Origin of the sequence: Aequorivita antarctica, from assembly GCF_007997155.1 — a bacterium.
Lineage (GTDB): Bacteria > Bacteroidota > Bacteroidia > Flavobacteriales > Flavobacteriaceae > Aequorivita > Aequorivita antarctica.
Map to the genome: position 1 here is coordinate 230,687 of NZ_VORT01000003.1, position 57,671 is coordinate 288,357.

Consider the following 57,671-nt stretch of genomic DNA (forward strand, 5'->3'; position numbering starts at 1 on the left):
CGAAAGACTTATCATATCAACCGATTGGGCCACTTATTTGTTGGCTAGCTGCTTCGTTCTTTTTGCGCTCGCCAAATATTTTTACCCAAAAAGATTTCACGAGTTTTCCTTGCTTCCTATCACCAATCAGTACTTTTTTGTTCACGGTAAAAATGATGAACTGAACCATCCTTTCAATATGATGCTTTTCGTTGCACAGATAATTTGTGTTTCAATTTTTGTCTTTTTACTCTTCAAAGTTTTTAATCCTTCTGAAATCCAGAATAACCAGTGGCTTTTTCTTCAAATCTGTACTGCCTACAGTTTATTTATTTTAATAAAATTTTCTTTGGAAAAAATTGTCGGAAATATTTTTTCCTTAGATGTACTTATCAACAATTATTTATATCAAAAGCTTAGTTATCGTAATTTTTTGGGCATATTGTTTTTCATTGGCAATCTTTTCTTCCTATACATTTACTCGCCAACCGCAAGTGCACTACTCATTTTTGGTGGCTGTGCCCTTGCGCTAAACGCTATTGCATTGTTATACAGTTATAAGAAAAACGGAAAATTAATATTCAGCAATTTCTTCTATTTTATTTTGTATCTTTGCGCACTTGAAATCGCACCCTATATTATCCTCTACAAAACATTTGTTTAGTCGGATATAATTATAAAAAACCAGGAATATCTATGAAAGTGAAAACTATTTTGGTTTCCCAGCCTGAGCCTAAAATTGAAAACTCACCCTATTTCGATTTAATCGAAAAGCAAAAGGTAAAAATAGATTTTCGTCCTTTCATTCACGTTGAAGGCGTATCGGGCAAAGATGTTCGAGCCCAAAAAGTTGACCTTACCCAATATTCGGCCATTATTCTTACCAGCCGAAACTCTGTGGACCATTATTTCCGAATTGCCGAAGAACTTCGTTTTAAGGTGCCGGACACTATGAAATATTTTTGTTTGAGTGAAGCAGTAGCTTACTACCTTCAAAAATATGTTGTTTACAGAAAGCGGAAAATTTATGTGGGAAAAAGAACTTTTTCAGAACTGGCACCTTTGATAAAAAAATATAAAAGTGAAAAATTTCTACTTCCAACTTCTGATAAATTGAAACCCGAAGTTCCACAGGTATTGAATGAATTAAAAGTGGATTGGAAAGAAGCTACATTTTACAAAACGGTAATCAGCGATCTTTCAGATCTTCGTGATGTTTATTATGACATATTGGTGTTTTTTAGCCCAAGTGGAATCCAGTCGCTTTTGGAAAACTTTCCAGATTTTAAACAAAACGAGACACGCATAGCAGTATTCGGGAACACAACTGTAAAAGCTGCTACAGATGAGGGCCTGCGCGTAGATATTCAAGCCCCAACCCCTGAAACTCCTTCTATGACAATGGCTTTGGAAAAGTACATCAAGGAGGTTAACAACAAAAAATAAGATCGATTAATTGCAAATAAAAAAGGCTTGCCATATTGGCAAGCCTTTTTGTTTATGAATTATTTTCAGAAATTATTCGGAAGCGGGAGCTCCAGCAAGAATTTCATCGTTAGCATAAGTTTCAAATTTAGCAAAGTTCTCTTTGAATGAGTTTGCCAATTCTTTAGCTTGAATATCATAAGCCTTTTTGTTCTTCCAAGTTTCCTTTGGGTTTAATATTTCCGAAGGAACGTTCGGGCAGGATTTTGGCATCATCAGATTGAAAACTGGATGTTTTTCAAATTCCACATCTTTCAATTTTCCTTCCAAAGCAGCGGCAATCATTGCACGGGTGTATTTCAATTTCATTCTGCTACCCACACCATAAGGACCACCTGTCCAGCCTGTGTTTATCAACCAAACATTTACGTTAGCGCCTTTCATCTTTTTGCTCAACATTTCGGCATATTCTGTTGGGTGAAGTGGCATAAACGGTGCGCCAAAGCACGCTGAAAAGTTTGGCGTAGGTTCGTTGATTCCCTCCTCTGTTCCAGCAACTTTTGCAGTATAACCACTAATAAAGTGATATGCCGCCTGCCCCGGAGTCAATTTCGAAATAGGAGGCAAAACACCAAAAGCATCTGCTGTTAAAAAGAAAATATTTTTTGGGTTGTGACCAATAGATGGCACTTGAATGTTGTTGATGTGATAGATTGGATAACTTACACGTGTATTTTGAGTGATAGAAGTATCTGCAAAATCTACATTTCCATCCGCGTCCATTACAACGTTTTCAAGTAGTGCCCCAGGTTTTATTGCATTAAAAATATCTGGTTCGTTTTCTTCTGAAAGGTTTATAACCTTCGCATAACATCCACCTTCAAAATTAAAAATTGTATTATCCGGTGTCCATGCGTGTTCATCATCTCCTATCAAATTTCGGTCAGGGTCTGCTGAAAGTGTAGTTTTACCAGTTCCTGAAAGTCCAAAGAAAATGGCAGTTTCTCCATTTTCGCCAACGTTTGCTGAGCAGTGCATTGGCAGGGTATTTTTATTTACTGGCATAATAAAATTAAGTGCCGAAAAAATACCTTTTTTAATTTCACCAGTATAGCCTGTTCCACCAATCAAGGCAATTTTACGTGTGAAATTAAGGATAGCAAAATTATGTTGACGTGTTCCGTCCACTTCAGGATCTGCTACAAATCCAGGGGCATTTATAAGAAGCCATTCGGGGTCAAATACCGCCAATTCTTCTTCAGTGGGACGAAGAAACATATTATGGGCAAATAAATTGCACCAGGGCGTCTCGTTAATAACTCTAATATTGAGCCTGTAGTTTTCATCTGCGCAAGCATAGCTATCGCGCACGTAAATTTCTTTTTCTGAAAGATAATCAGTAACCTTTTCATAAAGCCTATCAAACATATCTGGCGGAAACGGAATGTTTATATTCCCCCACCATACTTTGTCGCGGGTAATATCGTCTTTTACAATAAACCTATCTTTCGGAGACCTTCCGGTAAATTCTCCCGTGTCTACTGCCAAGGCACCACTAGCGGCTTCTTTTCCCTGTCCTTTTTGCAATGTTTCGTCGTGAAGTTCTTCAGAAGAAAGTTGATATTTAACTTTTGCATTTTTGATTCCGTATTTTTCAACAGAAATCGTTTTCGTAGCTTGGTTTTTATCGACCATACCTTTTTAAAATTTTGTAGAGTACAAAAGTAGCAATTCTCAGAGAAATTGAAGAAAATATAAAAGACATTTATCGCTTCTTTAACGAAAGCATTTTATATGCAAGCAAAAACCAGCCGATGATAAACATCAAACCCCCTATTGGGGTTATAAATCCAATCTTGGCGGAATTAAAAGGCAAAACTTCATTCAACGCAAGCAGATAAATAGATCCGGAAAAAAGAAGTATTCCTAAAATAAAAAACCAAAACACGATTTTTTTTAACTTCTCTGGAATTGATGGAGCTAATCCCAACACTAAAATAGCGAGACAATGGTACATTTGGTAGCGCACGCCAGTTTCAAATGTATTTAATGCCGAAACTTCCACGATATTTTTTAAACCATGTGCTCCAAAAGCCCCCAGAGCAATGGTGGCGGCGGTGAGAAAAGAAGCTGTCACTACCATATTTTTATCAAAAACTGTCATTTTTAAAATTTGGAATTAGTAATTTCGTCCTTTACAAAATCTATCTCCAAAGTTAACAAAAAACTCTCCTAATGAGAAACATATTAATTATCGGCGCAGGAAGATCTGCCACAAGTTTAATCCGCTATTTACTAGACAAAAGTGAAAAAGAAAACCTTTTTATAACAATTGGCGATATTTCTATTCAGTCTGCTCAAAAATTCACAACTGGACATCCCAACGCCCGCGGAATTATGCTCGACGTTTTTAACGATGTGCAAAGAAAGGAAGCCGTTGAAAACAGCGATTTGGTTATTTCAATGCTTCCCGCACGTTATCATATTGAAGTAGCACGTGATTGTATTGAATTTGGAAAACATATGGTTACGGCCTCTTATATAAGCAATGAAATGCAAGCGCTTAACCACAAAGCCGAATCAAAGGGATTGGTTTTTATGAATGAAATTGGCCTCGATCCCGGAGTGGATCATATGAGCGCAATGCAAGTGATAGACAGAATTCGTGCAAAAGGTGGAAAAATGCTGCTTTTTGAATCGTTTTGCGGAGGTTTGATTGCTCCCGAAAGCGACAATAATCTGTGGAATTATAAATTTACATGGAACCCCCGAAACGTAGTTTTGGCAGGTCAAGGTGGCGCTGCCGAATTTATACAGGAAGGAAAATACAAGTATATTCCATACCATCGTTTATTCAGAAGAACCGAATTCATCAACATTGAAGATTACGGCAGGTTTGAAGTTTACGCCAACCGGAATTCACTGAAGTATCAGTCTATTTACGGTTTGGATAAAATTCTCACTTTGTATCGTGGAACCATTCGTCGCGTGGGTTTCAGCCGCGCTTGGAATATGTTTGTACAACTCGGAATGACGGACGACAGCTATACCATTCCAGATTCTGAAAATATGACGTATCGCGAATTCGTCAATTTATTTCTTCCATATTCGCCTTCAGATTCGGTAGAATTAAAACTTCGTCATGCATTGAAAATGGACCAAGACGATTTAATGTGGGACAAATTGGAAGATCTTGATATTTTTACCAAAGAAAAAACACTGGGAATTAAGGATTCAACCCCAGCAATGGGTCTTCAAAAAATATTGGAAGATAAATGGACGTTGGCGCCAGAAGATAAAGACATGATTGTGATGTATCACAAATTCGGTTACGAATTAGATGGAAAACAATACCAAATTGATAGTCACATGACGCTTATTGGCGAAGATCAAACCCATACCGCAATGGCAAAAACCGTTGGCCTTCCAGTTGCAATTGCAGCATTGAAAATTTTAAATGAAGAAATAACCACGCCTGGAGTTCAGCTTCCAATTGCTAAAGAAGTTTATGAACCAATTTTAAAAGAACTGGCTGAAAACGGAGTTATATTTCACGAAGAAGAAGTGAAGTATTTAGGGTATAATCCTGATAATATGCACTAATATTAGCAGATAATAAAATCATTCATATAATATGAAGAAAATAGTATTACTATTCTTTACAATACTAATGGCGCATTTTGGTTTTTCTCAGACAAATGGAGCTACAAAAAAAGTTGTGTTAGAACAATTCAATGGAGCTTGGAACGGTTACTGTCCAGATTCAGATTTTATAATGGAAAACATTCTTACGCAATATCCTGATAATGTAATTGGTGTTTCTATACATAGTCTTGATGGAATGGCTTACAATAATGGGATTGAACCTGAATTCTCTATTGGGACTTTCCCAGTTGGAATGTTAGATAGAAAAAAATTTATAGGTGAGTCTAATGAGATAGTAAATCGTATTGATTGGTCGGATTATGTAGTAGAACAATTGACTAGTTATACCCCTGCAGAAGTTGACGTGACTATTTATTATGATTCAGCAACACGAACAATTATTGGTACAATAACAGCAGAATTTATTGATTCTGCAAGTGGAGATATGCGTTTTGTGATGAGTGTAGTAGAAGATGATGTAACTGGGACTGGCCCTGATTTCGATCAAACGAATTATTATAATAATAGCCCAGGACATCCATTTTACGCTGCCGGAAATCCGATTATTGGATACAATCATAAACATGTTCTACGTGCAAATTTGCCAGGTGTTTACGGAAACGCAGGAATCATTCCATCAACCGTTAGTGCCGGATCAGTATATTCTGAAACCTTTACTTATGTCTTGCCAGCTAACTTCGATGAAACGAAAATTTCAGTAGTTGGATTTTTAGCTTTCAGTGTTCCTGAAGTTGGACAGCGTGAAATTATAAATGCAGATCAAAAGCTGTTGTCGGAAGTATTATCGATAGAAAAAGAAGACCTATTTGGTTCACTTTCCATTTCACCAAATCCAACAAATAATCAATTTACACTAAATTTAAACTTAAAAGAAACTATAACAGCCGATATCATAATGTATAACCAATTGGGTCAGGAGGTGAAAAAAATAGCTTCGGGTACTTTTACTACAGGAAATCAAGCAATACAGGTTTCTGTAGAAAACTTATCAAAAGGAGTATATTACATTACAACTCGAACCAGTAATCATTCATTAATAAAGAAATTGGTAGTTAAATAAACAAAACCCGCAAATTTGCGGGTTTTGTTTTATTCAAAAATCGACAATCGTCAATCTAATATCATAAATCCTTTTATCGTCTTCCCATAAAAATGGAAATGAAATATAGCAAAGTTGCCAATGACCCAAGCGCTGCAACCACATAGGTTCTCGCTGCCCATTTCAAAGCATCTTTAGCTCCATCGTGTTCTTGTGGCGTTACCATTTTGCTGCTTTCCAGCCAAGCTAATGCTCTATTACTAGCATCGTATTCCACGGGTAATGTAATAAAGGCGAAAGCAGTAGTTGCCGCAAAAAGGATAATTCCTATAAAAAACACAACATTCCCCAACGCACCCATAATATTCATCGCGGTCATTATCAAACCTGCCATAATCACAAAGTTGGATAATTTACTAGCAACTCCAACCGCTGGTACGATAGCTGAACGCATTTTTAACCAACTGTATGCAGTAGCATGTTGTACAGCGTGTCCGCATTCGTGGGCCGCAACCGCGGCGGCGGCGGCGTTACGTTGCATATATACGCCTTCACTTAAGTTTACTGTTTTGTCCGCTGGATTGTAATGATCTGTCAATTGACCTGCAACTGAAATTACTTTTACATCGGTAATTCCGTTATCTGCCAACATTTTTTCGGCAATTTCTTTTCCGCTCATTCCATTTTGAAGATGAACTTGCGAATATTCTTTAAACTTACTTTTCAGTGTACGGCTTACGTACCAACTTACCAAAAAGAAAATTCCTGCAATTATATAGTATCCAAACATTTTTTATCGTTTTTAAATTCTTACTTCAAATTTAATCAAAAAGCGTGCTAATTTTTAACCTACAATATTTACAATTTTTCCGGGAACGATGATTACCTTTTTCGGCGTGCGCCCCTCTAAATACTGGGCTGTCTTCTCATGTGCCATTACGGCAGATTCTATTTCCTCTTTGTTTAAATCCAATGGCAACTCCAATGTAAAACGCATTTTCCCGTTGAAGGAGATTGGATATTCCTTACTGCTTTCCACCAAATATTGCTGATCAAATTTTGGAAAAGGTGCGATGGAAATACTTTCCGAATGCCCCAATTTCTGCCAAAGTTCTTCGGCGATGTGTGGCGCGTAAGGCGAAATAAGAATTGCCAACGGCTCCAAAACTTCCCGAGAATTACAATTTTGGGAAGTAAGCTCATTTACAGCAATCATAAAAGACGAAACCGAAGTGTTGAAACTAAAATGCTCAATATCTTCCTGCGTTTTTTTGATGGTTTTGTGAAGCGTTTTCAAACTGTCTTTGGAAGCCGCTTCGTCGGAAACGTAAAAATCATTTGGCTCTTGCGATTGAGAAACATCCCCCTTGCACCCTTCAAAGGGGGAATGGTAGAGTTTCCAAAGTTTTTTTAGGAAGCCGTGCACACCAGTAATTCCAGCGGTATTCCATGGTTTTGCCTGCTCTAGCGGTCCGAGGAACATTTCATACATTCTCAACGTATCGGCGCCGTATTGGTTGCAAATATCATCGGGGTTTACCACGTTGTATTTGCTTTTGGACATTTTTTCTACTTCGCGACCGACCTTATACGAACCATCTTCTTCTAAAATAAATTTTGCATTTTTAAAGTCTTCTCTCCAAGATTTAAAACCTTCAACATCTAATACATTCGACGTATTTACCAATGAAACATCCGCATGAATAGGCATAACATTAAAGTCAAATTCATTTGCATCAATATCCCTATCATTTATTTCATTCTTTAAAAAATTATAAAGATCCTTATAAGGATAATCTGAAACAGAAACTAAATCCATTGAATCTAGTTTCATTCCTTCTTTAATTTTATTTCTGCTTAAAAACAAGTCAGGCAACTCATTTAAAAACTCAAGGTATTTATTTAATTCTTTGTCATTATCTTCAATCTTCTTAGACTGAAAAAAACTAATTGCATAAACAAACGCACTCTCCCCCAATATCATTCCTTGGTTTATCAGCTTTTTAAAAGGTTCTTCCACAGGTACCAATCCGCGATCGTGCATAAATTTCACCCAAAAACGGCTGTATAACAAATGGCCAGTGGCGTGCTCGCTGCCGCCAATGTATAAATCCACGTTTTTCCAGTAGTTCAATGCTTCTTTTGAGGCGAAAACTTCGTCGCGCTTTTCATCTTCCATATATCGGAAAAAGTACCAACTGCTTCCCGCCCAACCCGGCATCGTATTCAATTCCAAAGGATAAATTCCGTTTTCATTAGAAGACCCCTCGACTGCGCTCGGGGAGACATTTTCATTGGAAACAATTTTTTTATTTTTTTCATCCCAACTCCAGTTTTCGGCACGTCCCAAAGGCGGCTCGCCTTCTTCGGTGGGAAGGTATTTTTCAACTTCGGGAAGACGCAATGGCAAACATTCCGTAGGGATTGGGTGCGGCATTCCGTCTTTATAATAAATCGGGAACGGTTCGCCCCAATACCGCTGACGACTAAAAACAGCATCGCGTAAACGGTAGTTTATTTTGCCTTCGCCAACGCCTTTTTCTTCCAAAGCAGCGATGATTTTTTCCGTTGCTTGCTTATAATTTAAATCATTTAAAAAATCGCTGTTGGTAATGATTGTATTGTCCTTATCGGAATAGGCTTCCTTAGAAATATCTGCATCCTTAAAAATATTCGGAATGGGCAGATTGAAATGTTTCGCAAAATCATAATCGCGCTGATCGCCGCAGGGAACGCTCATTACAGCGCCTGTTCCGTAGCCCGCCAAAACGTAATCGCCAATCCAAACTGGAATGGAATCACCCGTAAAAGGATGTTCTGCATACGCGCCTGTGAAAACACCGGTAATGGTTTTTACATCGGCCATTCGTTCGCGCTCGCTTCGTTTTGCGGTGGCTTCAATGTAATTTTCAACGGCTTCCTTTTGTTCTGCAGTAGTGATTTTTGATACCAAATCGTGTTCCGGCGCTAATGTCATAAAACTTACACCGAATATAGTATCGGGGCGCGTTGTAAAGACGTCAATTTTGGCGTCGTGATCTTTTACATTAAAAGTTACACTTGACCCTTTCGAGCGACCAATCCAATTGGTTTGCGAATCTTTCAAAGGTTGTGGCCAGTCTATTTTATCGAGTCCGTCAAGCAAACGTTGGGCGTAGGCAGTAATTCGCATACTCCACTGTTTCATCTTTTTGCGGACAACGGGATAACCGCCACGTTCGGAAACACCGTTTACTATTTCGTCATTCGCCAAAACGGTACCCAGTTGTGGGCACCAGTTTACTTCGGTTTCGGCCAAATAGGTCAATCTATATTTTAAAAGAATTTCCTGTTTTTTTGTTTCTGAAAAATCAAGCCATTCCGAAGCGGTAAAAAGTTCAATTCCTTCATCACAAACTGCGTTTACGTGAATATTTCCTTCCGAAGAAAAAACAACACGCAATTCTTCAATTGCAAGCGCTTTATTTTGGTCTTTATCATACCAACTATCAAAAAGCTGCAGAAAAATCCACTGCGTCCATTTGTAATATTCAGGATTTGAAGTACGCACTTCGCGGCTCCAATCGAATGAAAAACCTAGTTTGTCAAGTTGTTCACGGTAACGCGCAATGTTTTCTTCGGTAGTTTTTGCGGGATGCTGCCCAGTTTGTATAGCGTATTGTTCCGCTGGAAGTCCGAAAGAATCATACCCTTGAGGATGCAACACATTAAAACCTTGGTGGCGTTTGTAGCGGGTGTAGATATCACTTGCAATGTACCCAAGCGGATGCCCAACGTGCAGGCCAGCCCCGGATGGATAGGGAAACATATCCAAAACGTAGTATTTTGGTTTTTCGCTTTTGTTTTCGGCTTTAAAAGTTTGGTTTTTGGCCCAATATTTCTGCCACTTATCTTCTATATCGTTGAAGTGATATTTGCTCATCTCCTATGCTTTCTTTTCAAAATTATACCCACACGGGCAAACAGCCGCAAATTTAAGGTTTATTAAAAGAAGTAAAACCCTATAATTTAAAAATTTGGATGTAGAAGCTTTCCAGAATAAAGCACCCAGGCCATAGAGAGAATTGCTGCAATGTTCATGGCGATTCCGAAAATTTTCATCTGCTTCACAGTGTAAGGCTTTTCTTTGAAAAAAACGAAAATATCCAGAATCAACCACAGCGAAAAAGCAGCCAAAAAGCCCGACAACACCCAATCATCAAACCAAAATTTTAGGATATATGATTCAAATAAAAGTAGAAATAACATTAGAAACTTAGCTTTTTTTCTTCCGATTAATACTGCAGTGGTTTTCTTTTTTGCTAAAATATCGGGTTCAATATCCATAATTTCCCCAGCAATGTGTGCTTGAAAAGCAAAGAGTGTGAGGTACAACAAGGTTTGCCATGGAATCATTTCCAAACTATTCAGTTGAATACTGAAAAGTGCTGTGAATACGTAGCCAACTTGAATTAAAATCTCAAATGGCGGACGCTCTTTAAGCCGGAAGGGTTTATAGTTGTAAATGATATTGAACACTATCATAAACAACAAAAGGATGAAAAGCTCTACCCCGCCAACATAGGCAAAGTATGCCAAAAACGGTGTCGTTACAAAAAAGATATAGCGCGGTACATTCGCCAATTTCTTTTTGCTAAAACGGGCTCCGAAGAGATAGTTTCCTTTTCGTGGATTTAATGAATCTGCTTTACCATCAGTAAAATCATTCAAACCATAAACCAAAAAATTCAAAGGAAAAGTGACAAAGAAGAGGCCTATCCAAAAAAGTGGCTGTTCCCAGAAATTTGAAGATCGGTCAAAAGGGACCAAATAAATCCAAATTGTCGGAAACCAAAGTCCCGGTCGGGAAATTTTGAGGAATTTCAGCAGGTTTTTTATAATAGTAGTTAATTTTAAGGCACTCCAAATTTAATCTTATTATAACAAATTGGAAACTTTCGGCGTTGTTTAACACAAGATGTAAAATTACTTGTATTTTTACGGCAAAATTCAGCAAACCTTATGAGTTCTTCTTTTGAAAAATATCAAAAACGTAGATTGATTTCTTCCTATTTTTCAGTAGTTATCAGCATTTCTCTGGTGCTTTTTCTATTGGGTCTATTGGGACTGTTGGTGTTAAATTCAAAAAAAGTAGCCGATTATTTTAAGGAGCAAATAGCGATAACCGTTTTTCTAAAAGACAGCGCAAAAGAAGTCGAAATCACGCAACTGAAACAAAGTCTGGCATTGGCCGAATACACAAAGTCCGCAACTTTTGTTTCAAAAGAAGAAGCTGCAAAGGAACACCAAGAAACTTTGGGTGAAAATTTTATAGAATATTTGGGTGAAAACCCATTGCAAAATAGCATTGACGTTTACATTTTGGCAGATTATGTTACTCCAATAAAAATGGAAGAAATAACCAACGAGCTGAAAAGCAAGGGTTTTGTAGATGATGTAATTTATGACAAACCTTTGATTGCACAGCTTACCGAAAACGTGAAACGCATTAGTTTTTGGGTTTTGGTAATCAGTGGGATTTTTACATTTATCGCTGTATTGCTTATAAATAGCAGCATTCGACTTTCCATATATTCAAAGCGATTTACTATAAAAACGATGCAAATGGTAGGTGCTACCAAGAAATTTATTCGTCAGCCATTTGTTTGGAAAAGTGTTCGATTAGGAATTGTTGGAGCTGTTGTGGCGATGATCGGGATGGGAGTGGTGCTTTACTACCTCAACCAAAGTTTCCCACAGTTGCAATTATTGGGTGATCCAACCCTGTTAGCTGTGCTGTTTATATTTATATTTTTAATGGGCGTTTTAATAACCTGGATCAGTACATTTATTGCTACGCAGCGATTTTTGAATTTGCGCACTGACGATTTGTACTATTAATAATTTATTCAAACAGAGTAAAACCTGTAACTTTGAACCTGTAACCTTTCAATAATGGGAGAGAAAAAAAGAAAAGACGATTTTAAGCCCGAATTTGTTTTCGAGAGAAAAAACTATAAGTTCATGCTTATTGGCGTGGCGTTTATTGTTTTAGGTTTTATATTGATGACTGGAGGCGGAAGTGACGACCCAAACGTTTTCAATCCTGAAATTTACAACTGGAGACGCATCCGTTTGGCCCCGGCAATGGTCCTTTTAGGTTTTGCTATTGAAGTGTATGCCATTTTATTGAAACCCGATAGCAAAGAAGAAAATTAGTGGATACCCTACAAGCCATTGTCCTTGCAATTATTGAAGGTTTAACTGAATTTTTACCCGTTTCTTCAACAGGGCATATGATTATCGCTTCTTCCTTTTTTGGAATTGCTGGCGATGATTTTACCAAACTTTTTACAATCGTTATTCAGCTCGGAACCATTATGAGCGTTGTGGTTTTATACTTTAAACGTTTCTTCCAGAGCATGGATTTTTACTACAAACTTTTCGTAGCATTTCTACCTGCAGTTTTTTTAGGATTGCTTTTGAGCGATTTTATAGATAGCCTTTTGGAAAACCCAATTACGGTTGCTGTTTCATTAATAATCGGTGGATTTATTCTTTTAAAAGTAGACGATTGGTTTGGCGATGGTGAGCTGACTGAAATATCATACTTAACGGCTTTAAAAATTGGTTTCTTTCAATGCTTGGCAATGATTCCGGGAGTTTCTCGAAGCGGAGCAAGTATTGTAGGAGGTATGAGCCAAAAACTTTCGCGAACTGTGGCTGCGGAATTTTCTTTCTTTTTGGCCATTCCTACTATGCTGGGGGCTACCGTAAAAAAGAGTTATGATTATTACGAAGCAGGTTTTCAGCTTTCTTCGGAACAGGTGAATCTACTTATAATTGGAAACGTCGTTGGTTTTATTGTGGCGTTGATTGCGATAAAATTCTTTATAGATTATTTGAGTAAAAACGGCTTTAAAATATTTGGTTACTATAGAATTATCGCTGGAGTCGCAGTTTTATTGATTCACTTTTTTATTCAAGAACTTACTGTAATTTAATGACTGCGGAAGATTATAAAGAAGGCCAAGTAATTTTAATAGACAAGCCACTTGAATGGACTTCATTCCAAGCGGTGAACAAAGTGAGGTGGCTGATTCGGAAATCATTCGGAATAAAAAAAATAAAAGTAGGTCATGCGGGCACACTCGATCCTTTGGCTACAGGACTTTTGATTATTTGTAGCGGAAAATTCACCAAAAGAATAGATACTTTTCAAGCGCAAGAAAAGGAGTATACAGGCATGTTTACCTTGGGCGCTACTACACCAAGCTATGATTTGGAAACTGAAATTGACCAATCTTTTGACACTTCAGAGATTACTTCAGAAAAAATACAGGAAACCACAAAGCAATTTTTAGGCGAAATACAACAACAACCACCCGTTTTTTCAGCATTGAAAAAAGATGGAAAAAGACTTTATGAATTTGCACGAAGTGGCGAAGACGTTGAAATCCCCTTCCGAACCGTTACTATTTCAGAATTTGAAATAACAAAAATTGAACTCCCTAACGTACATTTTAGAGTAGTTTGTAGCAAAGGCACCTACATTCGCTCCTTGGCTAATGATTTTGGAAAAACGTTGAACAATGGCGCACATCTTTCCGCTTTGCGCCGAACTAGAATCGGAGAATATTCAGTGGAAAATGCTTTGGGAATTGAAGCGTTTGAAGCTTCACTGCCAAGTTAAATTAACGCTAATACCGACTTAATTTTCACCAGTTTTGTGGAATTTTGCACAAAATTTCGGTACTTGCAATCATGAATTTCAATTATTCATACAGAGCTTTCCTCATAACTTCCCTACTCACGGGCTGTTTAGTGCTTTTACTTTTCAGCATGAAACTTTCTAGTGAACAAGTGGAAAGCAACGAAGAGACTTATGATGTAGTGATGGCGCCAGAGGAATTGCTTCCCGATGATCTCGCTATTGCAGAGCTTACTCCCGAAAAAGTAAAAGTGGAAACCAATCGGGCCTATAACGAAGCCGAAAAGTTTATCTCATCCGTTGAAAATAAAGATCAAGATATTACAGAGACCACCGAGGGCAAACTTCAGGAAATGAACGAGGCTATGGAAAATTCAAAAAGTTATAACGGCACAGGAACAACAACCATAACAAAACCTGGGAAAGAGAAGAAAAAGAAATTATCCAATAGTGAAAGTGGTAAAGACGCCGAAGCAGTTGTTAAAAGCGGTAATAGAAACACAACAATAAGCTATCAACTAGTAAACCGAAAAGACATCGATTTGCCCAATCCAGTCTATACCTGTTACGGGTCTGGAAAAGTAGTTATAAATGTGGAGGTCAACAACTTGGGGAAGGTGGTGAAAAATTCATACAACAAAACCGCTTCCACCACGTCCAACGAATGTTTAATTGATGCTGCTTTGGAATATTCCGAAAAAGCACGTTTCACCACCGATGCTTCTAGAACAGGGCAACTTGGTACCATAACTTTTAATTTTCCTGGTCAACAATAACAAGTATTCAGCACGCAGTCTTCAGTAATCAATAAATATAATTATGGACTCAAAAAAAATACGTTGTGGATGGTGTGGGACGGATCCGCTTTACGTGAAATATCATGATGAGGAATGGGGTTTACCTGTGAAGGACGATAAAACGATGTTCGAATTTCTACTTCTGGAGACCTTTCAGGCGGGATTGAGTTGGATAACCATTCTTCGGAAACGTGAAAATTTCAGAAAAGCTTTTGATGATTTCGACTATAAAAAAATAGCCAAATACGATCAATCTAAAATTGATTCGCTACTTCAAAATGAAGGTATTATTCGCAATAAACTGAAAGTTAATTCCGCAGTTACAAACGCAAAGCTCTTTATGGAAATCCAAAAGGAATTCGGCAGTTTTACTGATTATATCTGGGGTTTTGTAAACCATAAACCCATCAAAAATGTTTGGAAAACGCATAAAGATGCACCAGCAACGACAAACGAAAGTGATGTTTTGAGCAAAGATCTAAAAAAACGTGGTTTTAAATTTGTGGGCAGCACAGTAGTTTACGCTCATATGCAAGCCACTGGAATGGTGAACGATCATATTGAAGATTGCTTCCGATTTCACGAAGTATGATTATTCCAAAAAAGACTTTTTCTCAGGATTCGCTGAATTAGTAACCGCAACCGCCTTTAAAGTTTGATAGTATTGATTGGCAAGTTCAGGATCTGTGTTTTTCTCTTCAGAAAATAACTTTTGGAACCAAGCCAATGCTTTTCCATATTCACTTTTGAAATAGTACGCTGTAGCCAACTTTTTATAAATAAATGGGGTGCCGTAACCTTCCTTTACCACTTGTTCGTATACACGAACCACGTCAATGTCTTTATTGACGTCAGTTTTATGAAGCAATGATTGCGAAAAAGAAAACGTAGAAATACTAGCAAATAAAAATAAGGTAAGCAGGTTACGCTTTGTAATCATTGGGGGTATGAGTTTTATGAATAGCTATTTTTAATGTGAATATAGCTATCAGCAAGATTTGTCTTTCAAAAAAACAACAAAATTTTCAATATATTGCCACGTCGGAATAATTTAACAAAATTACCTGCCAAATTCGTCATAATTTTAATGATATCCTTTCTAATTTTTTACAACTGCCTTTGAGCTTTGGGATGATTTTACCGCTTTGAGTGCTTGTTTATAACGTTGTAAAATTTCAGGATCGCTGCTCTTTTCGGCTTTAAAAAGCTTTTCAAACCACAATAGCGCTTTGTTGTATTCACTTTTGAAATAATAGGCATTGGCCAATTCCTTGTAGATAAAAGGGGTGCCGTAGCCTTCCTCAACAACTTGCTCATAAACGCGAACAACGTCAATGTCTTTATTAACGTCGGTTTTGGTTTTAGTTTGTGAAAAGGAAACGGTGCTAATTCCTGCAAATAGCAGGAATGCAAGTAGGTTAGACTTGAATTTCATTTGGGACTAAAATTTAAAAACAAGCAACCGCAGTATTGTAGGTCTACAGTTGATTGTGTAGGTTAACTTTGTAAAAAAACAAAAAAAACCACAATAAATTGTGGCTTTTTTGATAAAACTTATTTTTTAACTTAAAGATTTACAGCTTAATAACCTTTTTATGAATCTTGCCGAAGTCACCTTCAAAAGTAACAAGCAAGGTTCCTTGCCAGTTTTGATTAAGATCCAATGTTATTTTTCCATTTCCGTTTTCAACATTGGCTTCGTATAATTTTTGACCTAAAAGATTGTGAATTTCTACCTTTACAGGACCTTGAATTGCATTCATATTAAATGACACTGCACCTGTTGTTGGATTGGGGTAGGCTGCTGAAATATGGTTTTGCGCCCATTCATCCACTGAAAGATTTTCAACCTGAATGGTCCAATAACCTTCCGGTGCTACAATGGGGCGATTCAATTCCTTCCCAGAAAAGGCTTTGGCCCAAATGTAATACTCAATATTTACTGGCGTATTTGGGATTGTCAAATCTGCGGTCCAATAATCGGAATTGGAAGGGGCCATTTCAATTTCATTGTAAACACTCGAACCCTCTTCCCTCCAAAAAACTTTAGCTTGTTCTACAAATGAAATATGTTTTATAAAAGCATCAATAGTTACTGTACTTCCGGCATTGGCCTCATCAATGGGTTGATGAACAATCCAAAGTGGTTCCGCAACTCCAATGGTGTGCGTAATGCAGTGAATAGCTCCCAATGAGTTTATTAAATTTTCACCCGGGTTATCTACGTCTATGCCCACCACATTGTAACCGGGCAACATTTCCTGGTATTGTGCCAAAGCTGGTGCATCAACATCTGGGCGGTACGTGGGAACCATGATGGTTTTGTTCACGAAAACTGCATTGCTATAAGTATTGTATGGACCGCCTGTATTTGGATAGTTCCCTCCTGTACTTGGGGGTGCATCAATCCATTCTATATCATAAGGGGTTCCAAAAGGGGATTGAAAATTGTCCAAAACATACTGAATATTCGCTTCAATCTGTGGGCCATCCGCTATGCCAGGAGGATACTTGCTTACTAGAATGGTCTCCTCATCAAGCAATTTCATGTGCATATCAATATGGTGAATTTGATCGTATGGAAGTGTATTCATCTTTACAAAACGCTCAATGCCCATGTATTCCTGCATAATCCCGTCTATTTGGGCTTCAGTTTTAACGCTTACTCCATAAGGGTTTCCTGCAGCGTTTTCATTAAGAATTAAATTTGAAGCAAAGGCATTGCCCATTCCATCACTCATATAGTTTCCACCAGTATTTACTAAATCGTTGGTTCCAGAATTAGTTGTGTAAAGTGGAATCCCGGCTTGTGCGGCATGAGCGGTTGGCATCACGTCGTCATTTGGGCGCGGACGGTTGTATATCCAATCTGTCAAGGCCAATTCGCCTACATCGTCTGAGTAAATTGTGTTTCCTGCATAATCGCGAATCCAAATACTGTCCCACGGCACGTTTAAAAATGTAACATTAGTTATATCCACGCCATTTGTTGTTAAGTAATTAGAAACCGAAGCTTGATTTTGAGTGGTGATAATCACTTTGCATTCCTGCACCCCAGCTTGAACTATTTGCCGAAGGATAGTTGGGTAGGAAGGATTCCAGGTAACCAAAAGATATTCCACCTCTTCCCATTCTGCTGCAGCACGTACGGGACCTGATGGCGGTGCTGTAAGTCGCGGACTTGTAAACTGAAATTCTGAAACCAGTCCTTTTTCCGTTTCGGTGAGATTGTGCGGAAGATTCGGTTTTTCCTGTGAAATGGCGAAAACAGTCTGCAATGTCATCAACAATACCAAGAGGTATCTTGTGTAGTTATTTTTCATAAGATGAATGAATTGTGGATTACGAAGATAGGGTTTTATATTGTTTTGATAAAGATATCAAAAAGAGTTTATTGCAAATTAAAGTTGATTAAGCACTCTCAAAAACTCCTCTCTCCCAATCTCCTCCGCCCCCAAACTTTCAAGGTGTTCATTGTAAATCTGACAGTCAATAAATTTATAATTTTTAGTTTTTAAATATTCCGAAAGATGGTAAAAAGCAACTTTTGAAGCATCGCTAACCAAACTGAACATACTCTCGCCACAAAACACTTTTTTCTGTGGAACATCAACACCGTAGAGTCCGCCAACCAATTTATCATTTTCCCATACCTCAATAGAAACAGCATGTCCAGATTCGTGAAGAGTTATATAGGATTCTTGCATCTCTTCGGTTATCCAAGTTCCAGCCTGTCCTTTCCGCGGAACAGTGGCACATTTTTTTAGGACTTCGGCAAAATTTTGATTGAAAGTGATTTTAAATTTTTTGCTGTTTAAAGTTTTACGAAGACTTTTGGAAACCTTGAATTTTTCTGGAAACAAAACCATTCGTGGGTTTGGGCTCCACCAAAGTATGGGCTGATCGTCTTCAAACCACGGAAAGATTCCCGATTTGTAAGCCAACACCAAACGCTCCACCGAAAGATCGCCGCCAATGGCTAGCAAACCATCAACGGTAGCTTCCGAAGAACTAGGAAACCAAAACTGTTCAGTTAAATAATGCATAATTCAAAAATTAGTAAAAATTTCCCCATAAAAAAACCCTAGAAAATCGGGCTTTTCTAGGGTTTCGAACATACAACCTATGAATAAAAAGTGTATAAGATTTCTTTTTAGAAAGGAAGATCGTCGTGTTCTTCCTCATTAAAATCGTTTGCAGGCTCAAAGGCTTCAGCTGGTGGCATTGGCGGCATATCACCACCTGTTGGTGCTCCTGATACGTTTTCAACACGCCATCCTTGAATACTGTTGAAATATTTGGTTTCGCCTTGTGGGTTTACCCATTCGCGACCGCGAACGTTGATGCTCACTTTCACTTCCTGCCCCACTTTATAAGTGTTCAACAAATCTGTTTTGTCCTGTACAAATTCAATCAAAATATGTTGTGGATATTGTTCTTCAGTAGTAATTACCAGCTCGCGTTTCCTAAAACCATTGTTTCCGTAGGTTTTAGTTTCATCTATCATTTTAATTTTTCCTTGTAGTTCCATTTTCTTACTTAATTATTTAATCTTTATTGTTTTCGTTTTATATTCTGCTTAAAAGTACCTTCCAAGCTTCGTCAATTTTTCCTTCGCACAAAAAATCTTGCGCTTTTTTATGTATTTCTAAAGAATTGCCCTCATCCCGCAACCATTTCAATTCTTCCGAAGCATCTATAAAGGTATTAATTTCTTCTGAATTTGGAAAATTTTCTACGTTGCCCAACATCCCCAAATCATTTCCTGTCAACACCCTGCTATTACGGATTTCTTCGGGAAGTATATCTACGCCAACGCCGAGTGTTGTCAATGGTTTTGGCACCTCAAAAAGACCCGCTTTGGCGCGGCTGTACCAATTGCCGCCAAGTCTGGAAACCGTATCAATTTTGAAAGGATCAATAGCACCATTTTCATCAAGAATTTCTTCTTTGATATGAATTTTCACCACTTCACAAATTACCAAATTGCCCGCACCACCTTCTGTGCCTAGCGCAATTACATCATTAACCTTGCATTCCAATTGAACAGGAGCCTCGGCCACGCGGGGTGGTTTTACGATATCCGAAACCAATTCAGTAAACCCGGCTTTAGTAAATTCATTTACGCCTTTTGCATATTCAGTAGAGGATAGCGATACTTGCTGCACCATTTCAAAACTTACAATGTTAATAACCACTTCCGGTACTTGCAAAACATTTTCGTAAGTGTGTTTTGTGGTGTTGTCTCGCCCACGCCTCGCTGGCGAAAAAACCAAAATCGGTGGTTTCGCACTAAAAACATTAAAAAAACTGAAGGGCGAAAGGTTTACGTTACCTTCGCTGTCTACAGTACTTGCAAAGCATATAGGTCTTGGAGACACTGCTCCCAAAAGGTATGCGTGCAGTTTTCCTGTGGATAATTCGTGTGGTTCAATAGAAATCATTGCTTGCAAATGTACCCAAAGATTATAGCTTGTAAAAACTTGATTGTACAATAATATCAACATATTTGCTTTATATTTAAACTGGAAAAAGATTCTTTATGCTGCGCAACAAATCACTCTCCCGTTGGGGTTTTATTTTGGCTTCTCTTATTGTTATCAGTCTTATTTTGTGGAATACGTATATTTTCTTCAATCAATTGAAGGAAAACGAACGCACTAAAATGGAGATATGGGCCGCTGCGTATCATGACCTTCTTCAAAATCCGACGGTTGGCGAAATGATTTTAACGGTAATACAGAGTAATACCAGTACCCCAATGATTCTCTATACTGAAAAAGAGAAAGCCTATACGCATCGTAATATTGATTCGCTGGATATAAATACTATTGAAAAAAAGCAAAAATTTATAACTCAATTTTCTTCGGAGTATACCCCTATTGAAATCCGGAACGATGATGAACTGTTATCAACGATTTATTATGGCAATTCCCCATTGATAAACAAACTAAAATATTATCCTGCGGCGCTTATTTTGATAATTTTCCTTTTCATATTAGCCGTTTATCTTTTCTACAAAACCTCCAAATCTGCCGAACAGAACAGGCTCTGGGCCGGAATGGCTAAGGAGACTGCGCACCAAATTGGCACACCGCTTTCTTCTTTGGTTGGCTGGACCGAGATTTTAAAAAGCGAAAAAGTAAATCCCGAATACATTGCCGAAATTGAAAAAGACATTTCCCGTTTGGAGACAATCACAGACCGTTTTTCAAAGATTGGCTCGGTACCTAAACTAGAGCAGCATGATTTGGTTGAAGAAACAAAAGCCACTTTTCAGTATTTACAAAAACGCACTTCAAAACTTATAAATTTTCAGCTCCATGTTCCCCAAAAACCGATTTATGTTGAAATGAATCCACAACTTTTCAGTTGGACGATTGAGAATTTAGTAAAAAACGGCATAGATGCTATGAAAGGAAAAGGAAGTATAACCATTTCCATAGAGAAGAATTCAAAATATGCGTTAATTCATATTACCGACACTGGAAAAGGATTGACAAAAAGCGAGTTCAGGAGAATTTTTACGCCTGGTTATACCACAAAAAAACGTGGTTGGGGCTTGGGTTTATCACTAGCAAAACGTATTATTGAGGAATATCACAACGGAAAAATCCGTGTTTCAAAAAGTATATTAAACCAAGGCACCACAATGGAAATCTCTCTAAAGACCGAAAGTTAACTATGAGTATAAAAACCCACACGCTGCATACAGCGCGCTTAAAAAACAACTGCCCAACATGCTTTGGAACAGACGGTCTGGAATTTACCTTTACACAAGCGGAAAAAGAAACTCCATTTTTTAAAAAACCAGCTACTGAAATAGAAAATAAACTATACTGCCAGACGTGCAAAAATAATATTTACCCCGTAAACTGGACTGAAGACATTGAACGCGTTTTTGACTACAACAAAAAAATAGCGGAAACCTATAAACAGTATTTAAAGGTGAAACCGCTATTTTATATTTTGGTGGTCGTTGCTCTTTTGCTTGTGGCTGCTGTGGTTTATATTTTGATCCCTATTTAAGGCTTTAGTCTTTCACCAATAGCTTCAGCTAAAGTTTCAAATTCCTCCGAAGTCATTTTTACTTTTTTGGTAAAACGCATATCATCCATTTCGTTCAATGGAATAAGATGTACGTGAACATGAGGCACTTCCAAACCTATAACGGCCATTCCCACACGTTTGCAGGGAACGGTTTTTTCAAGGGCTCGGGCAACTTTTCGCGAAAACTGCATCAATTGTAGGTACATATGCTCGCCCATATCAAAAACCTTATCGATCTCTTCTTTTGGAACACATAGTGTATGACCTTTTGAATTTGGGTTTATGTCCAAAAAAGCGATGAAATTATCATCCTCCGCGACTTTGTAGCAAGGAATTTCACCTTCGATTATTTGTGTGAAGATTGATGCCATATTTAATGTCTTGAAATTTCTAATATTTCGAATTTAAGTACGCCATTGGGTACTTTTATCTCAGCCACCTCGCCTACTTTTTTACCTAACAATCCATGGCCAATTGGAGAATCTACAGAAATTTTTCCTGTTTTAAGATCAGCTTCGCTTTGCGCAACCAACTTATAGGTCATTTCCATTCCGTTGTTTTGATTTTTAATTTTCACGGTTGAATGCACCAAAACCTTGCTCAAATCCAATTGCGATTCATCTATCAAACGGGCATTGGCTAGAACTTCTTCCATTTTGGCAATTCGCATTTCCAACATTCCTTGTGCTTCTTTGGCTGCGTCATATTCGGCATTTTCGCTTAAATCTCCTTTATCACGTGCTTCAGCAATAGCATTGGAGGCTTTTGGACGCTCCACATCGCGTAGCTGGTCTACTTCGTCCCTTAACTTTTTTAATCCTTCGGCTGTGTAATAAGATACTTTACTCATAACTTCATCGTTTGTGTATGCAGAACATACGTAATCTTTAATATAATAAAATCCCGACTCGTGGCGGGACTTCTCTTTTCTTTAATAAATTGAAAAAATCCCATGCGATGACGGGATTGTGTTTAACAAATATAGTAAAAATTTACATCTTGCGTAATTTGTTGTAATTTCGACCTAAAATTTAATTGTTTCCATGAAAAATAGAATCTTCTTCCTTTTAATTATTTTTATAACATTGTCGTGCTCAAAAAAAGACGATAAGCAAGAGCGCAATCCTTATTTATCAGATCCTGTTGTAAGTTTGAATTTGAACTTAAATTTACCAGAATATAATCCCTTGAAGTTTCCCGGAAATTCCGTAATAACTTCCCAAGGCATCAAAGGCATCGTGGTGATTTGCATAAGTGACACACAATATTTTGCCTATGATTTAACTGATCCTAATCATGCGCCCAGCAATTGTTCACGAATGGAGATTAATGGGCCCATTGCAAGTTGTCCATGTCAAAATGATGACAATGAATACAATATCATAAATTTTGGAAGGCACACTACTGAGCCTGATACCAAATACCCGATGCAATCCTACCGCGCTGAGCGCAATGGCAATAATATTGTAATAAGTAATTAATGCTTCTACCCGATCGATAATAAGAATTAAAATTTTATTGTCGCTCCCAATAAAAAGTTAGTCGTCGCCTGCGGATAATAGCCTGCTCCTTCAATGGTTTTAACTGTTCCTGGATTGCTGAAATCGTCATCATAGGTGTAAAAATAACCGTTGGAAATATATTTCACATTGAAAATATTGTTCACTAAAGCTGAAAAAACCACTTCCTTTACCCACGGAAGATTGTCCAAAGTGTAAACAATATTCAAGTCATTGATGAAGTAACTGTCCAATTTTGAAGCTTCGCTGTCAATATTACCCATATATTGCTCGCCCACAAATTTTGAAAGAAAACCTAACTGCAATTTCTTTATTGGGGAATATTCCAGCATATTTGCTGCAACAATAGAAGGTGAAAAAGAGATGTTTGTGTTGCCAAGATTTACCAATTCACCATCGCGGGAAGTAACGAAATCTACATTTTTATTGGTGCTCAAAGCAATATTCGGAAGGGTTCTCAAATTTTTCATAAGCTTTATTTCAGCATCTACTTCAAGTCCCAAACGATAGCTTTTTCCACTGCTTGTTCTTAAGCCTGCACCCACATCGTTCAATTCTCCAGAAAGAACCAATTGGTCTTTGTAGTTCATATAATAAACATTCGTGTTCACTTTTGTCTTTTCCGAAGCGAAACGCCAGCCCAATTCAAAATCATCTAACTTTTCAGCAGTAGTAATATCTTGTTCGTAATCATTTCGGGAAGGTTCGCGATGTGCTTTTCCATAGGAGAAATAAAACTGATTTGAAGCATTGAATTTATAGGTCAGTCCCGCTTTTGGATTGAAAAACGCATAGTTTTCATCAACATTCAACGGCAACAAATCTGAAGTAATTCCCGCAGTTTTATAATTTAAAAACCGCCCCTGCAAATCTCCAAAAAAGCTCCATTGCTCAGTGATTCTGTAAGTTGCTTTTGAAAAAACGGTAAATTCACTTTTCTCGCCATTTCCTTCATAATAACGATCCCGAATTTCAGAATTGCTGGCGTAACGTGCCCAAATTACTTCGCCAAAATGGTCGCCGGTATAATAACTGTAAAATGCTCCACCAGTAAAGTCAATTTTATTGTTTTTGTAATTCACGTTTGCATTGGCAGCATAAAAATCATTATCCAGCCATCGACGACGGATTAAATCTGTAGTGTTGATGGTATCACCACCAATTTCAATTGGTTCAAAACCGTAAGTTTCAAAATCTTCGTCTTCTTTATATTGCTCAAAATAACCCTGTCCTTTTGTGTAATTAAAAGAAACATTCGTGTTCCAATTATTATTGAAACGCTGGTTCCAAAGCAATTGATAATGATCCTGCGCATAATTATCTACTTCGTTGTTGTAAAACTGAATGTTTCCATCTTCATCAGTGTACTCTCCAACGGTGTTGTACGTTCTATCATTCTTAAGTTTTTCTGGGTCTTCTAAACCATTCCAAGACTGATAAGTTTCTTCCCTTCCACCGAAAACTAAAGCTTTTATCAAGGTATTTTTATTCACAAACGCTCCCTGTAGAAAATACGATTTCAAGTCTGAACTGGCTCTGTCAATATATCCATCAGATTTAATGGTTGACAACCTTCCCGCTAATTCAAAATGATCGGAAAGTAAGCCAGTGCTGAACTTGACGTTGTGTTTATGTGTGTTATAACTTCCGAAGGAATTTGCAATTTCACCATAGGCTTCGTTTGAAACAGCATCGCTTAGCAAATTCAAACTCGCGCCAAAAGCGCCCGAACCATTGGTTGAAGTTCCTACACCGCGTTGCAATTGCAGACTTTGGACAGAGGAAGTAAAATCGGGCAAATTCACCCAAAATGTTCCTTGACTTTCGGAATCGTTATAGGGAATTCCATTCAACGTTACATTCACTCTTGAAGCATCGCTCCCACGAACCCGAATGTAAGTATAACCCACGCCCGCTCCAGCATCACTTGTGGTGACGACCGATGGAAGATAATTGAGCATATACGGAATATCCTGCCCAAGGTTTCGCTTTTCAAGTTCTTCTTTGTCAAGGTTTGAATGGGTGATGGGCGAATCTGCAGAAACTCGAACGGCTTGCACCAAAACTTCGTCCAAGGATTCAATTTTTGTTGAATCTTGTGCTTTATTCTGTGGTATTTCCTGCCCGGAAACTGTGATAAAAAATGAAGTAAATACTGCGGAAATCAATAACTTTTTCATTCGTTAAAAAAAAATTTAAACGAATAAAAGGGGCGTTATTCTTTGTTGGTTAAATGGTTACATAAAAAAACCCTGAAAACAATGCGTCGTGCATTATTACAGGGGGTTCCTATTCGTTATCCCTTGGCAGCATTACCCGCCCAGGTTCTTTGGGTATAATCTCAGCCAGAATGATTAGCGATTGAAGATTTTCGATTAACGATTGCAGAAGTACTTCTGCAATCTACAATCTACAATCTGCAATCAAAAATCCCTTAGCACCCCTTTGAGATGTTCGGCAAAGATACAATTCATTTTATTTATTAACCTGAAATTTTTATCATATCATTAATACTTCGCTTTTTTTATAGTCTTTACATTTGGGCAATGGCTACTTCAAAAAACAAATTCACTCTTAAGATTATCCTCAGCTACCTCGTTTTGGGAGCTTTGTCTGTTCTAGTTGGCTTTTTTTTATATTCTGAATTCAAAAATTTTACTGCCGAATCCATTGAAATTAAAGGTGAAAAAAAGTTTATTGAAACCGGAACGCTCATCAATTTAGTTTACGAAACAGACGGATTTTCAAGGCTCGCGCTTTTAACCGAAAGCGATGACGACTTCGAAAAATATATGGTCATGACGGAATCTCTTTTCAAAAAGATTGAAGAGATTAAATCGCTTACAACTAACGATTTTCAAATAAAACAACTGGATAGTGTTAATTCCCTGGTCAAAGAAAAAAACCGGAATATTGAGCAACTGCGGATCCTACGGCTGACAAACCAAAAAGACACTTCGCTGGACGATATTATGAAGGAAGTGAGAAAATTAGAGGCCTCTATCGGTTTAAATTCTGTGGAATCCATGGTGAAGAATCCTTCAAATCTCAGCAACAAGGATCGAAGAATATGGGAAGCTTATGCCGATTATTTAAACAGCAGTTCGCTTCGTGATACTTCAACCGTAAAGTCAAAAACCGTGGATTCTATGCTAACCGCTTCACGTTATATTGTTGCAGAAGCGAAAAAAGAAAATTCCCGTATTCGTGAATCTTTGATGCAAAAGGAGAATGAATTGATCCGCAACGACCTCAATATTTCCGAGCGATTGCGTGAAATTATCGCCAGTTTTGACCGCGAAATTACAAAGAACAATAATATAGAAAAGCAACAGCGTGCGGAATCCATGGAACGCACCAAGCAGATTCTGAAGTTTGCCGGAATTTTGGGTGGCATCGTAGTTTTACTATTTTCCTATTTCATTCTTTCTGATTTTTTTAGGGCAGAACGCTTTAAAAAGAATTTGGAAGAATCAAAAAACTATGCCGAATCGCTGTTGAAAAGCCGCGAACTGCTCATTTCCACTGTAAGCCATGATTTGAAAACACCTTTGAATACCATTAGCGGATACGCTGAATTGTTTGAAAACTCAAATCTTTCGGAAAAGCAGAAATATTATTTGGCGCAAATCACTTCCAGTTCGCATTTCATTTCGCATTTGGTGGATGACCTATTGGATTTTTCAAAATTGGAAGCGGGAAAATTGCCTTTGGAAAGCATTCCTTTTTCTCTTGAAAATATAATCACTGAAGCCGGAAGCGCAGCAAAACAGTTATATCTTCAAAAACCTGTTGAATTGAAAATATCAATTTCAGAAACAATAAAAAACAAAATTTTTGAAAGCGATCCGTTACGAATTCGGCAGATTATAAACAATTTAGTAGGCAACGCTTTCAAGTTTACAGAGCATGGCAGCGTTGAAATTAAGGTTGAAGAACTAGAAAATAAAAATACAATTTCAACCATTCAAATCTCCGTTATCGATACGGGAATCGGTATTTCAAAGGAAAAACAGGAACTTGTTTTCAACGAATTTACACAGGCTGAAACAGAAATTGCGCACAAATTTGGGGGCAGTGGACTCGGGTTGGCAATATCAAAAAAACTCACCGAGCTTTTGGGCGGAACTATAAAAGTAGAAAGTGTTTTGGGAGATGGAAGTTCGTTTATCCTAAATCTTCCCCTAAAGAATTCAGAAAGGGTTTTGACAAAAATTTCTTCCGAAAAAGTAAATTCCTTTAAAGGTTTAAAAGTTGTATTAATTGATGATGACGAAACTATGCGCGCCCTTTTGCAGGAAATTTTTGAACAGATGGATATAACTTCGAAAGCATTTCGAAGTTATGATGATTTCAAAGCTTCCGATTTAGGTTTCAATTTCCATTTCGTTTTAACGGATATTCAAATGCCGCAGACAGATGGATTTACTCTTTTGAAAAGATTGAAAAACGGCGAAATCCTTTCCTATAAAAACCAAGCAGTTATAGCGATGACTGGAAGCCGAGAGCACAGCCGGGATTTTTATTTAGAAAAGGGGTTTGCGGAAATGCTTCCAAAACCTTTCTCTAAACAGGAACTCATTGCTGTTTTGAATAAAATATTTCCTGAGCTTCGTAATTTTTCAATAGAAAAAACAGCGGAAGAGCCACTTGAAGAAAATTCTTCCAATGCTGATAAATTTGATCTTTCCCTTTTAAAATCCTTTTTGAACACGCCCGAAGCTTTAGAAGAGGTCCTAATTGTTTTCAATGCTCAAACCGAGAAAGATCTGCAGCAAATAAATAATTTAATCACTGAAGAAGACCCCAAGACGATTACAGAAATCGCTCATAGAATGCTCACGATGTTCCGCCAATTAAAAGCAAAAGAAGTAATTCCAATCCTTGAAAAAATGGAACAATACAACATGGAAGTAATTGAAAGCGTGGAAATGAAAATGGATTATGAAAAACTAGTGATGAATATTCGGGATATGCAAAAAGCTCTTGAAACTAGAGAGTTTTAAAGTTCTATTTGATAATGTTCAAGCTTGTTATAAAGGGTTTTCCTAGTAATATTTAACAGTTTTGCTGCTTTGGTTTTGTTGAAATCCGCTTCCTTTAAAGCGTTCAAAATAAGCTGTTTTTCGTTGCTTTCTTTTGAAAAATCTATTGTTTCATTTTTTGTTTTTTCAGAAAATAAAACTTCCCGCGGAATCACTTCTAACGGGATTAAAGCTGTGTTTGTCAATAAAACAGAACGTTTAATTACGTTTTTCAATTCGCGCAGATTACCTGGCCAAGCGTAGTTTTTAAAAGCTTCTTCAACATTTTTTGAAAGCCCCAAAACTTCTTTTCCCAAGGAGGCATTTGCCTCTGCCAAAAAATATTCAATAAAAAGAAAAAGATCTTCTTTCCGTTCGTGAAGAGACGGAATATGTATTGAAAATTCATTCAAGCGATGGTAAAGATCTTCTCTAAATTTTCCATCGGAAACGGCTTTTAACAAATCTTCATTTGTTGCGGAAAGTATACGCACATCTACTTCTATTTCGGTATTGCTGCCCACAGGCTTTATGCGCCGTTCCTGCAACGCACGAAGTAATTGGATTTGATTTTCATAGGAAAGATTACCCACTTCGTCCAAAAAAAGTGTGCCGCCATCGGCTGCTTCAAAGTGTCCTTTTTTGTCGTTAACCGCGCCAGTAAAACTGCCCTTTACGTGCCCAAAAAACTCGCTTGCAGCAATTTCCTTTGGAATTGCACCACAATCTACAGCTACAAAACTTTTATTTTGCCTGTCACTATAATTATGAATTGCCTTTGCTGCAACTTCCTTCCCAGTTCCACTTTCACCTTGAATCAAAACACACATATCCGTTGGTCCAACGAGCTTTAAATATTCGTTGAATTTTTTTGAAGATTCGCTGATTCCAACAACGAAATTGGGCTTTTCAATATTTGCTTTAGGAGAAGTTATTCGTTTTTCTTCAGTAATTTTTGAACCAGGAACTTCCGACGATTCATCATTTTGAAAACCCTCTTCTATAATCATCAGCAATTCCTCGGGGCGAAATGGTTTGGAAATATAATCCAAAGCGCCTTTTTTGATAGCCTTCACCGCGGTATCAACTTCGGCGTAACCGGTCATTAAAATAACCTTTGTTCTTGGAGTATTTTTTTGGGAAAATTCAAGCAATTCCAAACCAGAAACGTCTGGAAGTTTCAGGTCTGTAATCAGTAAATCAAAATTATTTTCAATCAGCGTTTTCCGCGCACTTTCGCCAGTAAGGGAAACGGTAACCTGAAAGCCCTTTCGTTCCAAAAAAGAAGTGAGCATTTTTCCAAAAGCTACATCGTCTTCAACTATATGTATTTGCTGCGCCATTACGTTTTCTAAGAACGTAAAAATAGTGAGTATATGGCTGGGCAAACTTTAAATTTATCATAAAAAAAAGGCGTCCAAAAATTGGACGCCTTTCTCAGAAGTATTGAATCTAAAATACCTGCAGTTTACTGCTTCTTCATATCATTTTTAATCCACTCGCCTTTTGCGTTTGCATATACTGTTGCAGCTTTTTTGTCTGCAGTGGCAAGTTGGATTTTGTATTCTCCATTGGCATTCACATAAGCCTTAGAGATAGTAGCACCACTAAAATCTTTAGCTACGGCGTCTTGGACGGCTTGTGGAACCTCAGAAGCTTTCACTTCCTTATAGTCTTGTACTGGAGCAGCAACAATAGCAGTTTCGGCATCCTGTGCGGCTTCAATTCTGGTTTCAACTTGCGCTTCAACGGCAGTTTGTTTTTGCTCGTTCATTGCAGTTGGTTCTTTATCGGTTTGTGCAGTTACTGCGGTTAAACCTCCTAATACGATTGCTGTACTTAAAATTAACTTTTTCATTGTTTTTGTTTTTAAAAAATTATTTATTCGTTTCTAAGTTTGTTTGTTGCTTGATATATAGAAAAAGTAGTGCCATAGAAAAAAGGCAATAGAAAAAACTAATAAATAACTGAAAAACAGTTGTTTATTGAATTTTAAATTATTTTGAATTCTAAGAAAAGTGTATAAAGAAAAGAACAGTTGTGTAAAAATTATACGTTTTGTGTATAAACACTATTCAATTTTGGGAGGTTTGCGGTTGGATTTTTTAAATGCGTGTTCTTTTTTGGATTTTAAACGTCTTTCAATCGCACCTTTTGAAGGTTTTGTTTTTTTACGAGGTTTTGCAACTTTTAGGTTTTGCTGAAGTAATGCAACCAATCTTTCAATAACAATGCCTTTATTACGATGCTGGCTTCGGGTTTCGCCACATTGTAGGATAATAATTCCTTCAGATGAAATTTTTAAAGCAAGCTTGTTGCGAAGTCTTTCTTTTTCAGTTTCTGAAAGCGCTTCTGAGTTTTCCAAATCAAAAGAAACCTCAACTTTTGAAGCTGTTTTGTTCACGTGCTGCCCACCCGGACCACTGCTGCGAATGGCTTTAAAGTTGAGTTCAGAAATTAAAACTTCAGTATTCATTTGGGTTGGTGTACTTCGTTCAAAAGGTCATTTACGGTCTTTACGGGATTGAAGGTGATAAGCGGGACTTCTACAAAAACAGTGTTCCAATTTGCCATAGCACCATTCCAAAGGCCAGGGAGTTCCAATGCTTTTATTGATTTTCCGTGATACGATTTTTTCGAAATGAAACCTGCATCTGGATCAGAAAATTTCAATAGATTAAATTTTTCACCTTTGTAATTGCGAACGCCACAGATTAAATCAACTGGATTGAAATGCGTCGCTTTTTCAACCAATTGTTTCTGTTGTGGGTTATTGCTGTCTATTTGCGACATTTCTACGATTTGATAGGAAAGGTTTCCGTTTTTGTCTTTTATAAGAAATGGCCCTCCGCCGGGAGCACCCGTATTTTCTACCACACCACAAATGCGAATGGGGCGTTCCAGAACTTTTAATAGTTTATCCTTACCAATAGGAATGTTTTTTATATTCAGTGCTTCGGAAATAAAAGACTCAATTTCATTAAGTAATTCTTCGGAAGGATTTTCAGCGTTAAGTTTTTCAATGAATCTGAAAATTTTCTTCTGTAGTGAAATCAATTTTCCTGCAAGCACTTTTTTTTGATAAGCAACGGTTTCTACATAATTTTCCGAAACCACATTGTCTATATTTTTAATGAAAATGATATCCGCATCCACATCGTTCAGGTTTTCTAGCAGTGCTCCGTGGCCCGACGGACGGAAAAGCAAATCGCCTTTTTCATCTAAAAACAAATCATTTTCAGGCGTTACTGCAACTGTATCTGTTTCTTTTTTCTGAAAGGAATACGAAATTTTAAAGCGAACTTCTGTTTTCTCTTCAACAATGTGTTTTACTTCATCAAAACGCTTTTTAAATTTTTTCTCGTGGCCTTCGGAAACTGTAAAATGCAGATTTGCCGTGTCGTACGTAGCTGCGTAAAAAGCGGCTTCATACAATTGTTCGCCAAAAGCGGTAACATAATTTTCACCGTATTTGTGAAAAGGAACAAGTCCTTTTGGTGTGTTATTGAAATTTAAACCCGTTTCCTCCAGCATTTCCTGAATGAACAAATAATATCTTTTCCCTTTTTCGAAATTTTCAAGATCGGGATATTTTTCTTCCAACTTGCCTTTCACCAAAGTCGAAAAAGCAAAATTGCTCATTGAGTCGAAGAAGATTTTTAAATTTTTGTTTTCTTCCTTTTGAAGAAAAACATCAATAGCATCGTTTTCAGGCTTGAAATTTTCCAAAAATTGGTGCAAAAACTTGAACATTCGTGTTGCTGCACCAGAAGCCGGAACAAATTTCAGCAACTCGAGATTGTCTTTTTCAGCTTCAAAAAGATTGGCTAAACGCTGTTGCTCCTTTTCCGAAAAAACTTCAATTCCGTTATTGACCGAAGCCGGCTCAACTACATTGGCGTAGAGAATTCCGTTTCTGAAAATGGCAAGTTGCCTTTCAATTTCAGCTTCGGAAAGACCGTGATTCTGTATTTGTTGTATGTTTTTTTCTGTAAACATTTTAATTCTTCTTCAGCAATGCGTCAATAATTCTGACGGCGTTTTCAAATCTTTCTTTTTCCTTTCCCTTTAAAACTTGATAGGGGAAATTCTGTTTTTTCAATTCGGCCTCGAAAATACGAAACATTTCTTTGCGATTGTTTGGGCGGTCACGCAATATATCCTGCTCCCAAGGAGTATCAACATAGGTTAAAAGATAGATGCTATAATTGTCTTGGGTTGCTTCGTTTTTTATTTCCAAAGGGCAAAATCCATCGTAATAATACTCGGAATACACTTTCAGTTCAAGCAAGTTTGTATCGCAAATCAACAGATTTTCAATATGTTGGGAAATTTCGTTTTCAATTTTCAGTTGGCCTTTGGCGATGGGAATTAAATCTTCTTTAGATACCAATTCTTTTTTTGAATTCCACTTTTTCTGAAGGTATTCACGCATAAATTCGGGTACCCAAAGTGTGTTGTAATGTTTCGCCAATTGTTTAGCCAAAGTAGTTTTTCCCGTAGATTCGGGACCGTATAAAACTACTTTTATCAATTCAGTAGGCTGGTTTCGGGTATGTCGAGATTTTTCTTCCACGCGCGGTATCCGTAAATGGCAATAATAGTGAATAAAAGGTATTGAAACGAAGTAAAAACGAGTCCTTTATAAAGGTATAGCGGCACGGAAATGATATCACCAATAATCCAATAGATCCAGTTTTCGAGTTTCTTTTTCGCCATAAGCCACATTCCAACAAAGAAAATTGCTGTGGTAACTGTGTCAACGTAAGCAGTCCAATTGTTCCATTTATCGAAATATTTATAAACAGCAAACACGAAAACCAACGTCCCAATAAAAATATAAATTGACTTTTTATTCTCTGATTTTGTAGCTTTTGTAATAGGAGTATAATGTGTGTCGTCCACTTTTCGGGTCCAAATATACCAGCCATAAATACTCATTGCGAAGTAATAGGCATTTATCATCATATCGCCTAAAAGCCCATAAATAGCTAAGATGTATACAAAAATTGCCGTGCTAATAATTCCGGTGGGATAGACCAGTATATTATCTTGTTTACTGAACCAAACACTCAAAAAACCAAAGAATACTCCAATCAATTCCAGCACAATTAAATGTGTGGGAACTTCAGCATACTGTGCAAAAAACCAATCAAAAATGGGGCTCATAATCGCTGCGGTCTGATTTTACAATTTTTATATACAGCAATCCTCTTTCCAAGGCCTCCAAAGCAATTTTCATTTCCTTTTGAAGCAGGTTCATAACTTCGTCATAATCGCCATAAACCTGTGTGCTGAGTGGATTTTCCAAAACTGTAAGCCCAGAATTTCGAAGACTTTTTATGAAATTGATGATTGCGGGTTCATAATCATCCTGTAAAGGTGTTAAAGTAAGTTCTACTGAAATTTTCATATTGTTTTACGTTTTTAAATCTTCAAATACTGTTCCCATTACAACCATATCTGCCCCAGCATTGTAAGCAGCTTGTTTTTGTGATTCGGTTTTTATTCCTCCACCAACGATTAAAGGAATGTTGATAGTCTTTTTTACTTCGGAAATGATTTCGGTTTTAACAGGAAACTTGGCACCGCTGCCAGCTTCTAAATAAATAAGTTTAGCCCCCATAAATTGTCCTGCTAAAGCAGTATGCACAATGACTTCAATATTTTTCTGTGAAAGAGGTTCCGTCTTGGTCACTTTTGAGACTGCCGAATCGTTCCCGCCATCTATCAAAATATAGCCAGTAGAAATGATTTCCAAATTTGAATTTTTCAGTTTTGAAATTGATTTTATTTGCTGGCCTACTAAATATTCAGCGTTTCTTCCAGAAAGCAATGTCAAAAACAAAAGTGCGTCCGCAAATGATGTAATCTGTGAATAGTCTCCCGGAAAAAGAAATATTGGAAGTTTCGTTTCAGCTTTTAGTGCTTTTACAGTTTCTTCGGTTTTGCCATGTGCAACAGAGCTTCCGCCTACAAAAAGATGGGTAGTTTTCTTAGGAGTTTTATTCAAAAATGATTTTATTTCTGAAATAACAAACTTATCGGGATCAATCAAAATGGCAAGTTGCTTCTCCTTTTCGGCTACCGATTCCAGAAAAGATCTGTAAAACGATTCTTCCATTTATTGCTTTTCAGAAATAAGGGCGTAGGCGCAAGTAAAACCTTCAAACTCCAAAAAATCTACATTATATTTTTGGGTTTTATCTTCATAGGTAACTGTGGCAGTGGTTTTATAATCATCAAGCATAAATTCTTCAACATAAATATTCTCCAAAAAACTAACTCCTTTTTCTGCAAAACTTTTATAAAGTGATTCTTTGCCGCACCAAACAATGGTGAGTTTGCGCATCATTGCATCTTCATTGGCTATGGTTCGGTATTCCTCGATAGGGGTGAATTTATGGGCTATTCTGAGGATTTTGCTTCGTTGCATTTCGATGTCAATTCCCACTTCAAAATCACTAATAATTATTGCCGAAAAATTGAAGGAATGCGTAATTGAAATATGCTTATCGCCCGTTAAATGGGGCTTTCCGTTTTCGTCATAATACAAATCGTGATCTGAATATCCTTCCAAAGCCATCAGATGCCGAATGCTCATAAAGCCTCGACGATGCAGATCACTTTTCATATTAACGACTCGGTTTGAACAATTTTTTGTGAGATCTATACCATCCGAAAGCGTTTCAAAAGATTCTTCAATCTTCCAAATGAAGACTTTAGTGGTTGGATTAACTGTTATAGTTTTGTAAAGTGGCATAAACTTTTAAAGTATATTTTGTAGTTTTGCAGACTGAAAAACAGAAATTAATTTTTAACAAATACCCGCTTTCGAGGGTATAAATATAACAAATATGTCAACGAAAACTGTGCCTTACACGGCGTTTAAAGTAAAAGATATTACCCTTGCCGACTGGGGAAGAAAAGAAATTGAGCTTGCAGAAGCTGAAATGCCAGGGCTTATGAGCTTGCGTGAAGAATACGGAAACGAGCAGCCTTTGAAGGGTGCACGTATTGCTGGATGTCTTCACATGACCATTCAAACTGCAGTACTGATTGAAACTTTAAAAGCATTAGGTGCTGAAGTTACTTGGAGTTCATGTAACATTTTCTCTACCCAAGACCATGCTGCAGCTGCAATTGCTGCTGCTGGATTTCCTGTTTACGCATGGAAAGGTATGAACGAAGAAGAATTTGACTGGTGTATTGAGCAAACGCTTTTCTTTGGCGAAGATCGCAAACCGTTGAACATGATTCTTGATGATGGTGGTGATTTAACAAATATGGTTTTGGACAAATATCCAGAGCTTGCAGCTGGCGTAAAAGGAATTTCTGAAGAAACAACTACTGGTGTTCACCGTCTATACGAGCGTGTGAAAAAAGGAACTTTACCAATGCCAGCAATCAATATCAACGATAGTGTAACCAAAAGTAAATTTGACAATAAATACGGTTGTCGCGAAAGCGCTGTGGATGCAATCCGTCGTGCGACTGACATTATGCTTGCCGGAAAACGCGTAGTAGTTTGCGGATATGGCGATGTGGGTAAAGGAACTGCCGCTTCTTTTAAAGGTGCAGGAAGTATCGTTACCGTTACGGAAATTGACCCAATTTGTGCTTTGCAAGCTGCAATGGACGGTTTTGAAGTGAAAAAACTGGAAACGGTTATAAAAACAGCAGATATCGTTATCACTACTACGGGAAATAAAGATATTATCCGTCCTGAGCATTTTGAAGCGATGAAGGATAAGACCATTGTTTGTAATATTGGGCATTTTGACAATGAAATTGCAGTTTCTTGGTTGAACAAAACCCACGGAAATTCAAAAGTGGAAATTAAACCACAAGTTGACAAATACACTATTAATGGAAAAGACATTATTCTTTTGGCTGAAGGCCGTTTGGTAAACCTAGGTTGTGCTACGGGTCACCCAAGTTTTGTAATGAGCAACTCTTTCACCAACCAAACATTGGCACAGATAGAGCTTTGGAAAAACGGTGAAAACTATGAAAGAGAAGTATATATGCTTCCAAAGCATTTAGATGAAAAAGTGGCAAAACTTCACCTTGAAAAAATTGGGGTGGAACTTACGGAACTTACAAAGGAACAAGCCGATTATATTGGTGTTACTGTTGAAGGACCATTTAAGCCAGAGTATTACAGGTACTAATGATTAACGATTGTAGATTTACGATTTTTTAAAATTGAAACCCTTGCAGCGATGTGAGGGTTTTTTTATGGAAAATATTTAACTTTTACAAAACAAAGATTATTCTTATTTTAATTGAATGATGATTTATGAAGAAGAAAAAATAAAAGTCCCACGATTCAAAGAAGAATCTGGCTTCTACACCACAAAAAAGCGCTCTAAAATGATGAGCAAAATTCGTGGTAAGAACACCAAGAGCGAATTACTTTTCAGAAGAGCACTTTGGAAAAAAGGGATTCGTTATAGTGTTGATAGCAAAAGACTTCCCGGAAAACCCGATGTTTCCATCCAAAAATACAAACTTGTAGTTTTTATTGATGGCGAATTCTGGCACGGCTACAATTGGCCAGAACGGAAAGAAACTTTAAAAGCCAATAGAGGTTTTTGGATTCCGAAAATTGAACGAAATATGCAGCGCGACCGCGAAGTGAACAGACATTTAGAAGAAATGGGGTTCACGATTTTCCGGTTTTGGACCAACGAAATAAAGAACAACCTAGACAAATGCATCAACGATGTATTAGTTTACATAAACACAGGACAAAATGATTAAGAATTCCAAACTCCCGAACATCCCAACCTCTATCTTTTCAACAATGAGCAAAATGGCAGTAGATCATAATGCCTTAAACCTTTCGCAAGGCTTTCCAAATTTTCCCAGTGACCCAGTTTTAAACGCTTTGGTTGACCAAGCGATGAATGATGGTTTTAACCAATACGCTCCTATGCAAGGGGATTTTGAGCTGCGCATGGAAATTTCAAAAAAAATTGAATACCTTCATAATCATTTCTACAATCCCGACACCGAAATCACAATAACGGCTGGAGCAACGCAGGCTATTTTTACAATTATTGCGGCAACTATAAGCAAAGGTGATGAAGTTATTATTTTCACTCCAGCCTACGATTGTTATGCGCCCACGGTGGAATTGTTCGGCGGAAAAATAATTCCTGTTCAATTAAAACCACCTTTTTACTCAGTGGATTGGCAGGAAGTTGCTGATAAAATTTCTTCAAAAACAAAAATGATAATCATCAACAGTCCGCACAACCCTAGCGGAATGCTTCTTTCTGAAAAAGATATGCTTCAATTGCAGGATTTGGCCGAAAAAAATGATTTATTGGTTTTGAGCGATGAAGTTTACGAACACATTATTTTTGATGGAAATGTGCATCAAAGTGCATCAAAATTTGAAGCCTTGGCGAAGCGAAGTTTTATAACAGCTTCCTTTGGAAAAACATTTCACAATACCGGTTGGAAGATAGGTTATTGCGCCGCTCCGGAAAGATTGATGAAAGAGTTCCAAAAAGTACATCAATTTGTGGTTTTCTGTGTAAACCATCCTATTCAAAAGGCTTTAGCAACATATTTGAAAGATTCCCACCACTATCTAAAACTTTCAGATTTTTATCAGCAAAAGCGTGACTTTTTTCTGCATTTAATGGAAGGCTCCAATTTCAAGATTATTCCTTCGAAGGGAACATATTTCCAAATGCTTGATTTTTCAGAAATTTCAAACGAAAGTGATATCGCCTTTTCAGAAAGGCTTACGAAAGAATTTAAGATTGCAACAATACCTACATCGGTTTTTAATGAAGGAAAAAAAGATTTCAAACAAATAAGAGTGTGTTTTGCCAAAACCGATGAAACTTTAGCGCAAGCTGCACATATTTTGAAACAATTTTGATTCTTAAAATCTATAGATATGATCAAGAACAATAAGTTTTATCGATTCAAAGATTAAAACATCCGATTGAATTTTGGTTTAAAAAGGTTTTATAAAGTCGTATTTTCGTGAACACACCTCTTAAAATCTCAAATTATGGAAAACGATAACGAAAAAAACTATCATGAAAATGGAAATCCTAGCGGAAATACTAGTGACGCCTGGGAAATAAATGATGACGACTCAGCAGCAAAATGTCCATATTTTGGGAATATACAGCACCAAGTTGCCGGAGGCGGAACTACTAACGGCGATTGGTGGCCAAATAGTCTACGATTGAACGTGCTTCGCCAACAAAGCTCCAAGTCAGATCCAATGGGAAATGATTTTGACTATAAAAAAGAATTCGAAAAACTTGATTACAATGCGTTAAAGCAAGACCTCGTAAAATTAATGACCAATTCCCAAGATTGGTGGCCTGCAGATTATGGTCATTACGGTGGATTGTTTATAAGAATGGCATGGCACAGTGCGGGAACGTATAGAGTTACGGACGGTCGTGGTGGTGGAAATACAGCCAACCAACGCTTTGCACCTTTAAATAGTTGGCCAGATAACGGAAACTTAGACAAAGCGCGCTTATTGCTTTGGCCCATAAAACAGAAATACGGCAAAAAAATTTCCTGGGCAGATTTATTGCTTCTTACAGGAAATTGTGCCTTGGAATCTATGGGCTTCAAAACTTTTGGTTTTGGCGCAGGACGAGAAGATGTTTGGGAACCAGAACAAGATGTTTACTGGGGTTCTGAAACACAATGGCTCGGTAATGACAAAAGATATGAAGAAGGGCATCTTGAAAAACCATTGGCGGCGGCACATATGGGATTAATTTACGTAAATCCGGAAGGACCAAACGGAGTGCCTGATCCACTAGGTTCTGCACACGATATCCGCGAAACTTTTGGCCGAATGGCGATGGATGATTACGAAACTGTAGCGCTAATTGCTGGCGGACATACCTTTGGAAAAGCGCACGGAGCGGGTGATGCAGAAAAATATGTAGATTCCGAACCTGCGGGAGCTGGGATTGAACACCAAAGTAAAGGTTGGATTAATAGTTACAAATCAGGTTTTGGTGACGATACCATAACCAGTGGCTTGGAAGGTGCATGGACACCAGTTCCAAACAGATGGGATCATGATTATTTCAAAGTGTTGCTAGATTACGATTGGGAATTGACCAAAAGTCCTGCCGGTGCACACCAATGGAAACCAACAGCGGCTTCAAATGCACGCAAAGCTCCAATGGCACACGATGCATCCAAAACACAGGATTTAATGATGTCAACAGCAGATATCGCTCTTAAAAAAGATCCTGAGTATTTAAAAATATCAAAACATTTTCGAGAAAATCCAGCGGAATTTGAAGATGCATTCGCACGGGCTTGGTATAAATTAATACACCGCGATATGGGTCCTGTTTCCCGCTATTTGGGTCCAGAGATTCCTCAAGAAGAATTGCTTTGGCAAGATCCAATTCCCGCTGTTAACCACACTTTAATCGATGATAAAGATATAGCTTCATTAAAAGGAAAAATCCTTAATTCTGGGGTATCAGTTTCTGAATTAGTTTCCACAGCTTGGGCTTCAGCCTCAACATTCCGTGGATCTGATATGCGCGGAGGTGCCAATGGAGCTAGAATTCGCTTAGAACCACAAAAAAACTGGGAAGTGAACAATCCAGTACAATTATCAAAAGTTTTGGGTAAACTTGAGGAAATTCAAACAGATTTCAACAATAATCAAAGTGGCAACAAAAGAGTTTCAATAGCAGATTTGATTGTTCTTGGCGGAAGCGCAGCTATTGAAAAAGCTGCTAATAATGCAGGACAAAACATAAGTGTTCCATTCACACCAGGAAGAGGCGACGCATCTCAAGAACAGACAGATGTAGATTCATTTAAACATCTTGAGCCTGCAGCAGATGGTTTCAGAAATTATTTGAAGTCAGAACAACATGCTTCTTTTGAAGAATTGTTGGTGGACAAATCGCAACTACTCACGCTAACAGTTCCCGAAATGACGGTATTGGTTGGCGGAATGCGCGTTTTAAAAACTAACTTTGATGGTTCGGATCACGGTGTATTTACTGACAAGACTGATGCATTAACTAATGATTTCTTTGTAAATCTTCTCGATTTGGGAACTACTTGGAAAGCCATCGGGAATGACGATCGAGTTTTTGAAGGACGTCATCGCGCTACGGATACTTTCAAATGGACGGGCACAAGAGCTGACTTAATTTTCGGTTCCAACTCAGAGCTTCGGGCAATTGCTGAAGTTTATGCCTGCGAAGATTCCAAAGAGAAATTTGTTAATGACTTTGTTGCAGCATGGAGCAAAGTGATGAATTTAGATCGTTTCGATTTAAAATAATCTAAATGTACTTATTTTATAAATCAAACAGAGTTGCAATTTATGTGACTCTGTTTTTTTACTTTTATAACGAATGAAGGAACAACTTTTTATTGCCATAAGAGAGGAAAATTTGTCGGAAGTTGAAAGACTTTTGAAAAATAATCCTGAACTGGTTTCCACGAAGGATGCACGTGGCTCGACGCCTTTGTTGCTCGCAACCTATTATGGCTTATACGATATTTCAGAAATTATTTTGAAATATCCACAAAACATTAACGAGCAAGATGTTTCAGGAAACACTGCTTTGATGGGGGTTTGTTTTAAAGGCTTTGAACATATTGCAAAACTACTGTTGCAAAACGACGCCAATCCAAATATTACAAATTTCAATGGAACTACAGCTTTAATATTTGCTACCACTTTTGGAAGAAAAGGAATAGCGTGGATGCTTATGGAAAAAGGGGCTAACACTTCTATAAAAGACGATAGAGGATTGACTGCTGCAGATCACGCAAAAATGCAGGGAATACGGGAAATGGCGGAATTGCTTGAAAAGAAAAAAGAATAGATATTAAAAAAAAGAAAGGGTTTGAACGAAAGACTTAAAATAACAATCATTCAAAGTGAGTTGCATTGGGAGAATGCCGAAGCAAATCGGGCAATGTTTTCTGAGAAAATTCAAAATATTGAAGGTGAAACAGATTTAATTATTCTTCCCGAAATGTTTTCAACTGGATTTTCAATGAATGCCGAAAAACTTGCTGAACCAAATGATGGAGAAACTTTAAATTGGATGGTTTCCGAGGCACAGAAAAAAAATTGCGCAATAACTGGAAGCGTGATTATTTCTGAAAACGGTAACTATTACAACCGCCTTTTTTTTATTTTTCCCGATGGCAATTATAAAAAATATGACAAAAAACACACCTTCACTTTAGCAAAAGAAAACGAAACTTATAAAGCCGGAACCAAACGATTGATCGTGGATTACAAAGGTTGGAAACTTTGTCCGCTGGTTTGTTATGACCTGCGTTTTCCAGTTTGGGCAAGGAATACCGAAGATTATGATGTGTTGATTTATGTTGCCAATTGGCCAAAAACGCGTATTGTAGCTTGGGACACTTTGCTTCGAGCCCGTGCTATTGAAAATATGGCCTACTGCATTGGCGTAAACCGAATAGGTTTGGACGGAAATGACCACGAATATATAGGCCATTCCACGGTTTATGATGTTTTAGGCAAACAAATGTCTATAACTTCTTTTGAAAAAGAATTTACTGAAACAGTAATTTTGGAAAAGAAACACATTGAAAATAACAGAAAACACCTTCAATTTTTGAAAGATCGCGACGCCTTTACTTTAACGTAAAAGTCTCATTCAAACTCCAGTTGGAGCGTACTTCAATTTGTTTGGGGTAATAAATTATTTTTTCGGTTTCCATTCGGTTTAAGAAACTTCCCGTATCCCAGCTACCGTTTTGGTTGTCGTCGTAAATAATTCTTACGAAATATTTATCGGGAGAAAGTTCGTCGAAAAAAACAGTTTTGTTTTCAGATAAATATTCTTCAGCAATAACGTTGTACTTACTATCCAACATTTGAACTATAACAGGAAAACGATTCACATTTATTAATGTAAGATTCAGTGTCCCATAATCTGAAGTAAGACGTGTGTTTACGCTAAAATGAAGCGTATCGTTGGTTTTTTCAAAAAAATCTGTAATTGCTCCAGGCAGCAGTTCTATAGCATAGCTTTGATCTTCCTGCTTTGGAAAAAACACTTCGGCCCAATTGTATTTCTTGTTTACTCTTATTGTAGCTTCAACCATGGACGAATCTTTCGCCATTACCTTAAATTTTTCAGCGTCAATAGAAACCAAAGGAGTGTTGGCGCGCAATTTAAAAGTGTCCTTCAATTTGAGCACTCCTGTTTTTACTGCCGAAATGTTCAGTGAATCTTTATAAAGTTCACGCATCCGAACTGTAACTGTGTCAATTATATTTCCACTCGCAACCTTAAAAATCAGGGAGTCTGTTTCAATGGCAGGTTTGAACCAGTAGTGAAGCGTGTCTTTCTTTTCGTCTTTAAAAGTTCTAGAAATATAATCTTGTGGTACTTCGGAAATTATTTCAACATTCAAACTATCCACATGGCCCTCATAGCCAAAAACAATATGGTTTTTACCCAATTGACTCGGCCTCGCAAGTTTGTAATCTGGCATTTCCTTAAAAAGAGTCAATGAATAAGCAGAATCCGTTGGCACGGAAACCAGCTCTTTTACAAACCCAATTTTATCATTTTTCGGCTGAAAAGTGTAGTCGTTATTTTTTTCTTTCAACGCGAGCAACAAATAGTTCCCCTCTTTTAAATTAGTAAGTTCAAAAGTGCCCGTACTGTCTTTTGTAACGGTTATATAAGTTGGCTTTTCTGAATAAACCAATGAATCATTAAAAGTTTCGTTGGCTTCATAAAGCATTACGGTTGTAGGAATTTCTGGTGAAATGAGTTGTGCATCCTTCACTTTTCCCGATAATTTTAAGCTATCGATATAACTTCCTGTGGAAAAAATATATTTAAAATACTCAAACTGGTTTCCTTCATTATTGTCCACAATACTCTTTCCAAAGTTGAAAGAATAGGTTGTGTTCGGTTTTAAAGTGTCTAACAATTTTATTTTCAGTGTTTTTGAAGTGCTGAGCGGCGTGATAATGGGCGTATATTTCATCGGTGGTGAAATGATGAGCTCCTTATTTAAATCTTTCAGCTTAATATACTCGTCAAAACGGATTTCAATTTCGTCTCCTGTAAAATTTGTACTGTAGTTTTCGGGACTACTTTTTACAATTATGGGCGGAATGGTATCCCGTGGGCCACCAGAAGGCGTTCCTTTTTTTGCGCAATCCACAAAAGAAAGCATAAATAGAAATGCGATGGGTATATAAAGTAGGCGGTGTTTCACGGAGTATTTTTAAAAAATTACTTGGGCGTTGAATTTAAGCTTCCAAAAATAAACAATAACCAATTACTATTTCCAAATTACTTTAGCTTGTTGCAATTGTAGCAATGCTGATATTTACGTTTTCGCCTTTAAGCAGTTGTAGCGCGCATTTTTCAAGTGTGGCGCCCGTGGTAATAATATCATCCACCAACAAAACATGTTTATTTTTTATTTCACCCAGATTTTGAGTGTAGAATAATTCTTCGGCCTCAAAACGGAGTACCCTCGTTTTAAAAACTTGCGATCCGGTTTTAGAGATTTTAATCAAAATATCATCCCTATAGGGAACATTTAAAGCCAAGGCAATTTCCTTTCCGAATCCTTCCACTTGGTTAAAGCCACGCTTTTTAAGCTTTTGTTTGTGCAAAGGAACAGGGATTACCATTTCTATTTCTCTATATTGATTGATTTCAGCCAATTCAGCACCCATCCATTTCCCAAAGAAAGAACTTATTTCCTTTTTCCCTCGATATTTTAAATTATGCAGCAATTCCTGTGTCAATCCCCTTTTCTGAAAGTAAACAAGCGCCGTTGCATTTTTTACCAAAAATCTCCCATAGAACTTATCCTTCAACATTTCACTTCCCGTTTTGTGAAAAGAAGCTACAGGAAGTGAATGAATACATTCCAAACAAAGCACCTCTTCTCCCTTATATAGCAGCTCTTTACAACCTATACAGACTTTAGGAAAAAGAAGATTTAACATACTTTAAGAATTTTTACCATTTTGTAAACATATGTTAAAGAATTACCTGCCTACATTTACCGACTAAACTTAACTTATTAATTATGAGTACTGAAAACGAAAACAATAGTGGCAAATTTAAGATCCTTATCGGGGTTCTTTCGGTTTTGCTTATTGCATTAGCGGTTTATACCGTAACATTGTTTAACGACAATAAATCTACGATTTCAAATCTTGAAACGCAAAAAGCTGATATCGAGCAGGAATTGGAAGGCTTAATTGCTAATTATGACGAAGTAATCAAGGATAACGAGCTTAAAGATAAAGATTTGCTTGCAGCCCGAGAAAGAATTACGGTTCTTTTGGACTCTGTAAAAGATGCTAAGGCCAACATTGGATTGATTGAAAGATATAAAGCCGAAGTGGGCAGGCTTAAACAAGAACGTGTAATGCTTTTTAAACGCGCAGACAGTTTGATAGCCGCCAACAAACAGCTTGCTATAGAACGCGACAGTACTTCAACAGAGTTATCAAACACACGAATGGTTGTTGATTCGGTAAGCCAAGAAAATATGGCAATGACTGAAACCATTAAAAAAGGTTCCGTAGTTAAAGCTACAGATTTACGTGGAGAAGCCGTTATTATTAGAAGCAATGGAAAGGTTGTTGATACAAAACGCGCAAGTCGTGCCGATAAAATTAGAGCTTGCTTTACGCTAGCTCCAAATGCTATCGCCCAAAAAGGTGACAGGATTCTTTATGTACAGGTTATTAACCCAAAAAATAAAATGATGGGTGACGACACTGTGAAACAATTTGACAGCAAAAACCTTAACTACAGTGCTTCAACAAACGTTTTTTATGAAAATGATGAACTGGATGTATGTGTTTTGGTAAATGCCTCTGAATCTGATCTTGTGGAAGGTAGATATACTATCAACCTTTTTGATGGCCCAAGCCTAATTTCAACTACCACTTTGGAGTTGAAGTAGGCCAGCTAGCCCCAATGGGGGAAATTTAAAAATATATTGAAAAACCATTGCAACAAATGCAATGGTTTTTCTTTTAAAAAAAAACACACTCCGCCTTCGGGGGTTGGGGGGACTTTCCTATTTTTGCCCTATGGCAAATAACGAAGATCAATTTAAAAAAGTAGTCTCCCACGCAAAGGAGTACGGATATGTTTTTGCATCAAGCGAAATCTACGATGGCCTTAGTGCTGTTTACGATTATGCACAAAATGGTGTAGAACTTAAGAAAAACATTCGCGAATATTGGTGGCGCAGCATGGTCTATATGCACCAAAATATTGTAGGCATAGACTCTGCAATTTTAATGCACCCCACAACTTGGAAGGCTTCCGGCCACGTTGATGCCTTCAATGATCCGTTGATAGACAACAAAGATTCCAAAAAACGTTATCGCGCAGATGTATTGATTGAAGACTATGCTGAAAAACTTTATCAAAAAGCGCAAAAGGAAATTGAAAAAGCAAAAGGCCGTTTTGGCGATAGTTTTGATGAAGAACAATTTGTATCGACCAATCCACGTGTTGTAAAATATCTTGAAGAACAACGTACCGTTTTGGAAAGAATGGCTCGCTCGCTCGAAAAAGAAGATTTGGCAGACGTGAAAGCCTTAATTGAAGAGCTTGGAATTGCCGATCCGGAAACGGGTTCAAAAAATTGGACTGAAGTGCGACAGTTCAACCTTATGTTTGGAACTAAATTGGGTGCTTCGGCAGAAAGTGCTATGGACCTTTACCTACGTCCAGAAACTGCCCAAGGTATTTTTGTGAACTTTTTGAATGTCCAAAAAAGTGGAAGGATGAAAATTCCTTTCGGAATCGCACAAACAGGGAAAGCTTTCCGTAACGAAATAGTGGCGCGACAGTTCATTTTCCGTATGCGTGAGTTTGAACAGATGGAGATGCAATTCTTTGTTCGCCCTGGTGAAGAACTGAAATGGTACGAATACTGGAAAGAAACCCGTTTAAAATGGCACCTTTCTTTGGGAATGGGAGAAGAAAACTACCGTTTTCACGACCACGAAAAAATGGCGCATTACGCAAATGCAGCGACAGATATTGAATTTAACTTTCCTTTCGGTTTCAAGGAATTGGAAGGAATTCATTCCAGAACCGATTTCGATTTAAAAGCACACGAAAAATTCTCAGGAAAAAAATTACAGTTCTTTGATCCAGAATTGAATGAAAACTACGTACCCTATGTGGTTGAAACTTCAATAGGTTTAGACAGGATGTTCCTTGCCGTTTTAAGCAATTCGCTTCAAGATGAAACTTTGGAAGATGGTAGCGTGCGAACCGTTCTAAAACTACCGGCAATTTTAGCCCCTATAAAAGCAGCTGTTCTTCCTTTGATCAAAAGAGACGGCCTGCCTGAAATAGCACAAAAAATAATTGACGATCTGCAATGGGATTACAACGTAATTTATGACGAAAAAGATGCAGTGGGAAGACGTTACCGTCGCCAAGATGCAGTGGGAACACCTTTCTGCATCACTGTAGACCATCAAACTATTGAAGACAATACCGTGACAATCCGTCATAGAGATACAATGGAGCAGGAACGTATTAAGATTGAAGAAATTTCAGAAAAAATGAAGGAAACCATTTCATACAAAAACTGGCTTTCCGAATAAATCTTTTAAGTGGTTAATTCTATATTTTGAAAGAGGAGAATATTAATTTATTCTCCTCTTTTTATGTCGACTAATTCTGCGGGAGTTGCTTTATCACAACGGTTCATTCTTCGTAATCCGTTGAATTTTATCCATACTTTTTGCCCGTCTATTTTGTAGGCTTCTTCCAAATTTATAGGATCCAAATAGTAAAATTCCATTTTATCGCCTGGCATCTGTATGGTATAAGGACAGTCGCCTTCTTTGTCAGAATATACAATGGTCCCCAGCAAATAGCCAGCAGCCAGCATTTTTAATGAATCCACAGTTTCCGTATTTGTGGTAGTTTCCGTGGTGGTTGTTTCAGAAGTGGACGTAGTTTGGGTTTGCTTTTCTGTAGTGCCACAAGAAAGAATTAATGTCGAAAAAATTGCAAGTCCTGTTTTTAAAAACATTTTGTCTTAGTTTAAATTATTTATGAAGGTACAAAAATTAAAAATATGCCCGTAACTGAATACTTCCCGTATGCACCGTTTTTGTGGTTTCGCTTTTTCTCCCAAAATAGGAAAGATTAGCATCTAAATATTTAGTTATTCGCTTTTGAAAAAGCAACCGCCACGTAAAGTTGGTTCCCGGCTGTAGTCCTTCCAACATTTGATACGCCACTGGCGAAAAAGGACTTCCTTCAAATTTATTGTCTATATAATTGAATTCGCCATTGAGCGAAATCTTTTCGGCATTTGTGTAAGCAAAGGAAAAACCAACCGTTTGCTGATTCAATAACTCCATTTCACCCAATTGGTTTTCTTGGTTTGCAAATTCATAAAAAACATCAAAACGTGCCTGCTGGCTGAACAGATATGAAATTTTTGGATTGAAATCATACGAATCCAAACGATAGTTTCTATTCGCAAAATTCTCTGATAGGCTTTCATTATTACCCATTGCGCCCTTTATATTAAACAACCAACTCTCCCAAAATTTATGGTTAAAATTGAGTTGATGGCTTTCCAGTTTATTTCGCTGTAAACCTACCGCAAGCAGATTATCGCTTGAAGTAGAAATAAAAGTATAACTGGTAGTATAATTTTGCTTCCCACGATTAAAAAATAAAGCATTCCTAAAATTCAGCGTCAACCCCAATTGGTCGTCGCCACCATCCTCAAAAGGATTTATATTAAAACCATCATCTTTTCGCTTTACTTTCCGATCCAAAACGTACGAGCTCTGGTTGTAAAAATGTGATAGCAACTTTTTGAAACCTTCTTTATTTGACCAATTTTGAGGGTTCAGCGTAAGAATCTGACTGAACTTATTCTGCCGAATTTTCAAAAATATTTGATTCGGAAGTAAAATACGAATGTACTCAGCTTGATCCTGAAACTGCGCTACTTCAAATTCTTCCAATTCTTGAATTCCATTGTTATTATAATCTATCCAAGTGTAAACACCTTGTCCCGGTTCTGTTTTCACATAAGTGAATTCCTGCTGTGGAATCACCCCGTTATTAGATTCCAAAGTAGTATTCCAGCGAACCCCGCCATCAAACAACGATTGATTGTATATAATTCGCGAGTTTAGCGAACGCTCCGTTTCGCGCTTATCAATAGTTATTGGCAGCGAATCGTTTGGATCAAAACCAGTGCCGAGCTTTGGTTCATATTTTAAGGTTCTGTAATTCGCAAATGCCGAAAGCTGCGTGTTTTCTGTATTTATAAGCTTTGATTTTAAATAATATGTGTTTGATGAATTCACTTTTTGAAGTAAATTGTTCCGTACACTATCATTTACGCGAAATTGATACCCAGCTTCCACAAAAACTTTTGTACTGTCGCCAATGCCTGAAAACACTTCAAAGGCACTAAATTTTTGACTTATAGGCGAAATGCTGTCGCGCGAAACATCCTTTATTTGGTTGTTCTCCATAGCTACTTTTCCGCCCACCCAAGATTTTTCAAAAGAATATGTCGTGGTGTTATTTAGTCTGATAAAATTAGATGAAATGGAATCGGCCTTGCTATCAAGAAAACTTCCATAGGTAAAAAATCGCAACTTTTTCAGCTTTAAATCCGAAGCAATTACGTGCCTCGTGCCGTTGAAATTTTCAGAGTAATTTAAATTTTGGAATTCATAACGGCCACCGCCAATTTTTGGGTGCGAAACCTCAACGCCGGAAATCATAAAACTTTGGTTCCCCATAGGATTAATGAGGTTCCAATCTCTGTTGAATTCAATATTATAAAGCCTTTCAATGGTCCGGAAATCTTTTTGAACAAAATCCAACGAGCCAAAGGCATCAACTTTCAGCGTATCTGCCGTAGTTAAAAGACGCTGTTTGAAGGCTAATCTTCCCGCAAATCCATCGTTGTTACCATCGTCAATATCACTAAAGAGGTTAAGGTCATTTTGACTACCTGCAACTTCAAAATCAATCCGCGTTTTTTCCGAAGGATGGAAACTTCCGTTTAAACCACCAACCTGCAATTTTACAGGAGCATTTAACCTTATAACGGGGTCGTAATTTCCTTGTGGCACACCATTCACCGGAGCTACATATTCAAAAATACGGCTGATGGCGTTGTTGTCACTAATCACATAATCGCCATTATTATTACCCACAAGCGAAAACCGCACACTGAAAAGTTCATCATCAGGATTACTTGAAAACACGAAAACCTCTTCGCCGTTTATAATTTCCTTTTTGTAAAGAATTTTGTTTTCGGAATAGGTATCCGGCACTGCCGAAGGTGCGGTCATCAACTCTTTATTATCACCAGCAGCCTTCAAAATGGCAACCTGTTCTTCGGAAAGGTTTTGTTGCAACGGTTGGTTTTTGGCATCGTTTTCAGAATAGATGTACACGCCCAAATCCAGATTTTCGCTGGTATAATTTCCGCCACCGTAACCAATAAAACGGGTATAACTCCTGTCTGTATATTGATATTCCACCGAAATACGCATAGTACTGGTTATGGGGTAGGTTGGATTGAATTTTATTTCACCCGCGTTATAATCGATTACGTAATCTTCATTTTCGCCACGTTTCAAAAGCAAACCATTCACATACACACGTTCGCTTCCAGAAACTACCAAAATATAAAGTTCGCCGTTGGGACCAACCAATTTATAAGGGCCTTGATTTCCTTCCTGTCCAATAAATTCACTTTTAGAAAACACGCCACGCACCAATGCACCGGCAGCAAAGGCCGATATTTTTGACCCATCTTCATTATTAAAAGTTCCGCCAAGCGAGATTCCCTGTACTTTTTTGGTAAACCTCCCGAAATAGCTATTGTTGTTTTGAAGGTCAACATCACCCGCGCGTATGTTCCAGTTTTCTCCAAAAAGTTCTATAAAAATCTGATCAAATTCATTTAAACTTTGCGAATAACCACCTTCCTGTGTGGGAATATTGGCATCTTGGATGGAAGCTCGGATTGAAACGGTCTCGCTCAGTTTTCCTGTAATCTGAAGATCCAATTCACTGTTTACTACTGCGTTTTGATTGTTTCCAATGGTAATGCCGCGCGAAATGCTTCCCGAGGTGTTCAGCCCGTCAAAAGGGGTGAAAACTTTTTTATTCGTGCTTTCGTCTAGCGAATAGAGCTTGTCTATTTGCCCGGTATTTTCAACAATAATTTTTGGATCGAGGGCGAAATAATCCCTCCTTAAAAAATCTGGGTACTGTAAATATTGAATAGTAAGAGAATCCTGTTGCAGTCGCAATTCTTCGGAAAAAAAAATGATCCCTTTTTTGAAATCAATTCGATAGCTGAAAGGATTCGGCGAATTTCCATCTTTATCGAGAATAACGAACCGCTTTGGATTGATACCTGCGCTATCTAAAACCACGGTATCTCTTAAAGCAACTTTTTTCTCTTTATAATTTGAAGAAATATCCTGCCCATAGCCAGCGGCCAAAATAAAAAAGAAAAAAACAAACAGGTATAACTTCATCAACTATAAAACTAAACACTTGGGTTTTTATTTTGTCGGTTATTTTTTGATAACCTTTTTGGAATTATTTAGGGTAAAAATACAATCTTATTTACTTTAGCAGCATAAACCCTCTGTGTAACTCTGCGGAGAAAAAAATTTTATTTTGAAAATAATCTCATACAACGTAAACGGAATACGCGCCGCAATGCGCAAAGGTTTTCTTGAATGGCTACAAGCCGCAAATCCAGATGTTATTTGTATTCAGGAAACAAAAGCCAATTTTGACCAAGTGGAAGTTGAAGCAATTGAAAAAGCAGGTTATCCATATCATTATTGGTATAGTGCAGTAAAAAAAGGATACAGTGGCGTCGCTATTTTTTCAAAAATAAAACCGAACCACATAGCATACGGCACTGGCATTGAATATATGGATGCCGAAGGAAGAAATATCCGTGTGGATTTTGACGATGTTTCCGTAATGAGCCTCTATTTGCCTAGTGGTACAAATATTGACCGTTTGGAACACAAGTTCACCTACATGGCAGATTTTCAAAGATATATTGATGATTTGAAAAAGGAGATCCCGAATTTAGTGATTTGTGGCGATTACAATATTTGTCACGAAGCTATCGATATTCACGATCCTGTTCGGAATAAAAATGTTTCTGGGTTTTTACCTGTGGAAAGAGAATGGCTGGATGGTTTTATGAAGAGTGGTTTTATAGATAGCTTCCGTCATTTCAACAAAGAACCAAACAATTATACCTGGTGGAGTTACCGTGCCAACGCTCGGAATAACAATAAGGGTTGGCGAATAGATTATAATTTGGTTTCTGAACCGCTACAAAAGAACCTGAAACGTGCAGTGATATTGCCTGAGGCGATGCACAGCGACCATTGCCCGCATTTAGTGGAATTGGAGTTTCATTCTTAATTTTAAATATGGGTTTTCCTGAAGATTTTTATTCTCACTTAAAAAATTATAATTACACCGAAATAAAAGGTGGATCCGAAAGAAAAACTTTCTTGGAAATTTGGGTGGTTTCAGTTAATAATCGTGTTTTTGCGAGAAGTTGGAACAAAAGCGCCCGAAGTTGGTTTACAGCATTTCTTGAAACAGGTGTTGGGCAATTGAAATATGGTAAAAAAATCATTAATGTGAAAGGAAAAAAACTTGGGGCAACAGCACAAATTCAAAAAGAAATTAACCAAGCTTACATAGAAAGATATAATCAAAAAGAAAATATTTTTTATTCAGAAGGCATTACACAGCCAGAATATTTAAACTACACTATGGAGTTTTTTTATTCTGAAAAAAAATAATAAATGAAATATACAATTCTTCCAAATACAGAATTAAAAATAAGTAAGCTCTGTCTTGGCACCATGACTTGGGGCCAGCAAAATACTGAATCCGAAGCCCACGAACAGCTCGATTTTGCTATTGAAAAAGGAATCAATTTTATTGATTGCGCCGAAATGTATCCCGTTCCCGCGAATCCAAAAACACAGGGAAAAACTGAAAGCTTTATTGGCAATTGGTTGGCAAAAAATAAAAACAGGGAGAATTTGGTTTTGACCACTAAAATTGCAGGGCCCAGCCGTTCGATGGACCATATTAGGCAGCCTTTAGATTTTAGTAAGAAATCTTTGGAAGACGCGATTCATAAAAGCTTAAACCGACTGCAAACTGATTATATCGATTTGTTCCAACTTCATTGGCCAGAGCGAAACACTAACTATTTTGGGCAACTTGATTACACACACAAAGAGGACGAAGCCTGGAAAGATAATTTTGCAGAAGTTTTAAGCCATTTAGAAGGCTTCGTAAAGGAAGGGAAAATTCGCCACGTCGGACTTTCGAACGAAACCCCTTATGGTGTGATGCGCTGTATGGAAGAATCGCGAAAAGGAAAGTTAAAAATCGTTTCGGTTCAAAATCCATATAATTTGGTGAATCGAAAAGATGAAATTGGTCTTTCGGAAATTCTTCAACGTGAAAATATTGGCTATTTACCTTATTCGCCTTTAGGTTTTGGCACGCTCACTGGGAAATATTTGAATGGAAAGGCTGATGCAAATTCACGTATCAATCAGTTTAAGCAATACAGCCGTTACAGCAGCAAACCCGCTTTGGAAGCGACACAGAAATACTATGAAATCGCTAAAAAGCACAACCTGAATTTTTCGCAAATGTCTTTGGCTTTTATTCTTCAGAAGAAATTTGTGACCGCTCCAATTATTGGCGCAACCTCAATTGCGCAACTTTCGGAAAACATTGAAAGTATCAACATTACCCTTTCCAAAGAAATTTTGAAGGAGATTAATTTAATTCACAATCAAATTCCAAATCCAGCGCCTTAAAATTATTTGATTTGTGTCTTTTTAATTGTGGAATTTAATTGCTGAATATCATTCCTAAGATTTTTTATTTCGTATGAAATTAAACCCACATAATTATTAGGAGGAGTGGTTACAGTATAGTCGAAACCTTCACCTAATTTTAGAAAAAAAGTTTCTGAATATTTTTCTTTAAAAATATCTTCATAATTACATTTAATCCCAATTTGTGAATTCATTTTTTCCAGATAATTTTCATCAAAACTGAAAGCCCACATCGAAAAATTATAATCAGAAGGAAAGTATGAATAGGTTCGGGTTAAATACTTTTCGCTTTCTAAAGTTCTATCGTATTTACTGTAAATTTTAAAATCTTCTAAAATTTCAAATTTGACGTTTAATGCAGGTCCCTTACCTATATTTTTTATTTGTAAGTATTGACTTTTTGGATCTGTTTCAGATGACTCAAAATATAAAATCATATAGGGTTTTAAATTAATTTCTCGAGAAATTTGCGTTTCTTTTACTAATTTAATAGTGTATCTAACATAGATAACCGTTGAAACAACAAGTACAAATGATAATATAAGTTGGATTATAATAGTTGTATTTTCCATTGAAAAGAATATTTAATTTTAAACAAACGCACTATATCCCGTAATCGCACGACCCACAATTAAAGTGTTGATTTCTTTAGTGCCTTCATAACTATAAATAGCCTCAGCATCGGCTACAAAACGGGCAACGTCATATTCGAGCAAAATTCCGTTTCCGCCCATAACTTCACGGGCCTGACTAACTACATCGCGAGTTCGCATACTGCAGAAAACTTTTGCAAGTGAAGCGTGTTCGTCGGTCAATAACCCTTCGTCCTGTAATTCCGAAAGTCGGAAACACATGGTTTGCATCGCTGTTAAGTTCGCAACCATTTCTACTAAATGATTTTGGACCAATTGAAATGAAGCAATCGGTTTGCCAAACTGTTCGCGTTTTTTAGTGTATTTTAAAGCTGCTTCATAAGCACCCCTTGCGCAACCTACCGCTTGCCAAGCTACTCCCGCACGTGTCATTCGCAAGACCTTTGCCGTATCTTTAAAAGAATCACATTTTTGAAGTCTATCACTTTCCGGAATGCGGCAATCCGTCATTGTTATCAACGCATTTTGCACCGTACGCAACGCCATTTTGTTTTCAATTTTTTCTGCTTCAAAACCTGGATTTCCCTTTCGAACCAAAAAACCTTTAACTTGATCAGAAGCTTCATCGCGGGCCCAAATAATTATTACATCTGCAAATGTGGCGTTTCCAATCCATTTTTTCTGCCCGTTTAAAACCCATTCATCGCCTTCTTGCCTACAGGTGGTTCCCAAACCTCCCGCAACAGCCGATCCTACTTCGGGTTCCGTAAGACCAAAAGCGCCAATAAGTTCCATTTTTGCCATTCTGGGAAGCCATTCCTGTTTTTGTTCCTCGCTTCCGCAAACATAAATGGAGCCCATCGCCAATCCACTATGTACCCCAAAAAATGTAGAAATTGAAACATCTACTCGGGCTAGTTCCATTGCTATTATACCTTCCATTATAAATGTTTCATCGGGCGTTCCGTAACCTTTATAAGTGAGTCCACAGATATTTAATTCTGCCATTTTTGAAATAATTTGAAATGGAAATTCAGCTTTGTTCCAGTATTCATTGGCAATTGGCTTTATTTCGTCTTCCATAAAATTGCGGACTTTCATTTGTAGTTCGCGTTGCTCGGGACTGAGTTTTAAAGCCAAATCATAAAAATCGCCATCAATGGGCGGTAGTTTGTGTTGTCCTTTTTTTCCGCCTTTGTGTTTCAACATCTTCATTAAACCTTTTAATTGACGATCATCGAGCTCACCAACGGTTTTCATGATTTCAGAAAGATCTACTTTTTGCGAAAGTTTCCCTAGCGCATCAAGATCAATCTCTTTCATTAAATGAAGGGTCTGTTTTATTTTGGAAAAAATGGACATAGTAAGTTTTTTCAGAATTGAATTCTAAAGATACTATTAAGCAATTTTTCCAATGGCTAAAAAAAAGTTAATTCGGGGGAAGCGGTTTTAATTCGGTTTCGTTTACGTAACCTTTTAAACTGTCCGGAGTTTGTACGTGAAACCATTTTTGGTTTTTCCCCAAAACGATAATTGTGTCGTTCTTTTTCAAACTTCCAAATTCTTTGTAAACCGAAGCAGGGCCTTTCCGAACATCAGTCCGATTTTTTAAAGTAACAGCTTTTACTACTGCCGAAAGTTTTTCACTGGGCTGGATTTCCGTTTTTTTGATAAACGAAAGTGGATTTACAGCACCTTTTGCTTTATAAATCCCGAAATGAAGATGCGGCGGAAGGTCTTTGGCATTACCGGTGTTACCAACAAAACCAATCGTATCACCAATTTTTACTTTTTCACCTTCGGAAACAGCAATTTTGTCTAAATGCGCATAATAGATTCTTTTCCCTAATAGATTATCACGAAGCCAAACCTGTTTTCCGCCCAAACCGCGTTCACCCGCGGAATCAATTATACCGTCAGTGATCGCAACAACGGGCGTTCCACGTTCTGCAAAAATATCTATCCCTTCGTGGGAGCGGCTTCCGGTATCGCGCGGATCTGCCCAAAAACTTTGGATGCTTTTATTGTCGGCGCCACTCACGGGAAAAGCGTAAAGCGGTTCGGTATAAATTTTCAGCACAAAAGAAATCTGCAGTTTCATTTGTGGCTGGACGATAACTTTATAAAACCCGGAAGTTTCAATTTCTTGTGAAATGATCGATTTTTTGTCTTCGGAACTCTTCAAATGTTTAAAATTTTTGAGCGAATCGCTCTTAGCCTGAAAAAGATCTACAAAAACTGATGCAGAATCAGGATGTTTTTCAACCTCAACCACAATCCGTTCTCCTTCTTTCAACTGAATATTGTAGCTGTAAACATTGAGATTTTCTTTAGAAAAAACGCCGCTTTCAGAATATGGAAGCGTGATTTGAAGACTGTCTTTTTTAGCGCTTTCAAATGCATTTTTCCAACGAATCAATAGCGAATCGTTTTTTGAAAAGTTACGTTCGTAAACCTCTCTCGCGGTAGGCTGAACAATTACATCTGCTGCTTTTTGAATTTCTTCTTTGCAGCCTGAAATAATTATTCCCAAAAGAATTAATGTAAAAAAAAATCTCTGATTCATAGCGTTGCTAAAGTAACAGAAATTGTACCACAATCAACCAAAAAGATGATGCACCACATCGTGTACTTTTGCCACTTTAATAATGTTTATGTGAAAGTTGTTCTTGGGAATTTTGCAGTATTTCGAAATAACGATAGAGGTAAACCCCAGTTTTTCGGCTTCCAAAATTCGCTGCTCCACACGGGTTACAGGACGTACCTCTCCTGCCAGACCTACCTCCGCAGCAAAACAGAGTCCCTTGTCTATAGCAATGTCAATATTTGAAGAAAGTACTGCGGCGACTACGGCCAAATCAATCGCAGGGTCATCTACAGTGATTCCGCCGGTTACGTTTAAAAAAACATCTTTTGTTCCGAGTTTGAAGCCTGCGCGTTTTTCCAAAACAGCGAGAATCATATTTAGGCGTTTAGCATTATAACCTGTTGCGCTTCGTTGTGGCGTTCCGTAAACCGCGCTGCTTACCAAAGCCTGAATTTCTATCATCAACGGACGCATACCTTCCAAAGTAGCAGAAATCGCTGTGCCGCTTAAGTCTTCTTCGTTTTTGGAAATCAAAATTTCCGAAGGGTTTGAAACCTCGCGAAGGCCACTACCCTGCATTTCGTATATACCGATCTCATTTGTACTTCCGAAACGGTTTTTGTTAGCGCGTAGAATTCTGTATATATGGTTTCGATCGCCTTCAAACTGCAGAACCGTATCTACCATATGTTCCAAAATTTTCGGGCCGGCGATATTTCCATCTTTCGTAATATGACCTATTAAGATAACCGGGGTTGCGGTTTCCTTTGCATATTTTATAAGCTCCGCAGCAGTTTCACGAATTTGAGAAATACTTCCAGCAGTGCTTTCAATAGCATCTGTGTGCAAAGTTTGAATGGAATCAATTACCACAATATCAGGCTCAATTTCGGCTATATTTCTGAAAATATTTTGGGTTTTTGTTTCAGTTAAAATGAAACAGTTTTCAGAAATAGGTTGAATACGTTCTGCCCGCATTTTTATTTGTTGCGCACTTTCTTCACCTGAAACATAAAGTGTTTTATAGGGAAGTTGCAATGCAATCTGAAGCATCAACGTACTTTTACCAATTCCGGGCTCCCCGCCTAAAAGCGTCAACGAACCAGGAACCAATCCGCCACCTAGCACACGATTTAATTCGTTGTTTTTGGTATTTAAGCGAGCTTCGGCTTGTGTTGAAATTTCGGAAATACGTTGTGGTTTCGCTACTCTTTTGGAAGTGTTTTCAGAAGATTTCCAACTAACTTTTTCGGCTTTTTGGATTACTTCTTCGGCAATAGTATTCCATTCTTTACAGGAATTACACTGCCCTTGCCATTTGGCATATTGGGCGCCACAGTTCTGGCAGAAAAAGG

Annotated in this window: 56 protein-coding genes (2 of these 56 running past the window's edge); 25 read left to right on the forward strand and 31 right to left on the reverse strand. The window is 37.6% G+C overall.

From position 1 onward, the window contains the following. Both ESU54_RS05665 and ESU54_RS05670 read left to right on the forward strand, forming a co-directional pair. Positions 1 to 643, forward strand: the 3' portion of a protein-coding gene (locus ESU54_RS05665; RefSeq protein WP_146848085.1) for a DUF4271 domain-containing protein. 53 nt of this gene lie to the left of the window's left edge; 643 of the gene's 696 nt are visible here — the last part of the coding sequence; its start codon lies off the left edge, out of view; its stop codon occupies positions 641 to 643. Between the two features lie 32 nt (positions 644 to 675). Further along, positions 676 to 1,425: a uroporphyrinogen-III synthase gene (locus ESU54_RS05670; RefSeq protein ID WP_111843416.1), complete on the forward strand. Its 750-nt coding sequence runs from the start codon at positions 676 to 678 to the stop codon at positions 1,423 to 1,425. A gap of 72 nt (positions 1,426 to 1,497) precedes the next feature. Here the strand turns inward: ESU54_RS05670 and pckA are convergent, their stop codons facing one another. Together pckA and ESU54_RS05680 are read right to left on the reverse strand one after the other, a co-directional pair. Next, positions 1,498 to 3,099, reverse strand: a complete 1,602-nt coding sequence (gene pckA, locus ESU54_RS05675; protein ID WP_111843415.1) for a phosphoenolpyruvate carboxykinase (ATP) — start codon at positions 3,097 to 3,099, stop codon at positions 1,498 to 1,500. Between the two features lie 70 nt (positions 3,100 to 3,169). Continuing rightward, positions 3,170 to 3,568, reverse strand: coding sequence for a DUF423 domain-containing protein (locus ESU54_RS05680; protein ID WP_111843414.1), 399 nt, complete (start codon positions 3,566 to 3,568; stop codon positions 3,170 to 3,172). Between the two features lie 71 nt (positions 3,569 to 3,639). On the opposite strand from ESU54_RS05680, the gene ESU54_RS05685 reads away from it, so the two are divergent. Together ESU54_RS05685 and ESU54_RS05690 are read left to right on the forward strand one after the other, a co-directional pair. Beyond that, entirely contained in the window at positions 3,640 to 5,007 is a 1,368-nt protein-coding gene (locus ESU54_RS05685) for a saccharopine dehydrogenase family protein (RefSeq protein ID WP_111843413.1), read from the forward strand. A 31-nt stretch (positions 5,008 to 5,038) separates the two neighbouring features. Next, complete coding sequence (locus tag ESU54_RS05690) at positions 5,039 to 6,130, forward strand: T9SS type A sorting domain-containing protein (RefSeq protein ID WP_111843412.1); 1,092 nt, start codon at positions 5,039 to 5,041, stop codon at positions 6,128 to 6,130. Between the two features lie 73 nt (positions 6,131 to 6,203). On the opposite strand, the gene ESU54_RS05695 is transcribed toward ESU54_RS05690, so the two are convergent. From ESU54_RS05695 to ESU54_RS05705, 3 genes are all read right to left on the reverse strand, one after another. After that, positions 6,204 to 6,899, reverse strand: a complete 696-nt coding sequence (locus ESU54_RS05695) for a zinc metallopeptidase (protein WP_111843411.1) — start codon at positions 6,897 to 6,899, stop codon at positions 6,204 to 6,206. A 54-nt stretch (positions 6,900 to 6,953) separates the two neighbouring features. Then, positions 6,954 to 10,031: a leucine--tRNA ligase gene (locus ESU54_RS05700; RefSeq protein ID WP_111843410.1), complete on the reverse strand. Its 3,078-nt coding sequence runs from the start codon at positions 10,029 to 10,031 to the stop codon at positions 6,954 to 6,956. Positions 10,032 to 10,117: 86 nt separating this feature from the next. Next, positions 10,118 to 11,017: a UbiA family prenyltransferase gene (locus tag ESU54_RS05705; protein WP_111843409.1), complete on the reverse strand. Its 900-nt coding sequence runs from the start codon at positions 11,015 to 11,017 to the stop codon at positions 10,118 to 10,120. Between the two features lie 93 nt (positions 11,018 to 11,110). Between ESU54_RS05705 and ESU54_RS05710 the strand changes: the two genes are divergently transcribed. The 6 genes from ESU54_RS05710 to ESU54_RS05735 all read left to right on the forward strand — a co-directional run bounded on the left by ESU54_RS05710 (position 11,111) and on the right by ESU54_RS05735 (position 15,188). Continuing rightward, a complete protein-coding gene (locus ESU54_RS05710) occupies positions 11,111 to 11,989 on the forward strand; it encodes a cell division protein FtsX (RefSeq protein ID WP_111843408.1) in 879 nt (292 codons plus the stop codon). A 54-nt stretch (positions 11,990 to 12,043) separates the two neighbouring features. After that, positions 12,044 to 12,307: a DUF3098 domain-containing protein gene (locus ESU54_RS05715; RefSeq protein WP_111843407.1), complete on the forward strand. Its 264-nt coding sequence runs from the start codon at positions 12,044 to 12,046 to the stop codon at positions 12,305 to 12,307. Further along, entirely contained in the window at positions 12,307 to 13,092 is a 786-nt protein-coding gene (locus ESU54_RS05720; protein ID WP_111843406.1) for an undecaprenyl-diphosphate phosphatase, read from the forward strand. Before ESU54_RS05715 ends, ESU54_RS05720 begins: the two co-directional genes overlap by 1 nt. Next, positions 13,092 to 13,781: a tRNA pseudouridine(55) synthase TruB gene (gene truB, locus ESU54_RS05725; RefSeq protein WP_111843405.1), complete on the forward strand. Its 690-nt coding sequence runs from the start codon at positions 13,092 to 13,094 to the stop codon at positions 13,779 to 13,781. Before ESU54_RS05720 ends, truB begins: the two co-directional genes overlap by 1 nt. Positions 13,782 to 13,852: 71 nt before the next feature. Next, positions 13,853 to 14,575, forward strand: coding sequence for a hypothetical protein (locus ESU54_RS05730; RefSeq protein WP_146743962.1), 723 nt, complete (start codon positions 13,853 to 13,855; stop codon positions 14,573 to 14,575). Between the two features lie 43 nt (positions 14,576 to 14,618). Then, positions 14,619 to 15,188, forward strand: coding sequence for a DNA-3-methyladenine glycosylase I (locus ESU54_RS05735; protein WP_111843403.1), 570 nt, complete (start codon positions 14,619 to 14,621; stop codon positions 15,186 to 15,188). On the opposite strand, the gene ESU54_RS05740 is transcribed toward ESU54_RS05735, so the two are convergent. The 6 genes from ESU54_RS05740 to ESU54_RS05765 form a co-directional block, all read right to left on the reverse strand. Beyond that, entirely contained in the window at positions 15,189 to 15,536 is a 348-nt protein-coding gene (locus tag ESU54_RS05740) for a hypothetical protein (protein WP_111843402.1), read from the reverse strand. Positions 15,537 to 15,695: 159 nt separating this feature from the next. Next, on the reverse strand, positions 15,696 to 16,031 hold the full coding sequence (locus tag ESU54_RS05745) for a tetratricopeptide repeat protein (RefSeq protein WP_111843401.1): 336 nt from the start codon (positions 16,029 to 16,031) through the stop codon (positions 15,696 to 15,698). 139 nt (positions 16,032 to 16,170) lie between these two features. Continuing rightward, positions 16,171 to 17,919, reverse strand: coding sequence for an agmatine deiminase family protein (locus ESU54_RS05750; protein WP_111843400.1), 1,749 nt, complete (start codon positions 17,917 to 17,919; stop codon positions 16,171 to 16,173). Positions 17,920 to 17,997: 78 nt separating this feature from the next. Then, positions 17,998 to 18,642: a leucyl/phenylalanyl-tRNA--protein transferase gene (gene aat, locus ESU54_RS05755; protein WP_111843399.1), complete on the reverse strand. Its 645-nt coding sequence runs from the start codon at positions 18,640 to 18,642 to the stop codon at positions 17,998 to 18,000. 107 nt (positions 18,643 to 18,749) lie between these two features. Continuing rightward, positions 18,750 to 19,127 carry a DUF3127 domain-containing protein gene (locus ESU54_RS05760; protein ID WP_111843398.1) on the reverse strand — a complete coding sequence of 126 codons (378 nt, stop codon included), beginning with the start codon at positions 19,125 to 19,127 and terminating at the stop codon, positions 18,750 to 18,752. Between the two features lie 37 nt (positions 19,128 to 19,164). Continuing rightward, positions 19,165 to 20,040 (reverse strand): flavin reductase family protein, encoded by an 876-nt coding sequence (locus tag ESU54_RS05765; RefSeq protein WP_170253262.1) that lies wholly within the window; start codon positions 20,038 to 20,040, stop codon positions 19,165 to 19,167. Positions 20,041 to 20,138: 98 nt separating this feature from the next. Here ESU54_RS05765 and ESU54_RS05770 point away from each other — a divergent pair, with 98 nt between their 5' ends. Continuing rightward, the gene (locus ESU54_RS05770; RefSeq protein ID WP_111843396.1) at positions 20,139 to 21,278 is read left to right on the forward strand and encodes a sensor histidine kinase; all 1,140 of its coding nucleotides are present in this window, start codon (positions 20,139 to 20,141) and stop codon (positions 21,276 to 21,278) included. A 2-nt stretch (positions 21,279 to 21,280) separates the two neighbouring features. Further along, positions 21,281 to 21,625 carry a hypothetical protein gene (locus tag ESU54_RS05775; protein WP_111843395.1) on the forward strand — a complete coding sequence of 115 codons (345 nt, stop codon included), beginning with the start codon at positions 21,281 to 21,283 and terminating at the stop codon, positions 21,623 to 21,625. On the opposite strand, the gene ESU54_RS05780 is transcribed toward ESU54_RS05775, so the two are convergent. Together ESU54_RS05780 and greA are read right to left on the reverse strand one after the other, a co-directional pair. Then, the gene (locus tag ESU54_RS05780) at positions 21,622 to 22,017 is read right to left on the reverse strand and encodes an HIT family protein (protein ID WP_111843394.1); all 396 of its coding nucleotides are present in this window, start codon (positions 22,015 to 22,017) and stop codon (positions 21,622 to 21,624) included. The two genes, ESU54_RS05775 and ESU54_RS05780, sit on opposite strands and share 4 nt — an antisense overlap. A gap of 2 nt (positions 22,018 to 22,019) precedes the next feature. After that, positions 22,020 to 22,496 carry a transcription elongation factor GreA gene (greA, locus tag ESU54_RS05785; protein WP_111843393.1) on the reverse strand — a complete coding sequence of 159 codons (477 nt, stop codon included), beginning with the start codon at positions 22,494 to 22,496 and terminating at the stop codon, positions 22,020 to 22,022. 193 nt (positions 22,497 to 22,689) lie between these two features. Here greA and ESU54_RS05790 point away from each other — a divergent pair, with 193 nt between their 5' ends. Beyond that, the gene (locus ESU54_RS05790) at positions 22,690 to 23,127 is read left to right on the forward strand and encodes a hypothetical protein (protein WP_111843392.1); all 438 of its coding nucleotides are present in this window, start codon (positions 22,690 to 22,692) and stop codon (positions 23,125 to 23,127) included. A gap of 26 nt (positions 23,128 to 23,153) precedes the next feature. Here ESU54_RS05790 and ESU54_RS05795 read toward each other — a convergent pair whose 3' ends face one another. Further along, the gene (locus tag ESU54_RS05795; protein WP_111843391.1) at positions 23,154 to 25,346 is read right to left on the reverse strand and encodes a TonB-dependent receptor; all 2,193 of its coding nucleotides are present in this window, start codon (positions 25,344 to 25,346) and stop codon (positions 23,154 to 23,156) included. A 366-nt stretch (positions 25,347 to 25,712) separates the two neighbouring features. On the opposite strand from ESU54_RS05795, the gene ESU54_RS05800 reads away from it, so the two are divergent. Then, positions 25,713 to 28,172: an ATP-binding response regulator gene (locus tag ESU54_RS05800; protein WP_111843390.1), complete on the forward strand. Its 2,460-nt coding sequence runs from the start codon at positions 25,713 to 25,715 to the stop codon at positions 28,170 to 28,172. Here ESU54_RS05800 and ESU54_RS05805 read toward each other — a convergent pair. From ESU54_RS05805 to ESU54_RS05845, 9 genes are all read right to left on the reverse strand, one after another. Beyond that, positions 28,169 to 29,533, reverse strand: coding sequence for a sigma-54-dependent transcriptional regulator (locus tag ESU54_RS05805; protein ID WP_111843389.1), 1,365 nt, complete (start codon positions 29,531 to 29,533; stop codon positions 28,169 to 28,171). The two genes, ESU54_RS05800 and ESU54_RS05805, sit on opposite strands and share 4 nt — an antisense overlap. 125 nt (positions 29,534 to 29,658) lie before the next feature. Next, positions 29,659 to 30,048, reverse strand: coding sequence for a hypothetical protein (locus ESU54_RS05810; RefSeq protein WP_111843388.1), 390 nt, complete (start codon positions 30,046 to 30,048; stop codon positions 29,659 to 29,661). A 213-nt stretch (positions 30,049 to 30,261) separates the two neighbouring features. After that, positions 30,262 to 30,666: an alternative ribosome rescue aminoacyl-tRNA hydrolase ArfB gene (arfB, locus tag ESU54_RS05815; protein WP_111843387.1), complete on the reverse strand. Its 405-nt coding sequence runs from the start codon at positions 30,664 to 30,666 to the stop codon at positions 30,262 to 30,264. Continuing rightward, a complete protein-coding gene (locus tag ESU54_RS05820) occupies positions 30,663 to 32,189 on the reverse strand; it encodes a DUF4301 family protein (RefSeq protein WP_111843386.1) in 1,527 nt (508 codons plus the stop codon). The genes arfB and ESU54_RS05820 overlap by 4 nt, the downstream gene beginning before the upstream one ends. Before the next feature lies 1 nt (position 32,190). After that, positions 32,191 to 32,724, reverse strand: a complete 534-nt coding sequence (locus ESU54_RS05825; RefSeq protein WP_111843385.1) for an AAA family ATPase — start codon at positions 32,722 to 32,724, stop codon at positions 32,191 to 32,193. Continuing rightward, entirely contained in the window at positions 32,721 to 33,359 is a 639-nt protein-coding gene (gene pnuC, locus ESU54_RS05830; RefSeq protein ID WP_111843384.1) for a nicotinamide riboside transporter PnuC, read from the reverse strand. Before pnuC ends, ESU54_RS05825 begins: the two co-directional genes overlap by 4 nt. After that, positions 33,343 to 33,603, reverse strand: a complete 261-nt coding sequence (locus tag ESU54_RS05835; protein WP_111843383.1) for a thiamine-binding protein — start codon at positions 33,601 to 33,603, stop codon at positions 33,343 to 33,345. Before ESU54_RS05835 ends, pnuC begins: the two co-directional genes overlap by 17 nt. Before the next feature lie 6 nt (positions 33,604 to 33,609). Beyond that, positions 33,610 to 34,314 carry a geranylgeranylglyceryl/heptaprenylglyceryl phosphate synthase gene (locus tag ESU54_RS05840; protein ID WP_111843382.1) on the reverse strand — a complete coding sequence of 235 codons (705 nt, stop codon included), beginning with the start codon at positions 34,312 to 34,314 and terminating at the stop codon, positions 33,610 to 33,612. Continuing rightward, positions 34,315 to 34,953, reverse strand: a complete 639-nt coding sequence (locus ESU54_RS05845; RefSeq protein ID WP_111843381.1) for a 4'-phosphopantetheinyl transferase family protein — start codon at positions 34,951 to 34,953, stop codon at positions 34,315 to 34,317. It abuts the gene before it with no gap. Positions 34,954 to 35,047: 94 nt separating this feature from the next. Here ESU54_RS05845 and ahcY point away from each other — a divergent pair, with 94 nt between their 5' ends. The 6 genes from ahcY to ESU54_RS05875 all read left to right on the forward strand — a co-directional run bounded on the left by ahcY (position 35,048) and on the right by ESU54_RS05875 (position 41,857). Then, positions 35,048 to 36,364, forward strand: a complete 1,317-nt coding sequence (gene ahcY / locus ESU54_RS05850) for an adenosylhomocysteinase (RefSeq protein ID WP_111843380.1) — start codon at positions 35,048 to 35,050, stop codon at positions 36,362 to 36,364. A 118-nt stretch (positions 36,365 to 36,482) separates the two neighbouring features. Continuing rightward, complete coding sequence (locus ESU54_RS05855; RefSeq protein WP_200830093.1) at positions 36,483 to 36,956, forward strand: very short patch repair endonuclease; 474 nt, start codon at positions 36,483 to 36,485, stop codon at positions 36,954 to 36,956. Then, on the forward strand, positions 36,949 to 38,091 hold the full coding sequence (locus ESU54_RS05860) for a methionine aminotransferase (protein ID WP_111843379.1): 1,143 nt from the start codon (positions 36,949 to 36,951) through the stop codon (positions 38,089 to 38,091). Before ESU54_RS05855 ends, ESU54_RS05860 begins: the two co-directional genes overlap by 8 nt. Before the next feature lie 135 nt (positions 38,092 to 38,226). Next, positions 38,227 to 40,506, forward strand: a complete 2,280-nt coding sequence (gene katG / locus ESU54_RS05865; protein WP_111843378.1) for a catalase/peroxidase HPI — start codon at positions 38,227 to 38,229, stop codon at positions 40,504 to 40,506. A gap of 73 nt (positions 40,507 to 40,579) precedes the next feature. Next, a complete protein-coding gene (locus tag ESU54_RS05870; RefSeq protein ID WP_111843377.1) occupies positions 40,580 to 41,056 on the forward strand; it encodes an ankyrin repeat domain-containing protein in 477 nt (158 codons plus the stop codon). 21 nt (positions 41,057 to 41,077) lie between these two features. Next, on the forward strand, positions 41,078 to 41,857 hold the full coding sequence (locus ESU54_RS05875) for an amidohydrolase (protein ID WP_111843376.1): 780 nt from the start codon (positions 41,078 to 41,080) through the stop codon (positions 41,855 to 41,857). Here the strand turns inward: ESU54_RS05875 and ESU54_RS05880 are convergent. Both ESU54_RS05880 and ESU54_RS05885 read right to left on the reverse strand, forming a co-directional pair. Then, complete coding sequence (locus ESU54_RS05880; RefSeq protein ID WP_146743961.1) at positions 41,844 to 43,448, reverse strand: Ig-like domain-containing protein; 1,605 nt, start codon at positions 43,446 to 43,448, stop codon at positions 41,844 to 41,846. The two genes, ESU54_RS05875 and ESU54_RS05880, sit on opposite strands and share 14 nt — an antisense overlap. An 82-nt stretch (positions 43,449 to 43,530) precedes the next feature. Next, a complete protein-coding gene (locus tag ESU54_RS05885; protein WP_111843374.1) occupies positions 43,531 to 44,193 on the reverse strand; it encodes a ComF family protein in 663 nt (220 codons plus the stop codon). An 83-nt stretch (positions 44,194 to 44,276) separates the two neighbouring features. On the opposite strand from ESU54_RS05885, the gene ESU54_RS05890 reads away from it, so the two are divergent. Beyond that, a complete protein-coding gene (locus tag ESU54_RS05890; RefSeq protein ID WP_111843373.1) occupies positions 44,277 to 45,164 on the forward strand; it encodes a hypothetical protein in 888 nt (295 codons plus the stop codon). A 130-nt stretch (positions 45,165 to 45,294) separates the two neighbouring features. After that, positions 45,295 to 46,833, forward strand: a complete 1,539-nt coding sequence (locus ESU54_RS05895; protein ID WP_111843620.1) for a glycine--tRNA ligase — start codon at positions 45,295 to 45,297, stop codon at positions 46,831 to 46,833. Between the two features lie 47 nt (positions 46,834 to 46,880). Here ESU54_RS05895 and ESU54_RS05900 read toward each other — a convergent pair whose 3' ends face one another. After that, positions 46,881 to 47,267: a hypothetical protein gene (locus ESU54_RS05900; protein WP_111843372.1), complete on the reverse strand. Its 387-nt coding sequence runs from the start codon at positions 47,265 to 47,267 to the stop codon at positions 46,881 to 46,883. Between the two features lie 37 nt (positions 47,268 to 47,304). Beyond that, on the reverse strand, positions 47,305 to 50,769 hold the full coding sequence (locus tag ESU54_RS05905; RefSeq protein WP_111843371.1) for a hypothetical protein: 3,465 nt from the start codon (positions 50,767 to 50,769) through the stop codon (positions 47,305 to 47,307). A gap of 145 nt (positions 50,770 to 50,914) precedes the next feature. Between ESU54_RS05905 and ESU54_RS05910 the strand changes: the two genes are divergently transcribed. The 3 genes from ESU54_RS05910 to ESU54_RS05920 are packed head-to-tail and all read left to right on the forward strand — an operon-like array spanning position 50,915 to position 53,115. After that, positions 50,915 to 51,685: an exodeoxyribonuclease III gene (locus ESU54_RS05910; RefSeq protein ID WP_111843370.1), complete on the forward strand. Its 771-nt coding sequence runs from the start codon at positions 50,915 to 50,917 to the stop codon at positions 51,683 to 51,685. Between the two features lie 8 nt (positions 51,686 to 51,693). After that, the gene (locus ESU54_RS05915) at positions 51,694 to 52,074 is read left to right on the forward strand and encodes a DUF2255 family protein (protein WP_111843369.1); all 381 of its coding nucleotides are present in this window, start codon (positions 51,694 to 51,696) and stop codon (positions 52,072 to 52,074) included. A 3-nt stretch (positions 52,075 to 52,077) separates the two neighbouring features. Then, positions 52,078 to 53,115, forward strand: a complete 1,038-nt coding sequence (locus ESU54_RS05920) for an aldo/keto reductase (RefSeq protein ID WP_111843368.1) — start codon at positions 52,078 to 52,080, stop codon at positions 53,113 to 53,115. A gap of 2 nt (positions 53,116 to 53,117) precedes the next feature. Here the strand turns inward: ESU54_RS05920 and ESU54_RS05925 are convergent, their stop codons facing one another. From ESU54_RS05925 to radA, 4 genes are all read right to left on the reverse strand, one after another. Continuing rightward, on the reverse strand, positions 53,118 to 53,708 hold the full coding sequence (locus ESU54_RS05925; protein ID WP_146848086.1) for a hypothetical protein: 591 nt from the start codon (positions 53,706 to 53,708) through the stop codon (positions 53,118 to 53,120). 18 nt (positions 53,709 to 53,726) lie between these two features. After that, positions 53,727 to 55,091, reverse strand: a complete 1,365-nt coding sequence (locus ESU54_RS05930; protein WP_111843366.1) for an acyl-CoA dehydrogenase family protein — start codon at positions 55,089 to 55,091, stop codon at positions 53,727 to 53,729. 67 nt (positions 55,092 to 55,158) lie between these two features. Continuing rightward, a complete protein-coding gene (locus tag ESU54_RS05935; protein ID WP_111843365.1) occupies positions 55,159 to 56,295 on the reverse strand; it encodes a M23 family metallopeptidase in 1,137 nt (378 codons plus the stop codon). Positions 56,296 to 56,328: 33 nt separating this feature from the next. Further along, positions 56,329 to 57,671: the 3' portion of a DNA repair protein RadA gene (radA, locus tag ESU54_RS05940; RefSeq protein ID WP_111843364.1), read on the reverse strand. 19 nt of this gene lie beyond the right edge of the window; the window shows 1,343 of its 1,362 coding nt (coding positions 20-1,362); its start codon lies off the right edge, out of view — the gene reads right to left on this strand; the stop codon is at positions 56,329 to 56,331.

Excerpts from the sequence above, each read along its gene's own strand:
- ESU54_RS05670 (WP_111843416.1), top strand. The coding sequence starts at position 676 with ATGAAAGTGAAAACTATTTTGGTTTCCCAGCCTGAGCCTAAAATTGAA.
- pckA (WP_111843415.1), bottom strand. The coding sequence starts at position 3,099 with ATGGTCGATAAAAACCAAGCTACGAAAACGATTTCTGTTGAAAAATAC.
- ESU54_RS05680 (WP_111843414.1), bottom strand. The coding sequence starts at position 3,568 with ATGACAGTTTTTGATAAAAATATGGTAGTGACAGCTTCTTTTCTCACC.
- ESU54_RS05685 (WP_111843413.1), top strand. The coding sequence starts at position 3,640 with ATGAGAAACATATTAATTATCGGCGCAGGAAGATCTGCCACAAGTTTA.
- ESU54_RS05690 (WP_111843412.1), top strand. The coding sequence starts at position 5,039 with ATGAAGAAAATAGTATTACTATTCTTTACAATACTAATGGCGCATTTT.
- ESU54_RS05695 (WP_111843411.1), bottom strand. The coding sequence starts at position 6,899 with ATGTTTGGATACTATATAATTGCAGGAATTTTCTTTTTGGTAAGTTGG.
- ESU54_RS05700 (WP_111843410.1), bottom strand. The coding sequence starts at position 10,031 with ATGAGCAAATATCACTTCAACGATATAGAAGATAAGTGGCAGAAATAT.
- ESU54_RS05710 (WP_111843408.1), top strand. The coding sequence starts at position 11,111 with ATGAGTTCTTCTTTTGAAAAATATCAAAAACGTAGATTGATTTCTTCC.
- ESU54_RS05715 (WP_111843407.1), top strand. The coding sequence starts at position 12,044 with ATGGGAGAGAAAAAAAGAAAAGACGATTTTAAGCCCGAATTTGTTTTC.
- truB (WP_111843405.1), top strand. The coding sequence starts at position 13,092 with ATGACTGCGGAAGATTATAAAGAAGGCCAAGTAATTTTAATAGACAAG.
- ESU54_RS05730 (WP_146743962.1), top strand. The coding sequence starts at position 13,853 with ATGAATTTCAATTATTCATACAGAGCTTTCCTCATAACTTCCCTACTC.
- ESU54_RS05735 (WP_111843403.1), top strand. The coding sequence starts at position 14,619 with ATGGACTCAAAAAAAATACGTTGTGGATGGTGTGGGACGGATCCGCTT.
- ESU54_RS05740 (WP_111843402.1), bottom strand. The coding sequence starts at position 15,536 with ATGATTACAAAGCGTAACCTGCTTACCTTATTTTTATTTGCTAGTATT.
- ESU54_RS05745 (WP_111843401.1), bottom strand. The coding sequence starts at position 16,031 with ATGAAATTCAAGTCTAACCTACTTGCATTCCTGCTATTTGCAGGAATT.
- ESU54_RS05750 (WP_111843400.1), bottom strand. The coding sequence starts at position 17,919 with ATGAAAAATAACTACACAAGATACCTCTTGGTATTGTTGATGACATTG.
- aat (WP_111843399.1), bottom strand. The coding sequence starts at position 18,642 with ATGCATTATTTAACTGAACAGTTTTGGTTTCCTAGTTCTTCGGAAGCT.
- ESU54_RS05760 (WP_111843398.1), bottom strand. The coding sequence starts at position 19,127 with ATGGAACTACAAGGAAAAATTAAAATGATAGATGAAACTAAAACCTAC.
- ESU54_RS05765 (WP_170253262.1), bottom strand. The coding sequence starts at position 20,040 with ATGATTTCTATTGAACCACACGAATTATCCACAGGAAAACTGCACGCA.
- ESU54_RS05770 (WP_111843396.1), top strand. The coding sequence starts at position 20,139 with ATGCTGCGCAACAAATCACTCTCCCGTTGGGGTTTTATTTTGGCTTCT.
- ESU54_RS05775 (WP_111843395.1), top strand. The coding sequence starts at position 21,281 with ATGAGTATAAAAACCCACACGCTGCATACAGCGCGCTTAAAAAACAAC.
- ESU54_RS05780 (WP_111843394.1), bottom strand. The coding sequence starts at position 22,017 with ATGGCATCAATCTTCACACAAATAATCGAAGGTGAAATTCCTTGCTAC.
- greA (WP_111843393.1), bottom strand. The coding sequence starts at position 22,496 with ATGAGTAAAGTATCTTATTACACAGCCGAAGGATTAAAAAAGTTAAGG.
- ESU54_RS05790 (WP_111843392.1), top strand. The coding sequence starts at position 22,690 with ATGAAAAATAGAATCTTCTTCCTTTTAATTATTTTTATAACATTGTCG.
- ESU54_RS05795 (WP_111843391.1), bottom strand. The coding sequence starts at position 25,346 with ATGAAAAAGTTATTGATTTCCGCAGTATTTACTTCATTTTTTATCACA.
- ESU54_RS05800 (WP_111843390.1), top strand. The coding sequence starts at position 25,713 with ATGGCTACTTCAAAAAACAAATTCACTCTTAAGATTATCCTCAGCTAC.
- ESU54_RS05805 (WP_111843389.1), bottom strand. The coding sequence starts at position 29,533 with ATGGCGCAGCAAATACATATAGTTGAAGACGATGTAGCTTTTGGAAAA.
- ESU54_RS05810 (WP_111843388.1), bottom strand. The coding sequence starts at position 30,048 with ATGAAAAAGTTAATTTTAAGTACAGCAATCGTATTAGGAGGTTTAACC.
- arfB (WP_111843387.1), bottom strand. The coding sequence starts at position 30,666 with ATGAATACTGAAGTTTTAATTTCTGAACTCAACTTTAAAGCCATTCGC.
- ESU54_RS05820 (WP_111843386.1), bottom strand. The coding sequence starts at position 32,189 with ATGTTTACAGAAAAAAACATACAACAAATACAGAATCACGGTCTTTCC.
- pnuC (WP_111843384.1), bottom strand. The coding sequence starts at position 33,359 with ATGAGCCCCATTTTTGATTGGTTTTTTGCACAGTATGCTGAAGTTCCC.
- ESU54_RS05835 (WP_111843383.1), bottom strand. The coding sequence starts at position 33,603 with ATGAAAATTTCAGTAGAACTTACTTTAACACCTTTACAGGATGATTAT.
- ESU54_RS05840 (WP_111843382.1), bottom strand. The coding sequence starts at position 34,314 with ATGGAAGAATCGTTTTACAGATCTTTTCTGGAATCGGTAGCCGAAAAG.
- ESU54_RS05845 (WP_111843381.1), bottom strand. The coding sequence starts at position 34,953 with ATGCCACTTTACAAAACTATAACAGTTAATCCAACCACTAAAGTCTTC.
- ahcY (WP_111843380.1), top strand. The coding sequence starts at position 35,048 with ATGTCAACGAAAACTGTGCCTTACACGGCGTTTAAAGTAAAAGATATT.
- ESU54_RS05855 (WP_200830093.1), top strand. The coding sequence starts at position 36,483 with ATGATGATTTATGAAGAAGAAAAAATAAAAGTCCCACGATTCAAAGAA.
- ESU54_RS05860 (WP_111843379.1), top strand. The coding sequence starts at position 36,949 with ATGATTAAGAATTCCAAACTCCCGAACATCCCAACCTCTATCTTTTCA.
- katG (WP_111843378.1), top strand. The coding sequence starts at position 38,227 with ATGGAAAACGATAACGAAAAAAACTATCATGAAAATGGAAATCCTAGC.
- ESU54_RS05870 (WP_111843377.1), top strand. The coding sequence starts at position 40,580 with ATGAAGGAACAACTTTTTATTGCCATAAGAGAGGAAAATTTGTCGGAA.
- ESU54_RS05885 (WP_111843374.1), bottom strand. The coding sequence starts at position 44,193 with ATGTTAAATCTTCTTTTTCCTAAAGTCTGTATAGGTTGTAAAGAGCTG.
- ESU54_RS05890 (WP_111843373.1), top strand. The coding sequence starts at position 44,277 with ATGAGTACTGAAAACGAAAACAATAGTGGCAAATTTAAGATCCTTATC.
- ESU54_RS05895 (WP_111843620.1), top strand. The coding sequence starts at position 45,295 with ATGGCAAATAACGAAGATCAATTTAAAAAAGTAGTCTCCCACGCAAAG.
- ESU54_RS05900 (WP_111843372.1), bottom strand. The coding sequence starts at position 47,267 with ATGTTTTTAAAAACAGGACTTGCAATTTTTTCGACATTAATTCTTTCT.
- ESU54_RS05905 (WP_111843371.1), bottom strand. The coding sequence starts at position 50,769 with ATGAAGTTATACCTGTTTGTTTTTTTCTTTTTTATTTTGGCCGCTGGC.
- ESU54_RS05915 (WP_111843369.1), top strand. The coding sequence starts at position 51,694 with ATGGGTTTTCCTGAAGATTTTTATTCTCACTTAAAAAATTATAATTAC.
- ESU54_RS05920 (WP_111843368.1), top strand. The coding sequence starts at position 52,078 with ATGAAATATACAATTCTTCCAAATACAGAATTAAAAATAAGTAAGCTC.
- ESU54_RS05925 (WP_146848086.1), bottom strand. The coding sequence starts at position 53,708 with ATGGAAAATACAACTATTATAATCCAACTTATATTATCATTTGTACTT.
- ESU54_RS05930 (WP_111843366.1), bottom strand. The coding sequence starts at position 55,091 with ATGTCCATTTTTTCCAAAATAAAACAGACCCTTCATTTAATGAAAGAG.
- ESU54_RS05935 (WP_111843365.1), bottom strand. The coding sequence starts at position 56,295 with ATGAATCAGAGATTTTTTTTTACATTAATTCTTTTGGGAATAATTATT.